The sequence below is a fragment of the Lacimicrobium alkaliphilum genome (assembly GCF_001466725.1).
Lineage (GTDB): Bacteria > Pseudomonadota > Gammaproteobacteria > Enterobacterales > Alteromonadaceae > Lacimicrobium > Lacimicrobium alkaliphilum_B.
Window position 1 is genome coordinate 1,552,429 of record NZ_CP013650.1, and the last position, 57,671, is coordinate 1,610,099.

General features: G+C 50.8%; 52 protein-coding genes and 1 pseudogene (2 of these 53 only partly in view). 21 read left to right on the forward strand and 32 right to left on the reverse strand.

Annotated elements, in window-relative coordinates; translation table 11 throughout:
• A protein-coding gene (locus tag AT746_RS07025; protein WP_062478319.1) for an MFS transporter crosses the window boundary here: on the forward strand, positions 1 to 78 show its final stretch. 1,536 nt of this gene lie to the left of the window's left edge; 78 of the gene's 1,614 nt are visible here — the last part of the coding sequence; its start codon lies off the left edge, out of view; it ends in the stop codon at positions 76 to 78.
• Positions 79 to 149: 71 nt separating this feature from the next.
• Complete coding sequence (locus tag AT746_RS07030; protein WP_062484053.1) at positions 150 to 1,958, forward strand: thiamine pyrophosphate-dependent enzyme; 1,809 nt, start codon at positions 150 to 152, stop codon at positions 1,956 to 1,958.
• Here the strand turns inward: AT746_RS07030 and AT746_RS07035 are convergent.
• The 4 genes from AT746_RS07035 to AT746_RS07050 form a co-directional block, all read right to left on the reverse strand.
• Positions 1,955 to 4,351 carry an efflux RND transporter permease subunit gene (locus tag AT746_RS07035; protein WP_062478322.1) on the reverse strand — a complete coding sequence of 799 codons (2,397 nt, stop codon included), beginning with the start codon at positions 4,349 to 4,351 and terminating at the stop codon, positions 1,955 to 1,957. The two genes, AT746_RS07030 and AT746_RS07035, sit on opposite strands and share 4 nt — an antisense overlap.
• Entirely contained in the window at positions 4,344 to 5,195 is an 852-nt protein-coding gene (locus AT746_RS07040; RefSeq protein ID WP_062478325.1) for a VacJ family lipoprotein, read from the reverse strand. The genes AT746_RS07035 and AT746_RS07040 overlap by 8 nt, the downstream gene beginning before the upstream one ends.
• A gap of 144 nt (positions 5,196 to 5,339) precedes the next feature.
• Positions 5,340 to 5,768: a secondary thiamine-phosphate synthase enzyme YjbQ gene (locus AT746_RS07045; RefSeq protein ID WP_062478328.1), complete on the reverse strand. Its 429-nt coding sequence runs from the start codon at positions 5,766 to 5,768 to the stop codon at positions 5,340 to 5,342.
• Between the two features lies 1 nt (position 5,769).
• On the reverse strand, positions 5,770 to 6,537 hold the full coding sequence (locus tag AT746_RS07050; protein ID WP_062478331.1) for a HesA/MoeB/ThiF family protein: 768 nt from the start codon (positions 6,535 to 6,537) through the stop codon (positions 5,770 to 5,772).
• 155 nt (positions 6,538 to 6,692) lie between these two features.
• On the opposite strand from AT746_RS07050, the gene AT746_RS07055 reads away from it, so the two are divergent.
• Complete coding sequence (locus AT746_RS07055; protein WP_062478334.1) at positions 6,693 to 7,199, forward strand: NTP transferase domain-containing protein; 507 nt, start codon at positions 6,693 to 6,695, stop codon at positions 7,197 to 7,199.
• 228 nt (positions 7,200 to 7,427) lie between these two features.
• Positions 7,428 to 8,111: an iron-sulfur cluster repair protein YtfE gene (ytfE, locus tag AT746_RS07060; RefSeq protein ID WP_062478337.1), complete on the forward strand. Its 684-nt coding sequence runs from the start codon at positions 7,428 to 7,430 to the stop codon at positions 8,109 to 8,111.
• Between the two features lie 167 nt (positions 8,112 to 8,278).
• Here the strand turns inward: ytfE and AT746_RS07065 are convergent, their stop codons facing one another.
• The 4 genes from AT746_RS07065 to AT746_RS07080 all read right to left on the reverse strand — a co-directional run bounded on the left by AT746_RS07065 (position 8,279) and on the right by AT746_RS07080 (position 12,014).
• Positions 8,279 to 8,659 (reverse strand): YbaN family protein, encoded by a 381-nt coding sequence (locus AT746_RS07065; protein ID WP_231731038.1) that lies wholly within the window; start codon positions 8,657 to 8,659, stop codon positions 8,279 to 8,281.
• Between the two features lie 62 nt (positions 8,660 to 8,721).
• On the reverse strand, positions 8,722 to 9,465 hold the full coding sequence (locus AT746_RS07070) for a CZB domain-containing protein (RefSeq protein WP_062478341.1): 744 nt from the start codon (positions 9,463 to 9,465) through the stop codon (positions 8,722 to 8,724).
• Positions 9,466 to 9,684, reverse strand: a complete 219-nt coding sequence (locus tag AT746_RS07075; protein WP_062478344.1) for a hypothetical protein — start codon at positions 9,682 to 9,684, stop codon at positions 9,466 to 9,468.
• A gap of 53 nt (positions 9,685 to 9,737) precedes the next feature.
• Positions 9,738 to 12,014 carry a nitric-oxide reductase large subunit gene (locus AT746_RS07080; RefSeq protein WP_062478347.1) on the reverse strand — a complete coding sequence of 759 codons (2,277 nt, stop codon included), beginning with the start codon at positions 12,012 to 12,014 and terminating at the stop codon, positions 9,738 to 9,740.
• 290 nt (positions 12,015 to 12,304) lie between these two features.
• Here AT746_RS07080 and norR point away from each other — a divergent pair, with 290 nt between their 5' ends.
• Complete coding sequence (norR, locus tag AT746_RS07085) at positions 12,305 to 13,825, forward strand: nitric oxide reductase transcriptional regulator NorR (RefSeq protein ID WP_062484057.1); 1,521 nt, start codon at positions 12,305 to 12,307, stop codon at positions 13,823 to 13,825.
• A 23-nt stretch (positions 13,826 to 13,848) separates the two neighbouring features.
• Here the strand turns inward: norR and AT746_RS07090 are convergent, their stop codons facing one another.
• On the reverse strand, positions 13,849 to 14,919 hold the full coding sequence (locus AT746_RS07090; protein ID WP_062478350.1) for a DUF3083 family protein: 1,071 nt from the start codon (positions 14,917 to 14,919) through the stop codon (positions 13,849 to 13,851).
• A gap of 467 nt (positions 14,920 to 15,386) precedes the next feature.
• Positions 15,387 to 15,566: a hypothetical protein gene (locus AT746_RS07095; protein ID WP_062478353.1), complete on the reverse strand. Its 180-nt coding sequence runs from the start codon at positions 15,564 to 15,566 to the stop codon at positions 15,387 to 15,389.
• Positions 15,567 to 15,638: 72 nt separating this feature from the next.
• Here AT746_RS07095 and AT746_RS07100 point away from each other — a divergent pair, with 72 nt between their 5' ends.
• From AT746_RS07100 to AT746_RS20200, 4 genes are all read left to right on the forward strand, one after another.
• A complete protein-coding gene (locus AT746_RS07100) occupies positions 15,639 to 17,546 on the forward strand; it encodes a M1 family metallopeptidase (protein ID WP_062478355.1) in 1,908 nt (635 codons plus the stop codon).
• A gap of 131 nt (positions 17,547 to 17,677) precedes the next feature.
• Positions 17,678 to 17,902 carry a hypothetical protein gene (locus tag AT746_RS07105; protein ID WP_062478358.1) on the forward strand — a complete coding sequence of 75 codons (225 nt, stop codon included), beginning with the start codon at positions 17,678 to 17,680 and terminating at the stop codon, positions 17,900 to 17,902.
• 242 nt (positions 17,903 to 18,144) lie between these two features.
• On the forward strand, positions 18,145 to 18,546 hold the full coding sequence (locus AT746_RS07110; protein ID WP_062478361.1) for a hypothetical protein: 402 nt from the start codon (positions 18,145 to 18,147) through the stop codon (positions 18,544 to 18,546).
• Positions 18,547 to 18,792: 246 nt separating this feature from the next.
• Complete coding sequence (locus AT746_RS20200) at positions 18,793 to 20,100, forward strand: methyl-accepting chemotaxis protein (RefSeq protein ID WP_062478364.1); 1,308 nt, start codon at positions 18,793 to 18,795, stop codon at positions 20,098 to 20,100.
• Positions 20,101 to 20,123: 23 nt separating this feature from the next.
• Here the strand turns inward: AT746_RS20200 and AT746_RS07120 are convergent, their stop codons facing one another.
• Together AT746_RS07120 and AT746_RS07125 are read right to left on the reverse strand one after the other, a co-directional pair.
• On the reverse strand, positions 20,124 to 20,819 hold the full coding sequence (locus AT746_RS07120; RefSeq protein WP_257721084.1) for a DUF6445 family protein: 696 nt from the start codon (positions 20,817 to 20,819) through the stop codon (positions 20,124 to 20,126).
• An 83-nt stretch (positions 20,820 to 20,902) separates the two neighbouring features.
• On the reverse strand, positions 20,903 to 21,808 hold the full coding sequence (locus AT746_RS07125) for a LysR family transcriptional regulator (RefSeq protein ID WP_062478370.1): 906 nt from the start codon (positions 21,806 to 21,808) through the stop codon (positions 20,903 to 20,905).
• Between the two features lie 157 nt (positions 21,809 to 21,965).
• Here AT746_RS07125 and AT746_RS07130 point away from each other — a divergent pair, with 157 nt between their 5' ends.
• Together AT746_RS07130 and AT746_RS07135 are read left to right on the forward strand one after the other, a co-directional pair.
• Positions 21,966 to 23,300, forward strand: coding sequence for an aminotransferase class III-fold pyridoxal phosphate-dependent enzyme (locus AT746_RS07130; protein ID WP_062484059.1), 1,335 nt, complete (start codon positions 21,966 to 21,968; stop codon positions 23,298 to 23,300).
• Positions 23,301 to 23,323: 23 nt separating this feature from the next.
• Positions 23,324 to 24,804: pseudogene (locus AT746_RS07135) on the forward strand (CoA-acylating methylmalonate-semialdehyde dehydrogenase).
• A 154-nt stretch (positions 24,805 to 24,958) separates the two neighbouring features.
• Here the strand turns inward: AT746_RS07135 and AT746_RS07140 are convergent.
• Positions 24,959 to 26,308 (reverse strand): KamA family radical SAM protein, encoded by a 1,350-nt coding sequence (locus AT746_RS07140; RefSeq protein WP_062478373.1) that lies wholly within the window; start codon positions 26,306 to 26,308, stop codon positions 24,959 to 24,961.
• A 321-nt stretch (positions 26,309 to 26,629) separates the two neighbouring features.
• On the opposite strand from AT746_RS07140, the gene AT746_RS07145 reads away from it, so the two are divergent.
• Positions 26,630 to 28,693: a TonB-dependent receptor gene (locus AT746_RS07145; RefSeq protein ID WP_062478376.1), complete on the forward strand. Its 2,064-nt coding sequence runs from the start codon at positions 26,630 to 26,632 to the stop codon at positions 28,691 to 28,693.
• A gap of 45 nt (positions 28,694 to 28,738) precedes the next feature.
• On the opposite strand, the gene AT746_RS07150 is transcribed toward AT746_RS07145, so the two are convergent.
• The 14 genes from AT746_RS07150 to AT746_RS07215 all read right to left on the reverse strand — a co-directional run bounded on the left by AT746_RS07150 (position 28,739) and on the right by AT746_RS07215 (position 44,047).
• Positions 28,739 to 29,323, reverse strand: a complete 585-nt coding sequence (locus AT746_RS07150) for a hypothetical protein (RefSeq protein ID WP_062478379.1) — start codon at positions 29,321 to 29,323, stop codon at positions 28,739 to 28,741.
• Between the two features lie 33 nt (positions 29,324 to 29,356).
• A complete protein-coding gene (locus AT746_RS07155) occupies positions 29,357 to 31,048 on the reverse strand; it encodes a hypothetical protein (protein ID WP_062478382.1) in 1,692 nt (563 codons plus the stop codon).
• Between the two features lie 94 nt (positions 31,049 to 31,142).
• Positions 31,143 to 32,264, reverse strand: a complete 1,122-nt coding sequence (locus AT746_RS07160; protein ID WP_062478385.1) for a PD40 domain-containing protein — start codon at positions 32,262 to 32,264, stop codon at positions 31,143 to 31,145.
• Between the two features lie 311 nt (positions 32,265 to 32,575).
• Entirely contained in the window at positions 32,576 to 33,403 is an 828-nt protein-coding gene (locus AT746_RS07165; RefSeq protein WP_062478388.1) for a type II secretion system protein N, read from the reverse strand.
• A 98-nt stretch (positions 33,404 to 33,501) separates the two neighbouring features.
• Positions 33,502 to 34,779 carry an NAD(P)/FAD-dependent oxidoreductase gene (locus AT746_RS07170; RefSeq protein WP_062478391.1) on the reverse strand — a complete coding sequence of 426 codons (1,278 nt, stop codon included), beginning with the start codon at positions 34,777 to 34,779 and terminating at the stop codon, positions 33,502 to 33,504.
• Between the two features lie 65 nt (positions 34,780 to 34,844).
• Positions 34,845 to 35,528, reverse strand: a complete 684-nt coding sequence (locus tag AT746_RS07175; RefSeq protein ID WP_062478393.1) for a TorF family putative porin — start codon at positions 35,526 to 35,528, stop codon at positions 34,845 to 34,847.
• 167 nt (positions 35,529 to 35,695) lie between these two features.
• Positions 35,696 to 37,192, reverse strand: a complete 1,497-nt coding sequence (locus tag AT746_RS07180; protein WP_062478395.1) for an aldehyde dehydrogenase — start codon at positions 37,190 to 37,192, stop codon at positions 35,696 to 35,698.
• 27 nt (positions 37,193 to 37,219) lie between these two features.
• Positions 37,220 to 37,762: a cupin domain-containing protein gene (locus AT746_RS07185; protein ID WP_062478398.1), complete on the reverse strand. Its 543-nt coding sequence runs from the start codon at positions 37,760 to 37,762 to the stop codon at positions 37,220 to 37,222.
• Positions 37,759 to 38,589: an ABC transporter permease subunit gene (locus AT746_RS07190; RefSeq protein WP_062478400.1), complete on the reverse strand. Its 831-nt coding sequence runs from the start codon at positions 38,587 to 38,589 to the stop codon at positions 37,759 to 37,761. The genes AT746_RS07185 and AT746_RS07190 overlap by 4 nt, the downstream gene beginning before the upstream one ends.
• Positions 38,586 to 39,512, reverse strand: a complete 927-nt coding sequence (locus AT746_RS07195; protein ID WP_062478402.1) for an ABC transporter permease subunit — start codon at positions 39,510 to 39,512, stop codon at positions 38,586 to 38,588. The genes AT746_RS07190 and AT746_RS07195 overlap by 4 nt, the downstream gene beginning before the upstream one ends.
• A gap of 2 nt (positions 39,513 to 39,514) precedes the next feature.
• Positions 39,515 to 40,633 carry an ABC transporter ATP-binding protein gene (locus AT746_RS07200; protein ID WP_062478404.1) on the reverse strand — a complete coding sequence of 373 codons (1,119 nt, stop codon included), beginning with the start codon at positions 40,631 to 40,633 and terminating at the stop codon, positions 39,515 to 39,517.
• A gap of 109 nt (positions 40,634 to 40,742) precedes the next feature.
• Positions 40,743 to 41,837 carry a polyamine ABC transporter substrate-binding protein gene (locus AT746_RS07205; RefSeq protein WP_062478406.1) on the reverse strand — a complete coding sequence of 365 codons (1,095 nt, stop codon included), beginning with the start codon at positions 41,835 to 41,837 and terminating at the stop codon, positions 40,743 to 40,745.
• Positions 41,838 to 41,909: 72 nt separating this feature from the next.
• Entirely contained in the window at positions 41,910 to 43,259 is a 1,350-nt protein-coding gene (locus AT746_RS07210) for an aminotransferase (protein ID WP_062478409.1), read from the reverse strand.
• A complete protein-coding gene (locus AT746_RS07215) occupies positions 43,256 to 44,047 on the reverse strand; it encodes a gamma-glutamyl-gamma-aminobutyrate hydrolase family protein (RefSeq protein ID WP_156413647.1) in 792 nt (263 codons plus the stop codon). The genes AT746_RS07210 and AT746_RS07215 overlap by 4 nt, the downstream gene beginning before the upstream one ends.
• 213 nt (positions 44,048 to 44,260) lie before the next feature.
• Here AT746_RS07215 and AT746_RS07220 point away from each other — a divergent pair, with 213 nt between their 5' ends.
• Together AT746_RS07220 and speB are read left to right on the forward strand one after the other, a co-directional pair.
• Positions 44,261 to 45,610 (forward strand): glutamine synthetase family protein, encoded by a 1,350-nt coding sequence (locus AT746_RS07220; RefSeq protein ID WP_062478412.1) that lies wholly within the window; start codon positions 44,261 to 44,263, stop codon positions 45,608 to 45,610.
• A gap of 24 nt (positions 45,611 to 45,634) precedes the next feature.
• On the forward strand, positions 45,635 to 46,582 hold the full coding sequence (speB, locus tag AT746_RS07225; protein WP_062478415.1) for an agmatinase: 948 nt from the start codon (positions 45,635 to 45,637) through the stop codon (positions 46,580 to 46,582).
• Here speB and AT746_RS07230 read toward each other — a convergent pair.
• Positions 46,539 to 47,165 carry a TetR/AcrR family transcriptional regulator gene (locus AT746_RS07230; protein WP_062478418.1) on the reverse strand — a complete coding sequence of 209 codons (627 nt, stop codon included), beginning with the start codon at positions 47,163 to 47,165 and terminating at the stop codon, positions 46,539 to 46,541. The two genes, speB and AT746_RS07230, sit on opposite strands and share 44 nt — an antisense overlap.
• A 7-nt stretch (positions 47,166 to 47,172) precedes the next feature.
• Positions 47,173 to 48,462: an NAD(P)/FAD-dependent oxidoreductase gene (locus tag AT746_RS07235; RefSeq protein WP_062478421.1), complete on the reverse strand. Its 1,290-nt coding sequence runs from the start codon at positions 48,460 to 48,462 to the stop codon at positions 47,173 to 47,175.
• Positions 48,463 to 48,697: 235 nt separating this feature from the next.
• Here AT746_RS07235 and AT746_RS07240 point away from each other — a divergent pair, with 235 nt between their 5' ends.
• The 3 genes from AT746_RS07240 (at position 48,698) to AT746_RS07250 (ending at position 51,842) form a co-directional block, all read left to right on the forward strand.
• Positions 48,698 to 50,032 carry a glutamine synthetase family protein gene (locus tag AT746_RS07240; protein ID WP_062478424.1) on the forward strand — a complete coding sequence of 445 codons (1,335 nt, stop codon included), beginning with the start codon at positions 48,698 to 48,700 and terminating at the stop codon, positions 50,030 to 50,032.
• Positions 50,033 to 50,266: 234 nt separating this feature from the next.
• A complete protein-coding gene (locus AT746_RS07245) occupies positions 50,267 to 51,148 on the forward strand; it encodes a S1 family peptidase (protein WP_062478427.1) in 882 nt (293 codons plus the stop codon).
• 229 nt (positions 51,149 to 51,377) lie between these two features.
• Entirely contained in the window at positions 51,378 to 51,842 is a 465-nt protein-coding gene (locus tag AT746_RS07250; protein WP_062478430.1) for a VOC family protein, read from the forward strand.
• Between the two features lie 127 nt (positions 51,843 to 51,969).
• On the opposite strand, the gene AT746_RS07255 is transcribed toward AT746_RS07250, so the two are convergent.
• Both AT746_RS07255 and AT746_RS07260 read right to left on the reverse strand, forming a co-directional pair.
• Positions 51,970 to 52,536, reverse strand: a complete 567-nt coding sequence (locus AT746_RS07255; RefSeq protein WP_062478433.1) for an NADPH-dependent FMN reductase — start codon at positions 52,534 to 52,536, stop codon at positions 51,970 to 51,972.
• A 24-nt stretch (positions 52,537 to 52,560) separates the two neighbouring features.
• Positions 52,561 to 53,460 (reverse strand): pirin family protein, encoded by a 900-nt coding sequence (locus tag AT746_RS07260; protein WP_062478435.1) that lies wholly within the window; start codon positions 53,458 to 53,460, stop codon positions 52,561 to 52,563.
• Between the two features lie 107 nt (positions 53,461 to 53,567).
• Here AT746_RS07260 and AT746_RS07265 point away from each other — a divergent pair, with 107 nt between their 5' ends.
• Positions 53,568 to 54,494: a LysR substrate-binding domain-containing protein gene (locus AT746_RS07265; protein WP_062478438.1), complete on the forward strand. Its 927-nt coding sequence runs from the start codon at positions 53,568 to 53,570 to the stop codon at positions 54,492 to 54,494.
• A gap of 45 nt (positions 54,495 to 54,539) precedes the next feature.
• Here AT746_RS07265 and AT746_RS07270 read toward each other — a convergent pair whose 3' ends face one another.
• The gene (locus AT746_RS07270; RefSeq protein WP_062478441.1) at positions 54,540 to 55,376 is read right to left on the reverse strand and encodes a DUF2306 domain-containing protein; all 837 of its coding nucleotides are present in this window, start codon (positions 55,374 to 55,376) and stop codon (positions 54,540 to 54,542) included.
• A 198-nt stretch (positions 55,377 to 55,574) separates the two neighbouring features.
• On the opposite strand from AT746_RS07270, the gene AT746_RS07275 reads away from it, so the two are divergent.
• From AT746_RS07275 to AT746_RS07285, 3 genes are all read left to right on the forward strand, one after another.
• Positions 55,575 to 56,675 carry a helix-turn-helix transcriptional regulator gene (locus AT746_RS07275; protein WP_062478444.1) on the forward strand — a complete coding sequence of 367 codons (1,101 nt, stop codon included), beginning with the start codon at positions 55,575 to 55,577 and terminating at the stop codon, positions 56,673 to 56,675.
• 95 nt (positions 56,676 to 56,770) lie between these two features.
• Entirely contained in the window at positions 56,771 to 57,190 is a 420-nt protein-coding gene (locus AT746_RS07280; protein ID WP_062478447.1) for a hypothetical protein, read from the forward strand.
• Positions 57,187 to 57,671, forward strand: the 5' portion of a protein-coding gene (locus AT746_RS07285; RefSeq protein ID WP_062478449.1) for a DUF4386 domain-containing protein. The gene runs 241 nt beyond the window's last position; the window shows 485 of its 726 coding nt (coding positions 1-485); it begins with the start codon at positions 57,187 to 57,189; its stop codon lies off the right edge, out of view. Before AT746_RS07280 ends, AT746_RS07285 begins: the two co-directional genes overlap by 4 nt.

The window sequence follows — 57,671 nt, forward strand, 5'->3', positions numbered from 1 at the left end:
GCCATTTTCTATGGTGTGTGTCTGGTACTGAACTGGATGTTCTACTTACGTAAGAATGGCCAGTTCTATAACCCTTAACCTTGCTTCAGCAAAGTCAGTCAAAGGCCGCCAGTTTTTTATCTGGCGGCTTTTTCTTTAAGGAGAGCACTGTGTTTAATTACGAGAAAAATCTTGGCCAGGCCTACACTGAGCGTCTGCCCGATCTGGGTCAGACCATAGCCCGGTGTATTGCACTTTTTGGTGGTAAACGGCTATATGGTGTCGGTGGTGACTTTGCCGCAAATTTAATCGGGGCGCTGCAGCCTTACCTTGAGCTTTGCCCCTCCAGCAATGAAATGCATGCCGGTTTTAGTGCCTGTGCTCAGGCGGAAACCGAAGGTATGGGCTTTTGCCTGACCACTTATACGGTGGGCAGCCTGCCTTGTGTATCCGCTGCTGCGCTGGCGATGACCGAGAGCCTGCCGGTGGTATTTATTTCCGGTGCACCGGGGGAACAGGAGGTGGGCAAGCAGGCTATTCATCACACAGTGCACGCGCGGGCAGCCTGGCGTACTCAGTATGATAATGCTCTGCAGGCCTTCGCGGCGCTGGGTATAAAGGCCGAACGTTTACAGGGTCAGCGCAATGATGGCCAGCCGAATATGGCCGGAGAGCGCTTTTTACAGCTTTTGCATTATGCCTGGCAGCATAGACAGCCGGTATTTATTGAAGTGCCCAGAGATCAGGTGTTCAGTAAAACCCAGGCCTTGCAGTTACCCGACTCACCGGCTCAGTTAGGTTGTGGCTCTCAATTGCTGGCAGGTAGTGAACTGATTGCCGGGGAGATCCGCCGCCGCCTTAGTCAGGCGAAAAGGCCGGTGCTGTTTATCGGTGACGGGGTGAAGCATAATCCGCGCTTGCGTGAGCTGTTACTTGAGTTTTCACAAAAGCACCATATCCCCTTTGCCACCAGCTGGTTTGCCAAGGGGCTGTTTGATGAGTTTGATGCCCTTTGTCTGGGCGCCTATAACGGTGTGTTCAGCGATAATCTCAGCCGCGATTATATCGAGCAGCATGCCGATTATGTGATTGATGTTGCCAGCAGCATCTATGCGCAGGATACCAATACCGCCTTCGCCACCGGCAGTCATTTTATCGAGGATTTTGCCAATAAAACGGTACTCAAGGGCACCGCGTTGCAGGAACAGGATCTGGTGGAACTGTTTGAGCATTTGTTGTGCATGACCCTGCCGGTGTTTGAAAATACCTTGCCAGTCAGGGCAAACACCTCAGGGCCTCTGGCCAATACCGAAAAGCTGGATTTTCATAATCTGGCACCGGCACTGAACCAGCTTCAACAGCAGGATAGCAACCCCTATCTGTATTTACCTGAGGTGGGCAACAGTTATTTTGCCAGCTACAGCCTTAAAACCCGCCTCGGCGGGGCAGGGCGGGGCTGGCTGACCAACCCCTGGTACGGTGCCATGGGCACCACGCTGCCTTATGCCCGCCACTGTGCAAAACTGGTACAGGAACAGGGCCTGGATGAGCGTGTAGTGGTGATAACAGGTGATGGCGGCCTGCATTTTCAGTCTAACGAGCTGATCGAGATTCAAAAAGATCGCACCGGCATCATCATTATCTATATGCGTAATAATATTTTCCATCTGGGTAAAAGTGGTGACGGGCCAATCTATCACTGTAATGATCCGGCCTTTGATATCCATAAACTGATCGCAGCATACGGTGGGGAGTCGGCCCATTGCCGCACTGTAGGCGAGTTTAACCAGGTGTTTAAAGACTATGCTCAGCAGAATAAGGGGCTGAAACTGATTGAGGTACCGGCCGATCCTGATGAGCAATATCAATGCCGGGAGATCCGTTTGCTGAATTTGTATATCAAAGCTAAGAACGGCGATGCCGATGCCCTTGAAAAGTGGCAGAAAACGTCAACTCAGCAGGGCGCCGGGATCAACTAGCGTTTTTTGACAAACCTCATCAGTAATGCCGGTAACAGGGTCAGATCGGCAAGCAGCGCCAGCATCATGGTCAGACCGGTGAGCAATCCGAAGTATATGCTGGGCACAAAGTCAGACAGCCCCAGTGTGGCAAAACCCAGCGTGATGATGATGGAGGTGTAGAGCAGGGCGTAACCGACAGTATGAAAGGTTTTTTCGGCGGCTTGCTCCGGTGTGTTGTCGTTCAGGTTCTGTTTATAGTGATGAGCGAAATGGATGGTGTCATCCACTGCGATACCCATAGCGATGGCGGCGATGGTGATGGTCATCAGATCCAGCGGGATCGCCAGCCAGCCCATAATACCGAGGATCAGCAAGGTACAGAGGATATTGGGTACCAGGGTGATAAGCGCCATTCCAAAGGAGCGGAACACCAGCAGTAATACCAGTGCCAGCGCCACATACACTACGCCAAGGGTCTGGATCTGGGATTTATACAGCCGCGAGAGAATATCCTGGTAAAGCACAAACAGGTTGGTCAGCTCGATTTGCGCAGGGTCAACGCCCTGTTTGCCGATGTAGGTTTTAAGGCTTTGTAAAAACTCGGCCCGGTTGAGCCCCTCGGTGCTGTCCTGAATACGCGAGCTGATACGAAGCTGTTGGTCATCGGTATTCAGATAACTGCCCAGTAACCTGTCGCGCAGCGATCTATCCAGTAAGTGGTACAGAGAATTAAGTTCATATTCTGTCAGTGGCTGGCCCTGATTAATCTTCTTGGCCAGTTCGGTAAAATTAAATACCGAGGTGACATTGCCGACGGCGTCATACTGGCTGAGCAGATGCTGAATTTTCTGTAGTGTCTGTACCGTTTGGGCGCTGAGTACCAGATCCTGTTTGCGTTCAGATTCGGGGATTTGATAGACGATATCCAGCGGTGTTGAACCGCCAAATTGCTGATCGATAAAGGTCAGTTCCTTACGGATCTGGGTGGACTCACGAAAATAATTCAGAAAGCTGTTTTCCACTTCCAGCCTGGCCAGGCCGATGCCTCCGGCCACTGCCACAATCAGGGTGCAGATTACCACCAGAGTTTTGTATCTGCTGCTGATGGTCATGCAGGCATTGAGCAGCGGTTTTAGCACCGGATTATTCTGTTCTGTGGGCCTTGGCGGAGACAGGCTGATCAGTACAGGAAACAGCAACAGACTGACACTGATAGACACCAGCATGGCAACAATCATCATCCAGCCAAAACTGACCACAGGCTGGATATTGCTGATCAACAGCGAGGCAAAGCCTACTGAGGTGGTTAAAGCGGCATAAAAGCATGGTGTGGATTTTTCAGCGAAGGTTTTTATTATCAGTTGCTTATGCTTGACCTCAGGTGTGCTGGCGGCGAGTTGTCGGTAATGAACTATCAGGTGGATGCAGACCGCCAGGGTGAGGATGAGTTGCAGGGCAATAAAGTTCGATGAAATAACCGTGGTCTTAAAGCCCAGCAGTCCAAACATTCCCATCGTCAGCAATACGCTGGCACCGCAACAGACCAGAGGCAATAGTACAAATTGCCAGCGTCGGAATACCAGCCACAACATCAGGCCGATAAACACGGCGATGCCGGTGCCAAACAGCTTAAGATCCTGCTGGATGATGCGAATAAGCTGATAGCCCAGCACATGGGCACCGCCAAGGTAAATATCCGCTTCCTGTTCGTAGGGGGCGACCATGTCATAGATTTGCTCTATTTCATTGGCGCGGATCCGATCCAGTTTTTGTTGCATTGGTTCGGCGCGGGCTTTGAGGGACTCAACCTGCTGCTTTTGTTCCTCAGTCAGCTCACCTGTGAGGGCCTGTTTCTGAATAGCGATAATCTGTTTGTCAATTTCAGCCAGTTCTTCGTCTTGTTTAAACAGGATCTGAATGGCGGTCGCGTCCTGCTGTTGATTGACCAGTAAGTCTTCATACAAGGGGTGGGCGGTGAGGATGCTCTGCATTTGCTGTGCGGAATATTGCCGGCTTTGCCAGGTCCAGTCGTCGGGGTCGAGATCCGTTTGTAACCCCTCCATGGCCTGCAACAAAGGCACATTGAGGATGGAGGTCACCGCATCAACCCGTTCCAGCTGTTGCAGTTTGTCGCTGATTTCGGTGATATCACTAAAGGTCTTGTCGCTGAAAAGTTCGTGCTCGCGGGGTTTGTAAGCCAGCAGAATAAATTCATGGGGATTAAACTTCTGGCTCATGATCTGAGACTTGATATACAGCTGATTGTCGCGAGTCAGCAGGGTGTCGGCGGAGGCATCGATGCGAAAGTCTTTAACGAAATAACCGATGCCGGCACAGGCAAGGGCAAAGATAAACAGTATTAGCAGCCCGTGTCGGATCAGCCAGCCGGCAAATTTCTCGCGACTACTCATCCTGTGTTTCGCTCTCTTTCTGATATTGCTGGTCCCGCAGCAGGTTTTGCAGATACTGATTTCTGAAATAGCGATAGGGATCTTCGCTCTGGGCTTTCAGCTCTTCGTATTTAAGCAGGCTGGGTACGGCCTGCTGATAACCATTGAACATCTGCCAGTAGCCGGTTTGCGGACGATCAGTAATGGCTTCCAGCGGGGTGATCATACTCTCGGTAAAAGTGGAAAAGCCGCTGCGCACATCGCTCTGACCGATAAAGGGCAGCACCAGAAATGCCCCGTAACCCACATCATGATGGGCCAGGCTGTCGCCCAGGGTGGACCTGGCAGGCTGCAGCTCTAACCAGTGCGTGGCCGGGTCAAACAGGCCCAACAGCCCTAAGGTGCTGTTAATAACAAAACGGCCCAGGTTACGTCCCGCCTGTTTGCCCTCACCCTGCAATGCATGGTTGAGGCTGTTCCAGGGTTCGCGGATATTGGCAAAGAAGTTGGATACACCGATCCGAAACGGGGAAGGAAGGTGGTTGTAACCCCGCGCAACAGGTATCAGTGCATAGCGGTACACCACATCATTAAAACCGAACATGGCCCGGTTAAAGCCTTCCAGCGGGTCTTCAAACTGTTGTTCCGAATACCCCACCACCGTAGGCTCAAGGGTGTCGGTGCCTTCTGGTGTTGCCACCACTAAGGAATCATTGGCCGAATCGCGGTTTGGGGGTGAAATCTGCTCAGAAGAAGACTGACTGGCACAGCCAAAAGAGAGGGCGATGAATGCCACAATTACCAGTGTTGCGGCTTTGTTTGCCGCCAGATGCATTACCTGTAGCGCTTTTCCTGACTCTTCCATGCCTCGCCCCGGCTACCGTTAGACATTTATCATGTCAGCAAAGGCCAGGCTGGTCAAACAATCAGCAAAGACAATAGCCTGACCGTTCCGGACTGCTGCTGCAAGATGGAAACTATGCAGATCAAAAAGTATCTGTTTTACAGTTTAATCTGCTGCCTGGCCCTGGATTGTGATGACCAGAGTTCTGCCGGAGGCATGATTGCGATGCTCGCACAGATAAATACCCTGCCAGGTGCCCATATTAAGCCGGCCATCGGTGACCGGAATGCTCAGGTTGCTGCCTAAAATGCTGGCCTTTAAGTGAGCCGGCATATCGTCACTGCCCTCATAATCGTGTTTATAGTAGGGCATATTTTCCGGCACCATCTGATTAAAATGGCTTTCGAAGTCCAGGCGTACGGTAGGGTCGGCATCTTCATTGATGGTCAGTGAGGCCGATGTGTGCCTGATAAACACATGCATCAGGCCCACTTTTAACTTCGCCAGTTCAGGTAACTGCCTCACCACCTCATCGGTGATCAAATGAAATCCGCGCGCTCTGGATTTCAGGTTAATCTCTTTCTGTATCCACATGCTATCTGTCAATGTTTTCTGGCCGGCAAACTGTACAGTCGGGATTTCGCGGTATCTTCAGCTGCTGCCACTGGCCGGTTTTGCCATCAAAAAGCTGTAACTTTCCGTCACCGAAATCGCCACACTGAGTCAGTATCTTAACCGCTTCAAGGGCCTGCATCACTCCCATCACGCCTACAACCGGAGCGAGAATACCGGACTCCACACAGCTTAACTGTTGTTCGCCAAATAAATGGGAAAGGCAATGGTAACAGGGGCCATGTTGAGAGGGAATATAACTGAACAGCTGGCCTTCCATACGGATCGCCGCCGCACAGACTAAAGGCTTGCTCTGATTAACACAGACCCGGTTGATTAAATCGCGACTGGCCAGGTTATCGGTGCAATCGAGCACCATATCCTGTTCAGCAACACGCTGCTCAAGGGCCGGCTCGTCCAGGCGGGTAGTCAGTGCACTAAGCCGGCAGTCACTGTTAAGTTGTTTAAGCCGCTCAAGCGCAGCTGTGGCCTTGTTCTGGCCAAGGTCCTGTTCGCTGAAAAGAATCTGCCGTTGCAGGTTGCTCAGTGCCACTTCGTCATTATCGTTCAGGGTCAGGTGGCCAACACCCGAAGCCACCAGATACTGCGCCGCAGGGCATCCAAGGCCGCCAACGCCGATGATCAGTACCCTGGCGTTGAGCAGTTGTTCCTGGCGGGGCAGATCAAAGCCCGGCAGCAGGATCTGGCGGTTATAGCGCAGGGCTTGCTGAGGTGTAAGTTGCTGACTCAATGCGTGGCCTTTACTGTTGTGAGTTTTCTATTTGTAACGCCGCACTGGCACTAAGGCAATACCCACAGTAAATAACCAACTAACTCTTCTGGCGTATGGCCCGGAGCATATGCTGATGATTAGACTGGAGCTTTGTGACTGACAGGTAAAAAAGAATGAAGCCAGTTGGGGTGATTGTGGCACAGCTGACACCACGGGCCTGGCGACAGAGTGAACAGGGCCAGAGAGAAATTAACAAAGCCCGCTCATTACTGATGCAAAGTGGGATTGAGTCGGTACAGATCAATGAAAACTGCTTCGAACAAGGGCGGCTTCCCGATATTTACCCCAGTCATGGTCTGCTGTCAGCAATACATGCAGCGGCTTTTTTTGACCCTGAGCGTCATGTAATGATGGTGGCAGCAGATATGCCGCTCATCACAACGGACATGCTCAGGTGGTTAATGGCGACGGGCAGCAACCATCATTGCAGTTGTCATTTCCGCTCATCCTCTTTACCCCTGTATTTTCATAATGATGATTTCAGCCGTGATTATCTTGAACAACTGTTATCCAATGGAGAGCCTGTAAAGGACGACCTGCGGGGACTGAGCTGTATTGAACTGGTGGCACCGTACGAGTCGCACTTAACACGCCTGAATTTAAGCCGGTCAGCGGAGTGATAATAGGGTTAAATATACCCTGAGGGTTATAGAAACCCGGTTCTATAAGGGTGAATAATACCTTTTTTCATTTTTTATTTTTAAAAACAATAAGATATTTATGGTATTGCTCTTGCACTATTGCAAATAGGTCTCTGAAAAACTGTTTCCTGAATAAATTTTCAGCAATTGCGGAGCATTGCTCCGCAACACAACTTTTACCTTATTTCGACTACTACTGGAGCTGTAATGGAAATATTAACCCAATCTCTGGCCAGCCTGGCGACACAAGTCCCCGGTGCGACCCGTATTTTTCATCACTATAAGCTGGATTTTTGTTGCGGCGGACAGCGAACGCTGGGCGATGCGCTGAAAAAGCGCGAGCAGGATCCCGCCCCGGTTGTGGCTGAGCTGGTGCAACTGATGAATACCGCCTCACCGGAACCACAATGGCAACAGGCGTCTAATCCGGAACTGGTGGCGCATGTTTTTGAGAATTTTCATCAGAAACACCGTCAACAACTGCCAGAGCTTATCCGGCTGGCCCGTCGTGTCGAACATGTTCATGGTGACAGCGATGATTGCCCTCATGGTCTGGCCGATCATCTTGAAGCCATGTATCAGGAGCTGGAAAACCATATGCAAAAAGAAGAACAGATCCTGTTCCCTATGCTGGTCAGAGATATCTTTCCTTCCGGGCCAATTTCGGTGATGGAGGAAGAACATCTTGAGCATGGTCAGGCACTGGAAAAGATGCAGGCCCTTGCGCGCAACCTGGAGCTGCCCCCGGGCGCCTGTAACACCTGGACAGCACTTTATGTGGGTTTAAAGGAGCTTAAAGAAGACCTGATGGAGCATATCCATCTGGAGAACAATATCCTGTTTGTAAATCGCACTGAAGGTGAGGGCAGTTGCTGCGGCTCCTGCCATTAATTTCATCCAATGGTGATTGTGTAAAAAAGAAATAACCACAGAGGCACAGAGAACGCAGAGAAGTAAAGGGGCTAAACCGTTAATACCTCTGTGTTCTCTGTGACTCTGTGGTGAAATTAGCTTTTTCGTGCTTTTTTGGAGTGCGTCCTGAAAATATCAGCACCAGGTTAATCTGTAGTGTTGGTTGTTTCAGGTCGTCGCCATAGCCATAGCGCCACAGCCATAAGAATCAGAGTCACTGTCAGCTGCAAATAGCGCGGCGAGTCGGATAACCAAAGTAACGATGTGCTGAATAGCATCATTCCACTGGCCAGGTATTTTGCCCGTCGGGATACGGCACCATAGCGACGCCAGTTGGCGATATCCTTGCCGAATCTCGGGTGTTCCAGTAGCCAGTTTTCCAGTTGCGGCCAGCCTTTACTGCCCGACCAGGCTGCCAGTAGTATAAAAGGCACAGTGGGCAAACCGGGAAGGGGAATGCCGGCCAGTCCCAGTAGCAGAGAGACGACAGCCAGTATTTTCCAGTGCAATACGCGAACCCAGTCCAAGCTTTTTCCTTCTGACCTCAACTCAATTATATGCTTACTCAGTTTAGCCGAGTTACCCCTGCTCAGGCTACCTGAGTATTGGCTGACGGGGCAGCGCTGGTACTGAGCAGGTTGTTCGTCATTCTCTCAATCAACTGACACATCGTCTGGTTGGCATTTTCCATACTGAGCAAACAGGCCCTGACCACTCTGGGATCATTGTTCCGAAAGGCTTGCAGTGCCTGAAGGGCAAATTCATGCACTTGTTGGTGTGGTGTCTCAAGGGCCTGAAATTCTCTGGTGGCGCCAAAATAGCGCTGAAATAATGATGAGTAGTACCAGCGGCCAATACCACATTCCTCAACCGATACAACCTGTCGCTCATCGGCTTCGATATGACCCAGAACCATCCGCTGTACCATCACCATTAACTGAAACTCTTCGATATTAGCCAACTCAATTTCAGCCAGCAGAGCACTTTTAATCAGACTGTCGCGAATCCCCATATCCGTCAGGCGATCATCCAGGCCATGCAAGTAATACCCGAGTTGCTCAAGGCCGTGGCGTTCCTGAGCTAAAAAGCTCTGCAGTGTGCTAAAGCTGCGGTGATAACCGTCCAGTGAAGCGGCAAAACGAGCCAGTATCGCCTGTTGTTCCTGCTGCTCCATCAGACTGCTTTTTAGTTTGCGGGTATCAGACTGATGCTGCTCCAGTTCAGCGGCCAGCCTGTCAGCCCGTAACTGTTGATGTTCAGCGGTAGCCGTCAGTTGGCGTATTTTTTTGTACAGATCTGCACAAAGCAGATGTTTTAGTTTTGCAATAATCATTCAGACCTCCAGCTTGCGTTCGTAGCGACCGATACACCGCAGCACGTAGGCAATTTTCAACATTGTTGCGGCAAAAATAAGGCTGATATGAGCGGTGATCTGCACGGCTATACTGAATTCATCTGGTCTGATATAGCCAACCCAGATTGTCACCAGCATTGCCAGTACAGCAAAGACCAGTAAGGCATTTGCGAGGTTGGTGATCGCTTGATATTTCATTGTGTTTCCTCCGGCAGAAGTCGGGTGAGGCCTGATAAGCCCCACCCACAGGGTTATAAGGTTTCCTGAGTGGGCAGGAGCTCATCAGTCTCCAGCGTTTCTTCCCGGTTCATCAGGCCTTTTACCACCTGCCAGCTCACTGCAAGTGCGCCGATGATAAAGATCACATCACCGATGGTTCTTATCCAGCGCAGCGTCTGCAATAGTGGTGTTTGCATAAAGGTTTCGCCGCGGGCATACCAGAAGCCATACTCAAGGCTGGCCTGGAATTGCAGAATGCCAACCGGTAGTAAGCTGGTAAACAGCATCAGTACCAGACCGCCGTTAAGCCACCAGAAGGCGGTTTTCATCAGTTTTTCATCAAACTGCAGGGTAGGGCGGATATAACGAAGTACCAGCAAGGCAAATCCCAGCGCCAGGAAGCCATACACGCCAAACAGTGCGGCATGGGCATGGGTGGCGGTGGTGTTCAGGCCCTGAATATAGTAGAGCGCAATAGGAGGATTGATCATAAAGCCCAGCACCCCGGCTCCGAGCATATTCCAGAAGGAAACGGCAACGAAGAACATCATCGGCCACTTGATCTTTTGCATCCAGGGCGCCCGTTGTTTCAGCCGCCAGTTTTCAAAGGCCTCGTAGCCCAGTACCACGAGAGGTACCACTTCCAGCGCGCTGAAAGTGGCCCCTACCGCCATCACCGGCGTGGTGGTGCCGGAAAAATACAGGTGGTGGAAGGTGCCGGGAACGCCACCAAGCATAAACAATGACGCCGAAGCCAGACTGGCGGTGGTGGCCATGGTACGGGACACCAGCCCCATGGAGCAGAAAATAAAAGCCAGTGCAGCGGTGGCGAACACTTCGAAGAAGCCTTCGACCCACAGGTGTACGATCCACCAACGCCAGTATTCCATTACCGATAAATGAGTCCGTTCACCGTAGAAGAAACCGGCACCGTAAAATAAACCTATGGCAACAACAGAGGCGGTCAGCAGTGCCAGTAAGTTTTTGTCACCCTCCTGCTTTAATGCCGGAACAATGGCGCGCAGCATCAGTACCAGCCAGAATACAATGCCGGTAAACTTGCCGATTTGCCACAGTCTGCCCAGATCGACAAACTCATAACCCTGGTGACCAAGCCAGAAACTGAGATTTTCCGGCATGATCTGAGCAATGGCCAGATAATTACCCACAAAGGAACCGACAACCACGACCACCAGTGCCCAGAACAGCACATCGACACCGAGCTTCTGCCACTTTGGATCTTTACCGCCATTGATGATTGGCGCCAGAAACAAGCCTGCAGTGAGAAAGCCGGTGGCGATCCAGAACAGCGCAGCCTGGATATGCCAGGTTCTGACCAGTGAGTAGGGAAAATACTGGGACACATCCAGGCCATAGAACTCCTGACCTTCAACGGTATAGTGCGCGGTAAAGCCGCCGAGGAATACCTGAAAGGTGAACAATGCCACGACCAGAAAAACGTACTTGGCCAGCGCTTTTTGCGAGCGGGTAAGGCTTACCAGACTGATGGGATCCTGTTGTGGCGCTTCAGTTTCTTCTTCCTCTTTACGTAAAAAGGCCCAGGCCCAAACCAAAGCACCGACACCGGCGATAAGCAACACCACAGAGGCAACAGACCAGAGCAGGTTTTCGCTGGTTGGCACATTGTCAATAAGCGGCTCATGGGGCCAGTTATTGGTATAGGTGGCACTGGAGCCGGGGCGTTCGCTAGACGCTGCCCAGGCGGTCCAGAAGAAAAAGTTGGCCATTTTTGCCCGCCGCTCAGCGCTTGGCAGGGTATTTTCTTTCATGGCAAAGCTTTCACGGCTGGATTTCAGATCGGGATGGTCGCTGAACAGCTTGTCATAGTAGCCGGCGACGTCGCTAATGGCCTGAGCACGGCGTGCTGACAGGGTGATAACGTCATTCTCATCCAGCGTATTAGTGCGATACTCCCGTTTCAGACGCAGGAGCAGTAGTGCCTGCTGTTCCTCGTTCAATTCGTTGAAAGGCAGGGAAAACTCCTGCTCAGCGGCGATGTGCAACCAGGCTTCAAGTTCACGGTGCAGCCAGTCGGCGGTCCAGTCGGGGGCCTGGTAGGCACCATGCCCCCAGATGGAGCCGAGCTGCATCCCCCCAACCGATTGCCATGCAGTCTGACCATCCAGAATCGTCTCTTTAGTCATCAGCTGGTGGCCATCTTCGGTCATCACCAGCGAAGGCAGCGGCGGTGCCTGACGGTAAACCTCACTGCCAAAATAAGCGAGCAGTGTAAAAGTGACAGCCAACACCGCAATTAAAATAAACCACAGACGACGATACTTACCCATGAACCGGCTCTCCGTTATCTGTGGTGAGGTAAAATTCTGTCCCTGAGAGGGAATAGAGTGTGTTTTGCATATTGTGATACTCCGGGTAAGTGGAACAACAGGGCTTGCCCTGAACTAAAAGTGCGCTGTATGCAGAACTATCAGTTCCGTCAGTACTGCTGTCAGTTCTATCCATCGCAATACTGATGCCAACACTTATCTCTATGAATTTATTGACTTATTACTGACTCATGGTATTTTTAACCCAGTTTAATAAGGGTCTTATCTACCTTTGCGGGGTGTTAAATACCATGTTGGATAAAATGTTAGTGGCGGATCTGGCCACAAGCCTGCCTGAGCAGATGCGTCTTGAACGCCTGGTGCGTACCCTAAAAGCCCATTTCAATTGTGGCGCTGTGGTCCTGCTCAGGCTGGACATGGAGATATTGAAACCGGTCGCCGCCACCGGATTGGTAAAAGAAGCCATGGGACGACGGTTTTTACCCGCACAACATCCCCGACTGGCGACTATTCTTACCAGCGAAAAACAGCCTGTGTGTTTTGAGCACAGCAGTGCACTGCCCGATCCCTATGACGGTTTGCTGGATCAACTGGCAGGCTCACCATTGCCGGTGCATGACTGTATGGGGATGCGAGTGGAGCAGGACGGCAAAACCTGGGGAGTGATCACTTTTGATACCCTCAAGGCCGGAACCTTTAACACCCAGGCAGCGCAGAATTTACTGGAGTTCAAATTGCTGATCGAGGCAGCCATCCATATTACGGTACTCGAAGCTGAGAATCGCAGTCTTCGCCAATCCCGCATTGGTAATTTCGAACCTGGCTTGCCGGGCGAGGAAGATGCAGAGATTGTCGGCCGTAGTGAGGCATTGGCGAGTATCCTGAATGAGCTGGATACGGTGGCTGACTCGGAGCTGCCGGTATTGTTGCTCGGCGAAACCGGCGTCGGGAAGGAGTTGTTTGCCCGCCGTCTGCACCAGCACTCACGCCGTCATCAAAAACCCCTTATCCATGTCAACTGCGCTGCTTTGCCGGAATCGCTTGCTGAGAGTGAGCTGTTCGGGCACGTCAAAGGGGCCTTTTCCGGGGCTCACTCTGAGCGACCGGGTAAGTTTGAGGCTGCCAATGGCGGCACCTTATTACTCGATGAGGTGGGAGAGCTGCCTCTGACGGTGCAGGCCAAATTATTAAGAGTGTTACAAAATGGAGAGATCCAGCGCTTGGGAGCTGATAAGCCACGAAAAGTAGACGTCAGGGTCCTGGCTGCGACCAACAGGCATTTAAAAGAGTGCGTAAAAAGCGGTGATTTTCGTGCCGATCTCTATCATCGTTTGTCAGTGTATCCGGTGCATATTCCACCGTTGCGTGAGCGGGGTAACGATGTGTTGCTGCTGGCAGGACATTTTCTGGAGCAAAACCGGGCGCGTCTGGGCCTGCGTAGTCTGCGCATTTCACCTCAGTCTGAGCAGGCACTGTTGGGATATAACTGGCCCGGTAATGTCAGGGAGCTTGAACATGTTATCAGCCGGGCAGCGATCAAGGCACTGACCCGCCATGGCGGGCGGGATATGCTGAGTATCGAGCCGGAATTGCTTGATCTGGAAATGTCCGAAGTGCGGGTATCTCCGCAAATGACGAAGACTGAGGTTCAGACTTTAATGCCGCTTAAATTGTCAACGGAGCATTGTCAGCGTCAGGCAATCATATCTGCGCTGGAACATTGTCAGCAAAACTGGGCTCAGGCGGCGAGGTTACTGGAGGTTGACTCCAGTAACCTGCACAAGCTGGCGAAAAGACTGGGTATTAAATAGCCACTACAAGGTCACCATCAAATCTAACTAAGCATATAGCTGATATGCTGGTGGAAACGCACGATCATCTCGTTACGCATTGGATCCAGTTGCAATGTTTTGGCTAAGTTGTTGAGCGCTGCTTCTACCCGGTTCATAAAGTGGCCGTAGCCAGACTCTGTGTTGTCTTCATCGCCAGCCACAATAATAAAGTGGGCAGTTTCCACCAGGTTATCTGCCTGCCAGTGTCGGGAAAACTGGTGCTTGTCGTGTGCGGTGTCAAAGCTGATTTTCTGCAGTTCGGTATTGTGCTGTGATTGATCCACCTGGCTGTTACGCACCAGAGGGGTCAGGCCATTTGCCACCAGGGCCAGACGGAACAGGTTCTTGTCTTCACTGGCCTGTAAAAAGGCCTTTTCCAGCGCCTCGTATAAGGGTGAGAAGTCCGTATCACCAGGTTTGAGATAGCGCTGTTTGAGCTGCCGGGTGAGTGGCAGATTGACTGTGACGTAACTGATAGCGGAGTGATTCTCTGGCATATCACACTGGCGCGCACGGTATCTGGGATAAAGACCACGCAGCTTGTAGCCATAGGTTTCTTTCTGGCCTTTGGCACTGGCAAACAGATCATAAGACAGATGCTGATGGTCGCGAATTTTCACCTGTAGCTGCGGATCCGGTAACAGACCTTTTAAGCTTTCCAGTAACTGGCTTACCTTACTATGAAACTCAGCCGCGTGAGCGCGGATCTCTGTGCCGGTGGCCAGAAATACCAGGCGGATCTTACGGGCCTGGTAATCAGGCTTAGTGAACAGATTCTGGGCCTCGTGATACTGAGGATCGTAGAAAAACAGAATCTGCTTTTCTGTCTGCAAACAGTAAGCCTCATGGTGATAACGCACCACCGGCAGCTTGTCGTTAGCAATCATGTGCACATTGTGCAGACCAAACTCATCGGCCAGGGCAAAAAACTGCTGGCTGAGCTTCTGATAACACTCTGCCGGATTCTGATAATGGCGGTAAAATGCCTCATCGGGTTTAATTTCAGCCAGAATATACTGGTTTGATTTGGCGTTGGTGGGGATATACACACGGTGTTTGGAATTAATCGCCATTGTTGCTCCTTTTGTATCAGGTGGAGATAAAGTGTTGATACAAAAGATAGCAGTTGTGACAGATTATTTTATTGCGCCAGATCAGAGCGTGTTGAACTTTGCTGTATATTTTTTGCTACGAGTTGCGCAGTATTGCAGTATTTATACAATGAAGCACGATTGTGGTGTAGTTGTTCTACATGAAAGAGTGCTGAAGCGGTAGAAATGCTGCGCAAACGTTGCCCGAAGGGTTCGTCCTAAACGCTTTTTACTCTTTATGATAGACTCCTGTCTTTCACCGCTTCGCGGCCAGCTAAAGCTGTTTTATGGCGTTCCCTACGCCATAATGTTGCAGCATTTTGACTTAATCCATTAGGCCTGTAAAAAAGTGCCGCGATTAAAAAGCGTTTAGTTAGAACGAAATTCATACAGCAAAGTTCAACACGCTCTGAAGTTTTGATGACTATTCTGTTGCTGAGCAATACGCATTAGCCGGCAAACACCAGATACAACAGCTGAGTAATCAGCAGTATCATCACCAGTGGCCAGACCCAGCGGCCGAGCTTACCCATTTGTTCTTCTGACATGCGCACCTTTGAGCGCTCCAGTAACGGGATAATGATCACCAGGGCCAGAAACAGCAGAGCAAGAATATAGAATACCGTCATATCATCTCAATTTGTGGCAAAATAAAAGTACCAGTCTGCATAATAATCTCATCATAACCATAAGGATAAAAGATGAAAGCCATACATTGCGCATTGTTATTCAGTGCCACGCTTTTGCTGGGGGCCTGCGATTCAGGCACCAGTCAGTCTCCTCAGACAACGCTATCTGCGGAAGCGCCGGTGGCCACAACAGACAGCCCCGATACTATTGAGGCGCAAAAAGACTATCACTCATTTGCCAACCCCGATGAAATTCGTGTCACCCATCTGGATTTGGATCTGGAAGTGGATTTTTCCAACCGTGTGCTTTCTGGTGAGGTGATGTTGCAGTTCGAGCGCAGCAAGATAAATGCCTCTATATTGATACTGGATACCCGCGATTTGGATATTCACGGTGTGACCTCCATGGGCCAGCCGGTGGAATACAGTCTGGGCGAAACCGATCCTCACCTGGGCACGCCGCTGCAGATAAAAGTGCCAAAAAGTGCCCAGCATGTGACAGTGCAGTATAGTACTTCACCTCAGGCATCCGGCGTGCAGTGGCTGACACCTGAGCAAACCGCCGGTAAAGCGCATCCGTTTTTGTTTACACAGGCGCAGGCCATTCATGCCCGCAGCTTTATTCCACTGCAGGATTCTCCACAGGTGCGGGTGACCTACAATGCCAGAATTCACACCCCTGAAGAGTTACGGGCCGTGATGAGCGCTGCTAATGATCCCGAGGCAGAAAAATCAGGTGTGTATGAATTTACTATGCCGCAACCTATTCCTTCTTATCTGATTGCACTGGCTGTGGGAGATCTGGAATTTAAAGCCATGGGCGAGCGCACGGGCGTGTATGCTGAAAAAGAGATTCTGGATGCTGCAGCGAAGGAATTTGAAGATACTAAAGCTATGCTGATTGCCACCGAAGAGAAGTTTGGCGCCTACAGCTGGGACAGGTATGACCTGCTGATCCTGCCGCCATCTTTTCCTTTTGGTGGTATGGAGAATCCCCGTTTGTCCTTTATCACGCCCACGGTGATCGCCGGTGATAAAAGCCTGGTATCTCTGATAGCCCATGAGCTGGCTCATTCCTGGTCCGGTAATACCGTTACCAATGCCACCTGGCGGGATCTGTGGCTGAACGAAGGCTTTACCACCTATCTCACTTACCGGATCATGGAAATGATCTATGGTGAAGAACGTGAACAGATGGAGTTTGTATTGGGGATGGAATCCTTGAAGGCCGATATCGAAGCCCTGCCTGAAGAGGACGAGATACTTGCCATTGATCTGCGTGGCCGCGATCCCGATGAGGTATTCTCTGATATTCCCTATGAGAAAGGGGCACTCTTTGTGCGCGAACTGGAACAAAAAGTCGGTCGCGAAGCCTTTGATGACTTTTTAATGCAGTATTTCAAAGACTTTGCCTTTGAGAGTATTACCACTAATCAGTTTGTCAGCTATCTGGACCAGACCCTGCTAAAAGATCATGCGGATAAGTTGTCCCGTGAGCGCATTCATCACTGGATCTTTGAACCGGGTATTCCACAGGGGGCTCCGGAGGCTGAGTCCGATGCTTTTGTGAAGATAGACAAGGCCAGAGAACAGTGGCTACAGGGCGAGATTCAGGCTTCGGATATCAGCACTGGTAACTGGAATACCCACCAGTGGCTGTATTTTCTGAATAATATGCCCGATAAATTAACTGAAGCCCAGATGGCTGAACTGGATTCTGCCTTTTCGCTGACCCAGGCAGGTAATAACGAGATTGCTCACAGCTGGCTGCTTATGGCGGTGAATAACCAATACCAGCCAGCCTATGAACGTCTTTATGATTACCTTACCCGTATCGGCCGCAATAAACTGGTTAAGCCTTTGTATCAGGCACTGTCAAAAACCCCCGAAGGTAAAGCTTTTGCTAAAAAGGCGTTTGAGGAAGCCAAACCCGGCTACCACCCGCTGACCATTAAAGCTAACGAGGATTTCGTCAATTAAATAAGAAAGACGCTTATGTTGGCCGGCATTTCTGCCGGCCAATCAAACTGATAAAAAACTGACATGGATCAACCTGTATTTGTCATAGTGGTTTAGGCTAAGGCAATACGCAGACTAGATTCAGGTCTCATATGACCAATCAGGCGCTCATAAAACTTCTTAAAATGATCATGATTGTCGGTATTATCCTGATTGTTATCGGGGTCTTCCTGCATTTTAGCCCGACAGTTCAGGCTATGGGCGTCAGTGGTATTCTGCTCAGTGCCTGTTGTGTGGCTTTTGGTATGATTCTCTCCCTGCCCACTAAGATCTATCTGACCTTTTTGCTGATGAAACATGAGTCAGATAAACATTAGCTCCACAACCCGGTTCCCAGCCTGCTCTAAAACTTTAGTCGTAATCACAGTAAAGCCAGGCATTTAACCCCTTCCTGAAACTAAAAAATTAGGCAATATTAGTCACTTACCTGATTATTTGTGGGTCGAAAAGCCAGAATTTAGTCGACTTCCGGATGATATGGGACATGTTCAGCAAATTGTAAGAGAACAGAAAGTCCCTTATTGCTGATTATTAATTACGAAACAAGAAAGGAGTGATGATGAAACAGATTAAAATGCTGGTTATCTTTTTGATATTTGCTGCCGGAGCGGCCGCTGAGGGTGAACTGGAAGGAGTATGGGAACTGGTGTCCGGTGAGTATGTTGACCCGAAGGGGGAGTTGGTTGACTACCAGACAATGAAAATGAAGTCGCTTAAGATTATCTCTGATTCTCACTTTAGTTTTACATCAATGAAAGGGGATGAATTCTGGGCCTCTGGCACTGGAAAGTATGATTTCAAACAAGGCAAATACACTGAAAAATTGCACTACAACTCATTTGGAGCCGAGCCCGGCAGCGAATTTTCTTTTGATTCAAAACTCGAAGGTGAATATTGGTATAACAGTCGTTGGGACGGCGATAAACGGGTTGAATATGAGGTGTGGCAAAGAATCGAATAATTGGCGTAAGCACCTTTAAGGGGTGGCATGACGTCATAGGTTTTATAGCTGCCCCATATCCTTTGCAGAGCCGTCTGCATGTTTTCTGGCACAATTTCCCCCGGCCTGCTAAAGGATTAGGTGAAGTTGTCAGTGAAAAACTGATCCATTACTAAGCCTCTACTGTAACTATCACCTTGATATAATCTTATGGAATATAAATAGACAAGGAGGGCATTTACCTATTATGTACTAGAGGTGCAGTTAATGTTCAATCGTGGCCTTGTGAAACACATTGATCAACTAGAGCGTGAATTGAGTGAACAGCGTGCACTCGTGCAATCGATACAGAGCAACGTGGCCTACATTGAGTTCACCCCGGCCGGTGAAGTACTGATGGCTAATTCTCCATTTCTTGCTGTGATGGGATATCAGGAACGCGAAGTAGTTGGTCAGCATCACCGTATCTTTTGCAAGCAAGACTATGCACAAAGGCTTGAATACAAGCAATTTTGGCAGGACTTGCAAGATGGCAACAGCAAAGCCGGTACATTTCAGCGAAACAATAGCAGTGGCGAGCCGGTATGGCTGGAGGCCACCTACTTTCCCATTATCCTCAACCACAAGGTCGTAAAAGTAGTAAAAATCGCAACGGATGTCACCAGTGAGTTTATTTCTTTGCAATCACAGCTGGCAGTGTCAAAAGCGCTCGACAGAAGTATGGCAATTATTGAGTTCACCCCTGACGGCACTATCATCAAAGCCAATGATAACTTTATGCAAGTGATGGAGTGTAAAGAAGCGGATATCGTTGGGAAGCACCATAAGATATTTTGCTCTGAAAAGTTTTATCAGGAGAATCCTGATTTCTGGCGTAACCTGCGAGACGGAAATATGCAGACTGGCCAGTTTGAACGTATGAGTCTGAAGGGTAAGTCGGTATGGTTGGAGGCAACCTATAATCCGGTTTTAAATGAAAATGGTCGAGTGGAAAAAGTCATTAAGTTTGCCGCTGATATCTCACAGCGTGTTGAGGAGGCACAGGCTGTGCGTAAAGCGGCCGAAGTGGCCTATTCTACTGCGGTGGAAACCGCTCAGATAGCAGTGCAGGGCGCAGACATTCTTACCAACGCCATCAGTACCTCGAGTGACATCGAAGGGCAGGTTGGCGAATTGATGAGCTCTATCGAAGAGCTTAATCAACAATCGGATCAAATTGGAGCGATCGTCTCTACTATCAGTGCAATCGCAGAACAAACTAATTTACTGGCCCTGAATGCGGCTATTGAAGCAGCCCGGGCCGGGGATATGGGGCGAGGTTTTGCTGTGGTGGCGGACGAGGTCAGGCAACTGGCTTCCCGCACCAGTCAATCCACACAGGAAATTACAGAGGTGGTAAAACGCAACCAGTTGCTAACCCAAAACGTTACTGAACAGATTACCTCAGTATCGCATAGGGCCAAGCAGGGGAATGAGTTGACCAAAGAGGTGGCTCAGGTCATAGAAGAGATTAGCGCCGGAGCTGAGAATGTGTCTCAGACCGTTTCCGGCCTGTCTCAGAATCCGGACTCGTAAACCTTACCTGATGACCTCATTCGTTATTTAAATTCAATAAACAGATTGGCAGTGAGCCTGCCCGTTTGCGGGTTGGCATCAATATCGGTGTCTGGATCTATCAGTCCGGAGTGAAGCAATGTACCGGGATAAATCATCAGCCTGTTCTGTTGATAGGAGATTGTCTCTGTGATGACAAAGTGTTCGTCACTTTGTGTCTGATAGCGTGATGGCGGCTCGCCATGCTCTGCCATGTAGGCTTCTGCAGATCCTTTGAATGTTTCAAAGCGGGATGCATTTATATTCTCAAAGCCGCTTGGTCCGTGTCTGAAAAAGCCGGTTCCTCCCCGTGGGCCCGGTGCCAGGTAATGCATAATGGCAAAATAGTAGGGTGACAAATTGTCAAAATGGGGAACCCGTTGCAGCCGGGCCAGCTTTTCAGGTGCAGTGCTGACAAGAGAATAGTATTGATTCAGCGGATAGAGTTTAAGGTGTTTGGGTATCTGATACAGATCCGTGATTAATGAATAAACTGCCTGCAACAGGGTTTTGGTGTACTCATGGGGTAACGGAGCCCGAACGCCGGGGTAGGCCGCCTTTTGAGGTGATGTAAACTCTCTTTGTTGTGCTGTCTCAAGCAGAGGTTGCAGATCGGTGGCAAGATTGTCCATCACAATTACCGGAGTGCGCTCAAGACCAGGCCTCAGAATATCGATATTTGCATCAGGGTTGAGTTGGATATACGCCTCCTTTGATTAGCAGTGGTAATAATATGAGCTCAGTTTCCAGACTAATAGTTAATGGAAACTCTTGTCTACCTGCATTAGTCCGTCATTCCCAGCGCTTGCAGAAACACATCCAGTACCCGCCGGTTGCGCTGGGCCTGGCGGGTGGCGATATAAAAATCTGTGGTAAGACTGAATTTCTCGGGCAGGATAGCACGCATCTCGCCCTTATCTACCCAGCGGCTGGCGTAGTGGTCGGGTAAGAAGCCGATATATTCGTGGGTCAGCACCAGAAAAGCCACGCCATCACGGTTGTTGGAGGTTGCCGCAACATCCAGATTGTCGAACAGCTGCGGCAGGTTCATCTGTTCGGCATAGACGGGCAATACGGCACTGCACTGTTGAATATTTTCAAGCTTATCAGGCTGGTTGAACAGGGGGTGCTGCTCTGAGCAGTACAGCGAACTGGTTTCGCTGTACAATGGGTGCAGTTTCAGACCATCGATGGATGTCAGGCTGGGCATGACCCCCACATCAAGCTCACCTTCCAGAAGTGCCAGGGTGATATCCGCCGGGTTGCTCATACGGATATTTACTTTCACTTCACTGCTGGTTTGTTTGAGTTTGGCCAGCGCCTGACTTATGGTGCGATGGGGGATGCTGACCAGATTATCGATAATGCCGATATTCAGCTCACCCTTGAGTACAGAGTAGGTATTGTTCACCTCTTCCTGGAATTGTTCGGCAGCGCTCATTAGCCTCAGTGCGGCTTCGTAGACGGTCTGTCCTTCCAGTGTCAGGCTGAATCCGGCCCGGCCCCGGGAACAGAGCTTCATGCCCAGGCGTTTTTCCAGATCGGAGATATAGATAGAAATCGCCGAGCGACTTAACCCCAGTATGCTCTCTGCGCCGGTAAAGCTGCCCGCCTGGACAACGGCAAGGAAGGTTTTCAGCAGTTTCAGATCCAGATTACTGACCTGGCGCAGTTTTCGTTGATTGAGCATGACGGCTGGGATTCTTAGTTTAAGTAAATCAAAACTGAACTGTATCAGTTGTGAATTTATCCGCACAAGTTTTTATCATAAATTAATCACAACGATAAAAGAGGATCATAGTAAAACAACAATCCTCATTCCGGCAGAAACACAACAGGACAGCATTATGTCAAGTCAAACTAAGCCTACCCCTGAATCCATGCGCCATCACTGGCTGGCATTTACCAGCAATCGGCGTTTTCATCAGTCGCCTAGGCTGGTCAGTAAAGCAGAGGGACTGTTTTACCATACACCGGATGGCCATAAGCTCTATGATAGTCTTTCGGGGTTGTGGTGTTCGCCCCTTGGTCACGGTAATCAGGCGATCAAAGAGGCCATCACCGGGCAGTTAGATGAACTGGACTATGCACCAGCCTTTAATGTCAGTCATCCCAAGGCTTTTGAATTATCAGAAAAACTGGCGGCGCTGGCACCCGGTGATCTTGACCATGTGCTGTATTGCAGCTCCGGCTCAGAAGCGGCCGATACCGCGCTGAAACTGGCTCGCGCCTATTGGCGGGCCAAGGGTAAACCGGAGAAAAGTAAATTTATCGGCCGGGCTAAGGGCTACCATGGCGTAAATTTCGGCGGCATTTCCGTTGGCGGTATCGGTCCTAACCGCAAAAGCTACGGTCAGACACTGGATGCCTACCATTTGCCCCATACCTGGCTGGCAGAAAATGCCTTCAGCCGTGGCCTGCCCACTGAAGGTGATCACCTGGCCGATGCCCTGAATCAGATTCTCGAAGTGCAGGACGCCAGCAATATTGCGGCAGTGATTGTCGAGCCGATGGCCGGTTCCGGCGGCGTCATCATTCCTTCGGCCGGTTATCTGAAGAGATTGCGCGAGCTTTGCGACAAGCACGATATTCTGCTGATTTTTGATGAGGTAATCACCGGTTTCGGGCGCATGGGCGAGGTATTCGGGGCCGATTATTTTAATGTGCAGCCGGATATTCTCACCTGCGCCAAGGCGCTGACCAACGGTGTGGTACCCATGGGGGCAGTGATCACCAGTCAGGAAATCTATCAGACTATGATGGATCAGCCCGGAGATGAATACAGTATCGAATTTATGCATGGCTATACCTATTCCGCGCACCCTCTGGCCTGTGCAGCGGCGCTGGCCAGCATCGAACAGATCGCCAACCCTGCCATGATGGAGCAGGTGAGGGGATTGAGCGAGCTATTTGAAAATGCGATTCACGATCTCAGGGGCCTGCCACTGGTGGAAGACATTCGTAATATCGGTCTTGCCGGTGCGGTTCAGATTGAAATGGACCCGGCTCACCCTCTGAAACGGGCCAGCGACATCAGTGCCCGTTGTTGGGAAAAGGGCGTGTATGTGCGCTTCGGTGGCAATAACTTAAGTTTTGCGCCGCCTTTTATCAGCCAGCCACAGGACATTCATGAGATTTTTGCCCGGGTGGCCGAAGCCATCACCGAGTACGCTAAAGCTTAAAAAACTTATCAAGGATTTAATTAATGCAAACACTTACCCATTGGATAGATAACCAGGCCTTTAATACCGGCGAACCTGTGCTGGAGGATATCAATCCGGTCAATGGTGAGATCCTCGCCACTGTGCCACTGGCCTCACAGGAAACGGTAGACAAAGCCGTTGCCAGCGCGGTGAACGCCCAGCAACAGTGGGCTGCTACCCCGGTACATAAACGTGCTCAGGTGATGTTTAATCTGCGAGGATTGATCAAACAGCACCAGGATGAGATGGTGGAGCTGATCAGCCTGGACAATGGTAAAACCCTGGCTGATGCCAGGGGTGAACTGCAACGGGGCCTGGAAGTGGTGGAATATGCCTGCGGCGCGCCTGAGCTGTTAAAAGGCGAGCACAGCCGCCTGGTGGCCAGCGATATCGACAGCTGGTCAGAGTTTCATGCACTGGGTGTTGTGCTCGGCATTACGCCCTTTAATTTTCCGGCTATGGTGCCGCTGTGGATGATCCCCATGGCGCTGATTTGTGGCAATGCCTTTATTCTCAAACCCTCGGAAAAAGTGCCACTGGCCGCAGCCAGACTAGGTGAGTTGCTGGCAGAAGCGGGGGCACCGGCCGGGGTATTTAATATTGTTCATGGTGGCCGTGATACTGCTGAGGCGCTGATCGATCATGGTGATATCAAGGCCGTGAGTTTTGTCGGCTCTACTGCTGCGGCCAAAGCCATTTACCAGCGCGCGGCTGGTGCCGGTAAACGGGTACAGGCCCTGGGCGGCGCCAAGAACCATGCGGTAATTATGCCCGATGCGGATCTGGAAAACGCGGCAGCGACTTTGATTGGTGCAGCTTTTGGCGGCACCGGACAACGCTGTATGGCCATCAGTGTAGCGGTTTGTGTGGGTGAGGATACTGCCGATCGACTGATTGAGCATCTGCTGCCGAAAATAGATGAACTGAAACTCTCGGCGGATAACAATCAACAGGCGGATATGGGACCGTTGATTGACCAGATTGCGGTAAACCGGGTTAATACTATTCTCGGCGAAGCCAAAGAGCAGGGCGCACAGCTGGTGCGTGATGGTCGCGATTATGCCATGTTACCGGCGAAGGGCTGTTATGTTGGGCCGAGTCTGGTGGATAAGGTGACCGATTCCATGAGCTGTTATCAGCAGGAAATTTTCGGCCCGGTGCTGAGTCTGGTCAGAGTCAAAGAGCTGGATGATGCCATTGCACTGGCCAATGCCCATATGTATGGCAACGGCGCCTGTATCTTTACCGAAAGTGGTGCGGCGGCGAATCGCTTCAGCAATAAGGTTGAAGCCGGTATGGTGGGGGTGAATGTCCCGCTGCCGGTGCCCATGGCCTTTCATAGCTTTGGTGGCTGGAAACAATCCTTGTTTGGTGATTTACATGCTTATGGCCCGATGGGGTGCGTTTTTACACCAAACGCAAGACGATTACTCAGCGCTGGTTAAAACAGACCGGCCATTCTACCGCGTTTGGACAGTTGTAAAATTATCAGTCGTCAGTTTTCAGTGGGCAGAAAAAGCGCGGAGGAGCAATTTCACCGCAGAGTCGCTGAGAACGCAGAGGCTTACCTGGTTTAGTCCGGTTTTCTCTGCGATCTTCGCGTCTCCGCGGTGAATAAGAGTAATGCCGAATTTAGTTTAGTCGGCTTTTAACATGGCCTCGTATTCATCCTGCCAGAAGAACTTTTGTTCGCCGAAGGCGGGTTTAAGGTCATTCAGCCATGTAGCAGTTTCGTCATATTCGGCGAAAAAGGGCAGTTGTACCCAGTCAGGGTTACGGGCCTGGATAAAGCGCAGCACAAAGACTTTCTCACCTTTAACTTCAGCCACCCCTGAGATCTCAACTTTGCCGGGGCCAGCACTCATTGATGGCCCGCGTACGGTGCGACTGACACCGGATACCTGCTGATAGGCCTGGCGGAAAATTTCCCAGGTCTTATACAGCGGGATCTCAAAGTAACGTTTGGCACCGGTATCGCGCTCGATAAACATATAGTAGGGCACGATGCCGAGCTGGGTCTGTTCCTTCCACATGTTCGCCCACATATCGGCGTCGTTATTGATGTTATTCAAAAGCGGTGCCTGTGAGCGGATCTGCGCGCCGGTGGCACGAATACGGCGGATGGCTTCACGGGTGATATCGGTGCGCAATTCCTGAACATGGTTAATATGGGCCATAAAGGATACATGTTTGCCCGCTTGTACCAGCTTGCTGATAAGATCCAGCAATGCCTCAGCGTCGGGGTCAGTCACATAACGAAAGGGCCAGAAGGTCAGCGATTTTGTGCCGATTCTGATAGTGCGGATATGATCAAATTCCGGCTGAGTCAGGGCTTCAAGGTAGGCCTGTAGTTTAACCGTACGCATCACCATGGGGTCGCCGCCGGTAACCAGCAGATCTGTGACTTCTTTATGTTCGCGCAGGTACTGATGCAATTGTTCGGCATCATTATTATTAAAGCGGGTGGCTTTGCCGACAAACTGTGCCCAGCGGAAACAGAACGTGCAATAAGAATGACAATACTGGCCCTGTGCCGGGAAAAACAGCACAGTTTCACGGTACTTGTGCTGCATCCCTTCGACCCGTTCGCCATCAAGCTGTGGCACATTATGATCCGTTTGTCCGGCCGGGTGGGGGTTAAGTCTGGCGCGAATATCTTCCGCCAGCGCCATCACCTGCTCTGAACTTGGATCGGTGCGTAATAATGACGCCATCCGGGCATAGGAGTCATCATCCAGCATACCGCGCTGTGGGAAGGTAAGCTGGAACAGCGGATCGTCAGGTACATTGTCCCAATCAATCAGCTCATCGATAACAAAGTTATTTACCCGGAAAGGGAACACGCTGGCCACCACTTTCATCTGGAAGCGCAGGTGCTCAGGCAATTGCTTTAGCTGCTCGATTTTATCGATTTGTCTGTGCTGATAGGCCTTGAAGCCAGGCGATCTGTAGCTCTGTGCGGACTGTATCTGAACGACTTGCTGCATAGGTTTCCTTTAGTAGGGGTGCAAAATGCAGCGTACTCTAACAAAATTGCATGGGGATTTCAGTGCTTAGGAATAAAGCCTGTTATGAATCCTTTACAAGTCTGATATTCAGAGCAATCAAATGCGTTTTTATTAGTTAGAGTGCGAATTATAAGTATGGCTTGCTCAGGCGCTGCAACAACATAGTATCCTCCTGTTAAGCACAGATACTTTTATCTTCTATAATTTGATAACAAAAAATAACTCCCTGATTTATACCAGATTAATCACCCTGGTATCCGGCAGTGTTTCAGGGCCGACAAGGATTTCACGGAGGAAGTGATGAAGTGCACTTTTCCCTTTGCATCTGCCGTTTTGATGCTGAGTTCAGCAGGTTTTGCCCAGGAGCATGACAACATGGAAGTGATCTATATCACCAGTGAAAGGGTGGCGAGATCAACATTGCATACGCCTTACTCTGTAGAGCAATTTAGCGCAGAAGATATTACCGCCGGGCTTTACCGAAGCTTGCCGGATATTTTCAAAGATGCCGCTGGCGTGATGGTACAAAAAACCGCCTATGGGCAAGGCTCTCCCTATATTCGAGGTTTTACCGGCTTCAGAACCTTATTCCTGGTAGATGGTGTGCGTTTGAATAACGCCATCTTCAGGGAAGGACCAAATCAGTACTGGAATACGGTCGATGCTTTTTCAGTGGGTCGCATGGAGCTGCTGAGAGGGCCCTCTTCAGCCCTTTATGGTGCTGACGCGATAGGCGGGACAGTGCAGGTGTTCAGCACAAGGCTGGATACGGATGTTTACCGTTCTGAACAGCTGATTGATTACTTTTATCGCGGTGCCAGTGCTGAGCACTCCAATATTCTGCGCAGCAGCCTCCGCTCGGAAGCTCCAGGGCAGGCCTTTATGGCCGGCGCAACACTTAAGGACTTTGGTGATTTGACCAGAGGCCAGGGGATTGAGCAACCCAATACGGGGTACGATGAGTACAATCTGGATGCGAAATGGGTCAGGACACTGAATGAACAATGGCAACTGAGTGCGGCGGCATTTTACACTGAGCAGGATGACGTACCCCGCACTCACCGAACGATTTACTCCACTTCTTTTGCCGGTACCAATCTGGGCAATGAGCTGAGACGGGATCTCAGCCATAAACGCTTTATGGGATATGCCCGTCTTGATGCCGACAAGCCATTTGATGCAGTCAACGACTTACAACTGACGCTGTCCTGGCAAACACAGAAAGAGCGCCGCGACAGAGAAAGAACGGATAATCGCTCTGACACACAGGGTATTACCACCGATACTGTGGGCTTACAGGCCCAGTTTACTTCTGAATATGCTGATATTAACTGGGTTTACGGGCTGGAGAGTTATATTGATTCGGTCGACAGTTTCTCTAGCGGGAATCCTGTTCAGGGGCCAGTTGCCGATGATGCCCAGTATCAGTGGCATGGCTTATACCTGCAGGGACGGGGAGCGCTGACTTCCAGGCTGGATCTCTTGGCCGGAGCCAGGTTTAACCATATGCGCGTTGATGCGGATAAGGTTAGCGATCCGGTAAGCGGCGACGCGATGGGTGTTGAAAACAGCTGGAGCAAAACGGTATTTAATCTGATGTTTAATTACCGACAGTCTGACTCGCAGAGTTTTTATGCTGGCATTGCTCAGGGCTTCAGGGCTCCTAATCTGTCAGATTTAACCCGTTTTGACAGTGCCCGTAGCAATGAATTTGAAATTCCCAGCACAGATCTCAAACCTGAGCACTTCACGAATTACAGTCTTGGCTATAAATTTTACGCATCAGCAGCCATAGTCGATGTCTCGTTATTTTATACCGATATCAGAGATCAGATTGAGCGCTTTGTAACAGGTAATATCAATGCTGATGGTGAGTTTGAGATCAGTAAGGCCAATATTGGTGACGGACATGTAAAAGGGTTGGAGTTAAGGCTCAGTTATCCTGTCAGCAAAGAAATTAAGGGCTCGCTTTTGGCCGCTTATGTCAGTGGTAAAGTCGATACCTTTCCGGGCTCGGAACAACGACTCACCAGCGAGTATCCCAGCAGACTGATGCCGACTTCGGTGCGCATTGGGCTGGACTACGAGCCTGTGTATCAGGACTGGGGCGGACAACTGCAATGGTATCTGGTTGAGCGTGCAGATAGGCTATCCACCAGAGACAGAGGGGATACCCAGCGTATTCCACCGGGTGGTACGCCCGGTTATGGTACGCTGAATATCTCGGGTTTTTATCAGGTCAGCAATAAACTGAGATTACAACTGGAGGTGGAGAACCTGTTTGATAAGGATTATCGCATCCATGGCTCAGGGCAAAATGAGGCGGGCCGGAACTTTATTCTTGGGATACAGGGCAGTTTCTAAAAAAAATGCTGCCCCCTCGGGCAGCATTTTTAACTGGGATCTTATTCAGCTTCTCCGTCGTTTAAGCAGTAGAAGCGCTGGCAGTAACATCAGCCAGAAAGCCGCAGGTTCGTTGATGCTGTTGGTAATAAGTGCATTGGCGGTACTGGTAATCTCCAGTGGGTCGCCAAATACGTCACCCATGCCATAAATCGTACCTATCTCAACCCAGGTGAAACTGTTTTCAGGCAGAAAGTCGACGCTAAAGCTGATGGTGGCGAGACTGAAACTATCCGGTTGCAGGGCATTCAGTTCACTGTCTGTAAGAAAACTGACTACAGACAGGCCCAGGGTACCGAGACCATCATCGCCCAGGCTAAAGTCAAAAGCTTCAAAAAAGTCGATATCACCCAACATATTGGTAAGGGAATAGCTGCTGATGGAGACCACTGCAGGATCATAGAGTATATCCAGATCAAAATCCCCAAGAGAGTCAGGCCCCCCATCACCGAGACCGCCAATCATCAGATCAAGGACCACAGTATCGCCTGTTTCAGCAAAACTGACACTGGGTGTCAGTGACAGGAAAGCGGCATGGCTGCTGGTCGTCACCAGCGCCAGCGCAATCAGTAAACTACGTATCATTTTCATTGGTTTAACTCCGTTTGTTAGTGGTAACTCGGTTTATGGGCTGGTAGCGCACCGTGAATAAGTGCACTGCCGTGCACACTTACGGGCATCGTTGACATTGATATAGCCATTGCCGTCAATATCCAGCATTGGGTCGCCTGGAGGGACGGAAACATTGCGATGAGCACCGATAAGTTGTATGTCAAGAGTATCTACCTGACCATCCAGGTTGGCATCACACATCAGCCCATTATCTTCGAACGTGCTGACGCTCAAATCTGACAATATGGGAGATGTTCCACCGGCATCAGGTCGAAGGGTGGTTCTGATTTGAATAAACTGTCCTGTTAGTCCCAGGCCACCGGCATTGTTGCTTACCGGCATATACGCCATTAAGCCAAGATCAGCCTGATTGTCGGCACTGCGGGCCTCAACGGTGATGCTGCCGCCTGCAGGGATAAAAGCTTCTGGTTCATTATTCCAGCTGATCAGATCCCATGGGGTGCCGGCACTGCCGCCATCTGTAATTACTGTCCAGATACCGGTTGGGTCAGTCTGGTTACGTGCACCAAACCCGGTAGCATCACTGTATGTGTAAGGAGCACGGCCGACTGGTATGGTGGAGATAAAATTGCAGTCGCTGTCGTACTGAGACACGCTGTTTGAACTCAGATTAATGGTCCAGATGCGTCCGCCCTGACCCACAATAGGCCCTCTGCCGCCTAGCGTGCTGACGCTGCATTCAGGGGTTGTATTGAGATCTCCGGCGCCATCAGTGACAAATTTACGTAGTGTCGGGGTGCCAAACCAGACCGCACCATCCCCATCGACAGCAACGCCTGTGCCGCCGCCGGCAATACTAAACTGAAAGCTGTTGGTAGCCGGATTAAAGGCATGTAGGGTACTGCCGAGATACACCCTGTCATTCCCTAATACAATGCCGTAATTACTCTGACCGGTGCGGTTCTGAACCCAGGTATTGGTGTTGGTATCGAGCTCTACCAGGGTAGAACCCAGGGTGGCACCCCAGAGCGTACCGTCCGAGTCAACCGCACAGCCATAGTTGCTGATATTGGTAGTGATGGGGCCGGCAAGCATATTGCCGTTCTGGTCAAATTTGTAATAGGCTCGCTCACCGGTAAAGGTGCCCGCCCAAAGATTCCCGTCAGTATCGAGGCACAAAGAGCGCCCCAGGTGAGCAGGACCGGCAAATGGTGAGATCCAGACTACCCGTTCATCTCTGAACTCCTCTATCTGAATAATGCCATCATTATTGTCATCAACCACAGGTAGCATCTCATCAGGGGTAATCATGCAGTCGTTGTTCAGGTCTTGTGAGGTATCGATCACCCCGTTTCCATTTCTGTCCACACCACCTTCAGCGACAATCTTGAGTAATTCAGGTGGACGGTTGCCTGAAAAGTTCCGATTGGCTACATATACGTTACCCTCGGTGTCTACCGCGGTTCTTGATGGAGCCGGGCCTGAGAAGGCGCCGTGATTTGCAAGGGCGTTGGGGTCACCAAATGCGGTCAGATATCGGGCTTCCTCACAGCCATCTCCGTCGGTGTTAATTCTGGACATAGTATCTTCACCGGCATTGGCAACCCAAAGTACCGGAAAGGTGTCTCCAATCACATTCAGTTGCAGCTGATTGTTGTTGGGAGCATCATGGTTCAGTGAGTTGAGTAAACCCAGATCAAAATCTGCGTCAGTGGTGTAGGTAGTTGTTGCAGCACTAACCATTCCTGCGCTACACAGGACTGATATTGCGCCTGCAAATATCTTTATTGTTAGCCGTTTCATTAAAGCTTCCTCCTATTGCAATGCTTGTCAGGCTTTAATGCCTGGCAAGTTGCGCTATAGATTTGGGAAGTACGGCAGGTTCTGGCACGGGTTGACTTTGATAGCCCTTAGCCGGAGAGACTGCCCATAGTCTGTCACCGGCTAAGTCCAGTGCAAACACATTGGAGTATCTCCCGCCTTGCCAACTTACCATCAATATTCCTGAGTCATCTGCCAACCAGATTGCGTCATCTATCTGGTGTTGAGCATCAGTAAAACTGCGTTGCTGGGAACCATCTTCCTTCATAGTATGAAGTTGTGTGCGCCCATAAGGCCCACGGGTTGATAGAAACAGAATTTCTCCTGTTTGGTGTGACCACTGTGGTAGTGAATCTGAAGAAGGTAAGTGGGTCAGCTTACGCTCTTCACTTAAACTTAAATCGTATTGATAGATATTAAACTCGCGATTTCGGCGGGAGTGATAAACCAGACGCCCGGAATCCGGTGCCCAACTGGCTTTGCCGTCTTCATGTTTGGGATTGTTGGTTAGTTGCCGATGTTCAAGGGTGTCAAAATTCACTATCCAGGTGTCCGCTTTGGCCCGGATATTGAATTTTAGGTAGGCAATCCGTTTGCTGTCGGGAGACCACCGGGGAGAATCATAACTTGCGTCATTATCGCTGGTAATCTGCCGGATATCGGAGCCATCAGGGCGCATGGTATAAAGGTGGATGACGCCGTCGTGACGGTCAGATGAGAAGACGATCCAGTTACCATCCGGTGACCAGCGGGCCTGGCCATCATAGCCCGGATGGTTTGTCAGACGAGTCTGCTGACTGCCATCAGCCTTCATCAGATAGATTTCTGCGTTACCTGCATTTCTGTTGGAGGTAAACAGAATAGCGCTGCCATCGGGTGACCAACTGGCCTCATAGTCATCACGATCTGTATTGGTTAGCTGATGCAATGCACTGCCATCGATGCCCACAGTGTAAATTTCTCTGTCACCATCCTGGTTAGAAACAAACAGCAGCCGCTGTTGATAATTTTCAGTACTCTCCGGTTGCTTGGCAGATCTTTCGTTGTCTGAGCCACCGGTAAGATCAGAAGAGCACCCCAACAGATGCAGCCATGTGGCTAACAGGCCAATTTTCAGTACACAGATTACAGGTTTCACCACTTGCTCCTTCACTCTTTTAAGTGAGGCAGTACAGCTTTGCCTTAAGTCTCAGATTAATGTTCAGCGACAGGGGGATGGCAACCGGCTTATGGGTAGGGTCGGTAAGATGGGACAGCTTCAACGCCATCACATCCCGAAATCGTACGAAATTTAAGCATAATCAGCGCCAGCTTTATAAGTTGTTGAATGCTAAACAGTTCCTTTAATGACCTGTGGGAGATATGTATCAAATTGTAAATTTACCCGACATTTTTCTTAACTATCAGCTGGTTGCAGTCGAGACTCTGAAAGTGAAATATCGCTGATAGCTATAAAACATCATGGGGTGGATCGATAAGCACTGTCATTACCTGTCCTTGCCGTCTGATTGAGAGCTGCAGAGGCCCGGGAGTCTGAAACAAAGCACTTGCCTGTCCAATCCCTTCGGTACTGGTCATGCTGACTCCGTTTATCTCAGTGATGATATCTTCTGACATCAGACCCAGTTGCAGGAAAATACTGGAGTCGCCTCTGGGAGTCGCCAACAGCCCGTTTAGTATCCCCTGCTCGTAAACCGGCTTGACCGCAATATATTGGCCAAGGTCAGGGGGGACAGCTTTTGACTTTTCATCAAAAGCTGAATTCTCCCTGCTGGAGCTTGAGAGGCCGGGCTGATGAATACTCATTTGCAGATAAAGTGTATGTGAACTCTCCTGGTATTGTATGACAGCGCTTTTTGCTCCTATCTGTGTTAACAGAACCTGATGATGATACACACTGTCACCAATGGAATAGCTATTCTGATTACCCTGATATTCGATAATGGCGTTACTGCCGAGGTTGTCACTGCTTAATACAACACCGACCAACAACAAACGATGGGTATCTAAGGGAAAGCGGGACTGCGTGGAATCAGAAGTAGTGAGCTGCGCCTGGTGGGTGAGATCTGGCTCAGCAGAGTAGCTGGTGGACAATACGGGGTCAGTCATATCAGACTCAATCGACTGAGCATTTTCTGAATCAGAAAGCGTACTCAGCCAGTTGGTGTTCAGGATGCCGGTGACCAGCGTAATTACCAGAATCAGTACCAGTACAATCAACAGACCGAATACAGGCGCTGATTTGCGCGCCCGGGGTTTATTAGCGCTATCCAACATCAGGCTCTCCCTGTATCTCCGGGATATAGGTTTTTAGGAGCTTAAAAGATAGTCGAGATTCTCTTTAAAACATAATGTGAACTAGTGTTCAGATTTCATCAAATCCCCAGCATATCCCGCAGGTTATAGTAGCTGGCGCCCAGTGCCGTAAAGGGGATTTGCAGGGCGCGTCCGCCCAGCATCGGCAGATGGGGCAGCTTACTGAACACATCGAAGCGCTCCGCCTGGCCTTTGATGGCCTCACTCACCACTTTGCCGGCCAGGTGGGTGCTGGTTACACCATGGCCGCTGTAGCCCTGCATATAGTAAATATTTTTGCCCAGGCGGCCAAATTCCGGCAGCCGCGAGACGGTGAGCAGGAAATTTCCGGTCCAGGCAAAGTCGACTTTTACCCCTTTTAGCTGAGGGAAGGTTTTTTCCATCTTCGGGCGGATCAGACGCTCAATATCTTCAGGATCCCGGCCACTGTAGACCACACCACCACCGTATAACAGGCGATGATCGGCGGTAGTGCGATAGTAATCGAGCAGATAATTGCAGTCTTCCACACAGTAATTGGCGGGCAGCAGCTCGCGGCAAGTGTCTTCGCCGAGTACTTCGGTGGTGATAATCTGGGTGCCACAGGGCATGGAGCGTTTCATCAGCTCCGGCAGTACATGGCTCAGATAGGCATTGGCTCCCACCACCAGGAAATCGGCGCTGACCGAACCTGTGGCCGTATGTACTTTGACCCGTTCACCTTTTTCTACTTTGGTAATCGGGCTTTGCTCAAACAGCTCTCCGCCAAGTGCTTTTATGGCTCTGGCTTCTCCCAATGCCAGTTTAAGGGGCTGGATATGCCCGCTTTTACCGTCGGTGAGGCCGCCGGTATAGCGATCAGATTTCACAATTTTACTCAGGGAGCTTTTGTCCAGCAGTTCCATACTGTCATTGCCGTATTGCTGCCAGAGTTTCTGATGTTCTTCCAGGCCTTTGAGCTGTTTGTGATTCAGCGCCACAAAGGCGCCGCCATCAACATGGTCACAGTCAATCTTATGCTCCCGGATCAGGCTGCGGATAATATCGCCGCCTTCGAACATCATCGCGCCCATGGCTTTGCCCATGTCCTGGCCATACTTTTTGGCAATAGTATCCACATCACGGCTGTAACTGTTAACTATCTGCCCACCGTTGCGGCCGGTGGCGCCAAAGCCAATACGATTGGCCTCCAGTAAAACCACTTTGTAGCCGGCTTTGGCCAGATGCAGCGCAGAAGAAAGCCCGGTAAATCCACCGCCCATGATACAGACATCAGCCTGAATATCTTCACTCAGTGTCGGGTAGGGGTTATCTGTATCTGCGTTAAACGCATAGTAACTGTTGATATAGTCGCTCATGGAAACTCCTGAATAACACAGCCCGGCGAGTAGCCGGGCTTCTTCTGAGGCTGATCTCAGTTCAATTAAAAATTGTAGCTGACAGAGGCAGTGAATTTGGATGAGTCGTCTTCATCCAGATTGTTGTACCAGGCACTTAAATCAAAGGAAAAGTCATTGTAATCCTTAGTCAGGCTGATACGGCCCCAGTTGTAGCCATAGCTTTCACTGTCTTCATCCCAGCCCTGACGCCCGTACTCAAACGCCAGTCCCATATCATCACCCAGGTCATACTCGGCCACAGCGGAGACATGCAGTGCACTCATGTCATCACCAAAACCTTTGGCGGCGATGCTGTCATTGGTATAGTCCAGATTCAGACTTAAGGTGAGGCTGTCACTGACAGGGCGGATCAAAGCACCGTGCAGTTCGAAGTAGTTATAATCGGCATCATCCAGCAGCGCATAATAAATCACCATCAGATCGTATTCGAAGCCGTTTTCCATTTCACCGTAGTAACCGGCAAACAGATCCACTTCCACATCACTGGTTTCACCATCGTCAGTTTGCGAGGCCCAGGTGCCGGCATACCAGCCGGTGTCGCCTTCCCAGTCGATGCCACCCTGCAGGGCCGGGCTTTTATCATTCAGGGTTACACCACGGAACATATAGTCCGAGGCCAGGGTAACGTAGCCACTGACATCTGCCTGCGCGCCAAGGGTCATGGCACTGAGCAGCGAAGCGGTTAGCAGTTTATTTCTTAGTTTCATGGTCTATGTCCTTCTCCGGGTTATTGTTGTTATCCGGTTTAATTACCGGTTCACTTGGGTCAGGCGCCGGGTATAACACGAGGTGCCCGCTGTCACCGGGCAAGCCGGTGTCCGGCTGCCGGTAAATACCGGCGGCCAAATTTGGTGTTAAGGGTAAAAAGAGCGGCTTAGTCCAGCTCTATCCAGGTGGTTTTCAGCTCGGTGTATTTCTCCAGAGCATGCAGAGATTTGTCCCTGCCGTTGCCCGATTGTTTAAAACCGCCAAAGGGCACGGTCATATCGCCGTCATTGTAGTTATTGATCCACACCGACCCCGCTCTGAGCTGCTTCGACAGCTTATGGGCGCGGGACAGACTGGCGGTCCATAATGCGGCGCCAAGTCCGTAATCACTGTCATTGGCAATAGCGATGGCATCCTGTTCGTCATCGAAGGGGATCACCGACATCACCGGGCCGAAGATCTCTTCTCTGGCGATGGGCATCTGATTAGTAACAGCGGTGAAAATAGTGGGCTCCACAAAGGCCCCTTTGTCAACGTCCAGTGCTGCCTTACCGCCAAGGGCCAGAGTGGCACCGCCTTGCTTGCCTTTGTCGATATACTGCAGCACGCTGCCCTGGTGCTGTTTATCTACCAGCGCACCCATATTAGTGTCGGGGTCGAGGGGATCGCCGGGCTTGAAGTTCTGACTGGCCTGGCGCACTTTTTCCACAAACTCATCGTGGATGCTGCGCTCAACCAGCAAACGGGTGGCGGCAACGCAGACTTCGCCCTGATTGTAAAAACAGCCGCTGGCAGCACTGCGGGCGGCCTTGTCCAGATCGGCACAATCGGCAAACACGATGTTGGGGTTTTTACCCCCGGCTTCCAGCCACACCCGTTTCATATTTGACTCACCGGCGTAGATCATTAACTGGCGGGCGATACGGGTAGAGCCGGTAAAGGCCAGACAATCCACTTGCATATGCAAAGCCAGCGCCTTGCCCACGGTATGGCCATAGCCGGGCACAACATTAAATACGCCATCGGGAATGCCCGCGTCACTGGCCAGCTGCGCCAGTTTTATGGCGGTGAGAGAAGATTTCTCCGATGGCTTAAGCACCACAGAGTTACCCGCCGCCAGAGCCGGGCCGATTTTCCAGCAGGCGATCCACAACGGAAAGTTCCAGGGTGTAATCGCCGCTACAACACCGATAGGTTCACGGGTAATGGTGGCCAGCACATTGGCTTCTGTTGGGGCGACTTCGTCATAAATCTTGTCAATAGCCTCGGCGTGCCAGCTGATCACTTCCGCTGCACCGGGAATATCGACGTTATAGCTTTCGCTGATGGGTTTACCCATATCCAGGGTTTCCAGAGCGGCCAATTCTGTACGGTGCTCCAGCATCAGTGCGGCAAGTTTGAGTAGTACCTGTTTACGCTGTTTAGGCGCCATATTACGCCATGTTCCGGCCTCAAAACTATGGCTGGCAGCCTGTACGGCCTTTTCGGCGTCCGCCTCTTCACATTCGGCGATCTGAGCGATTTGCTCGCTGTTGGCCGGATTGATACAGGCAAAGGTTTTTTCGCTTTGAGCGGCAGTGTACCCGCCGTTGATAAAGGCCCGCCCCTCAATCTTTAAGCTTTTCACGTACTCTTGCCATTGGTTCAGGTTATCAGGTGCCATTGCCCCTCCTGTTATAAAGTTGTGTGTTCAGAAACTGGCCGGTGCCACGGCACTCACCAGTCGACAAACTTTCGCCCCACGATTCACGAACTGGTGGGGAAGCTGGGTATTCAGGTAATAACTGTCACCGGCGCTAAGGTGGTATTCCTGGTCGTTCTGTAAAATCGTAATTTCTCCCTCCAGCACGGTACCGGCTTCGTGACCTTCATGGGTCATCCATTCATCACCGGTGCCACTGTGAGGCGGATAGGTTTCGATTAAAAAGGTCAGTTGCCGGTCCTGTTTGTCTGCGCCCACCAGCAGATATTGCAGGCCTCCGCTGCCGATATCCTGCAGTTCATCGGCGTGATACACCACCTTTTCGCCCTGATCGAAATCATGGGTGAAAAAGTGGCTCAGTGGCATCTCCAGCCCGGTCAGGATCTTGTGCAGATTACTGATGGACGGGCTGACTGCATCGCGCTCAATCATCGACAGGGTGCTGTTGGGCAGATTGACCGCTTTAGCCAGCTCCCGCTGTGACATGCCTCTCACCTGACGGAGTTTTTTGATTCGCTGTCCGACTTTCATGCGCCTGAAATCCTCTGCATATCGCGCACACGAGCCTTTTCCACCCGCCTGGCATACCACCAGGAGGCAAACACCAGGCTGGTGACCAGGGTGATAATAATAGTGGCCAGGGCATTAATCTCAGGACTCACGCCTAAGCGAACCGAAGAGAACACCACCATCGGCAGGGTGGTTGAGCCGGGTCCGGAAACAAAACTGGCAATCACCAGATCGTCCAGGCTTAAGGTAAAGGCCAGCAGCCAGCCTGAGATCAGCGCCGGGGCAATGATCGGCAGGGTGATCTGGAAGAACACCTTAATCGGCGAGGCGCCCAGATCTCTGGCGGCTTCTTCAATGGACATATCCATTTCGCTTAAGCGGGAGCCCACCACGACCGCCACATAGGCGGTACAAAAGGTGGTATGGGCGATCCAGATGGTGGTCATACCGCGCCCATCAGGCCAGCCTACCAGCTGCGCCATAGCCACAAACAACAACAGCAACGACAAGCCGGTAATGACTTCCGGCATCACCAGCGGGGCGGTGATCATGCCCCTTAACAGGGTGCTGCCTTTAAAGCCGCGAAAGCGGGTCAGCACATAGGCCGCCAGGGTGCCCAGGACGACCGCACCGCTGGCGGAGAAAAAGGCGATTTGCAGGCTGTTACCCACCGCATCCAGCAGTTTGTCATTGCGCAGCAGTTCACCGTACCACTTGGTGGAAAAGCCCGCCCACACCGTTACCAGTCTGGACTCGTTAAAAGAGTAGATAATCAGGATCAGCATGGGGGCGTATAAAAACACCAGACCCAGCCAGAGCATCATTTTGCTGAACGAAAACTTGTTCATGACTGCTCCTCCATCTGTTTATTCTGATAGCGGTCAAACCACATAATCGGCAAAATCAACAGCGCCAGCATGATAATGGCCACAGCTGAGGCCACCGGCCAGTCTCTGTTGTTGAAGAACTCTTCCCACAGAATCTTGCCAATCATCAGGGTTTCCGGGCCGCCGAGCAGTTCAGGGATAACAAACTCGCCCACCGCCGGGATAAACACCAGCATACAACCGGCGATGATGCCGGCCTTGGTCAGCGGAATAATTACCTTAAACAAGGTGGTGATGGGGGAGGCACCCAGATCTGAAGAAGCCTCTACCAGTGAGTGATCAAGCTTCATCATATTGGCGTACAGGGGCAGAATCATAAAGGGCAGATAGGCATACACAATACCCACATACACGGCAAAGTCCGTGTGCAACATAACGATAGGCTGGTCAATAATGCCCATCCCCATCAGGGCGTTATTGATATAGCCGTTCGGCTTGAGAATGCCAATCCAGGCATAGATACGGATCAGAAAGGATGTCCATGAAGGCAGAATAACCAGTAACAGCAAGACATTACGACTCGACGCCGGCGCCCTGCTTATGGCCAGTGCCATGGGGTAGCCGAGTAGCAGGCAGATAAGGGTGGAAACCAGTGCGATGCGAATTGAACTGAGATAAGCGCTTAAGTACAGATCGTCATTAAACAGCCAGACAAAGTTGCCCAGATTAAGATTGATGCTGAGCTGATCATTGGCAAAGGTCACCAGATCCGTATAAGGCGGAATAGCAATCTGGGCTTCGGCAAAACTGATTTTCAACACGATCACAAAAGGCACTAAGAAGAACAGCAGCAACCATAAATAGGGTATGGCGATGACGCTGTTTCTGGGCTTTAACCAGGCCGACTGTCTGAGCTTGTACCATCGCAGAGTCAGGGCTTTCATATTCATTCCTCCAGCACAACACAGGCGTCGGGCGTCCAGTGCAGGTAAATTTCCTGCTCCAGCTCAAAGGGCCTTTCCCGTCTGTTGTCATTGGTCTGGGTTACCTGCACAAACTGATTGTCAGGCAGCAGAATATGATAAATGCTGTGTTGGCCCAGATAGGCCAGATCGTCGATGATGCCTTTGCCCCAGTTATATTTTTCATCAGGCTTTTCGGCGCTCATACGCATTTTTTCCGGTCTGATGGCGACACTCACCTGGCGGTTACCACCGGGACCACTGATACCGTGATCGATATAAATCGGTGCATCAAGATTGGGTATATCAATAACCACAAAAGCAGGCTCTTCATCGGCAATGGTGCCGTCAAACAGGTTTACCGTGCCGATAAAGTCGGCTACAAAGCGGCAGTTGGGGTATTCATAGATATCATGAGGGGAGCCAATCTGCAGAATCTCGCCGGCCTGCATTACAGCAATACGATCGGCCATGGTCATGGCTTCTTCCTGATCGTGGGTGACCATCACACAGGTTACGCCCACCTGCTTGATAATATCCACCAGTTCCAGTTGCATTTCGCCGCGCAGCTTTTTATCCAGTGCGCCCATGGGTTCGTCGAGTAATAGTAACCTTGGTTTTTTCGCCAGACTGCGGGCCAGGGCCACCCGTTGACGCTGACCGCCGGAGAGCTGATCCGGCTTGCGTTTGCGGTAGTCCTGCATATGCACCAGTTTGAGCATTTCATCGACTCTGGCCTCAATATCGGCCTTTTTCATCTTGTCCTGTTTCAGTCCATAGGCAATATTGGCTTCCACCGTCATATGGGGAAACAGGGCATAAGACTGGAACATCATATTAAAAGGGCGTTTATAGGGCGGGACCTTGGCGATATCCTCACCGGCAAATAAAATACTGCCTTCTGTGGGTAACTCAAAGCCGGAGAGCATACGCAGTAGAGTGGATTTACCGCACCCGGAACCGCCGAGCAGGGCGAAAATCTCACCCTCGTAAATCTCCAGATCCACATGCCTCACCGCCTGATGACCGTCAAAGCTCTTGCTCAGATTCTTCAGTTCCATCAGTACCTTACTGGTAGTGCTGGACTCATGTTTTAACGTCATTTACTCAACCCTTTGAACAGCGGAGTGCCGGAGGCACTCCTGTTTCGTTATCTTCAACCTGGTTAGGGCGGTTGCTTGAATGTATTTCAGGCAACCGCTGGGTTCAGGTTTATCTGCCGGATTTCACATCTGTCCAGACGCGGTTTACCACACGGGAGACCCGCGCAGGCATCACTTCAAAGGTGTAGAGCTTTTCCATCACGTCCTGAGGGGGGTAAATAGCTGGGTTAGAGGTGATTTCAGGATCAACCAGTTCAGTGGCATTTTTATTTGCATTTGGGTACCAGACGTAGTCGCTGACACCGGCAATGACCTCAGGATCCATCAGATGATTAATAAACTGATAGGCGGCGTCTTCGCTTTTGGCATCCGCAGGAATGGCGAGCATATCAAACCACATCGCTGCGCCTTCTTTAGGGATCACGTAGCCCACAGAAACGCCGTTATCGGCCTCATCGGCGCGATCGGCGGCCTGGAATACATCACCACTCCAGCCTACGGCAACACAAATATCGCCATTGGCCAGATCGTTGATGTACTGAGACGAGTGGAAATAGCGGATATGGGGGCGAATGGATTTGAGTAATTCACCGGCCTGTTCAATTTCGGCCGGATTTTTCGAGTTGGGGTCCATTCCCAGGTAATGTAACGCTGCCGGCACAATTTCTGAGGCCGCATCCAGGGTCACCACGCCGCAGTCAGCCAGTTTGCTGACCACTTCTGGGTCAAAAATCATATCCCAGCTGTTGACTTCATAGTCTTCACCCAGCGCTTTTTTGATTTTTTCTTCGTTGTAGCCAATGCCGGTTGTGCCCCACAAATAAGGAACGGCATACTGATTACCCGGATCAACCACTTCCAGTTTGTTCATCAGCAACGGATCCAGGTGTTTCCAGTTTGGTAACTTTTCGCGATCGAGTTTGGTAAACACGCCGGCACGGATCTGGCGGCCAAGGAAAGATGCCGACGGCACCACCACATCAAAGCCTGTCTGGCCGGTGAGCAGTTTGGCTTCCAGTACTTCGTTGGAGTCAAAGACATCATAGACTACCTTATGACCGGACTTCTGCTCGAAGTTGGCGATGGTATCTTCAGCGATATAGTCGCTCCAGTTATACACATTGATGGTATCAGCCTGCACATTGACAGACATCACCGCTGCCATCGAGGCGGCTAACAGCCCCAGTTTCTTACTAGTTTTCATTCCCGTTTCCTCTTGTTGCTTAGTTTTGCTTATTGTTGTTGTTAATGATCGAAACAGTTTGCTCTGATACTGCTAGCTGAGCTGTTTCAGCGTTATATCCAGTGCCTGCCAGGCTTTTTCAGTTAAGTCTTTGACATCACTGCGGTCAAGAATAAAAGGTGGTGCAATAATCATGGTATCGCCGGTGGCCCTCATCACCAGCCCCGATTGCAGCGAAGCATCACGACACAGCGTGCCTGCCTTGCCGTTTTTATCGAACCGCTCGCGGCTGGATTTATCTTTCACCAGCTCCAGCGCCCCCACAAAGCCTTTACAGCGGGCTTGGCCCACCAGTGGGTGCTCGCCAAGAGCCAGCCAGTAGTCCTGCATGGCCTGTGATAACTCGTTGCGCACCTTGTCGATATAACCCTCTGAGAGAATATCCAGAGTTGCCAGCGCTGCGGCACAGGCCACAGGATGGCCGGAGTAGGTAAAGCCATGGGCCAGATCATCGGTATGCGACAGCAGGGCCTTGCCGACCCGGTCCGATATCAGCAAACCGCCCAGTGGCTGAAAGCCATTAGTTACCGCTTTGGCAAACACAATAAAATCAGGGGTAAGCTGATAACATTCACTGGCAAACCAATGCCCGGTGCGGCCGAAACCGAATATCACTTCATCTACCACCAGCAAAACGCCGTACTGGTCACAAATCCGCTGAATTTCGGGCCAGTAAGTGTCTGGTGGAATAATGACCCCGCCTGCACCCTGGATTGGCTCGGCAAAAAACGCCGCCACATTGTTCTCGCCCAGTTCCTGAATTTTTTTCTCCAGCTCCCGGGCTGCCTGCAGACCAAATTCATCGGGACTGATATCCGCATTGGCGCCATACCAGTATGGCTGAGCAATATGGTGGATATCCTGCAAGGGAGAAAACTGTTTGTGCATAAATTCCATACCGCCGAGGCTGGCACCGCCAATGGTACTGCCATGATAGGCGTTTTCCCGGGCAATAATGGCTTTGCGCTGAGGCTGACCGAGGGCATCCCAGTAGCGGTGGATCATGCGAATGGCGCTGTCATTGGCCTCAGAACCTGAGTTGGTATAGAACACCCGGTTCATATGCGCGGGCGCCCTGTGACTTATGGCCTCGGCCAGTTCGGTGGCGCGGGGATGGGTGCACTGAAAAAAGGTATTGTAGTAGGGCAGTTCCTGTAATTGCTCGGCGATAGCCTGATTGATCTTCGGTTGGGTATAACCGAGGTTACAGCACCAAAGTCCCGACATGCCATCGAGCAGTTTGTGACCATCGGCTTCATAAATATAAGCGCCCTCTGCATGGCTTATGACCCGGGTCCCCTTTTTATTGATATCGGCCTGATTGGTAAAAGGGTGCAGATGGTGGGCGGCGTCTTTATGCTGCCATTGTTTTAATTGTGTCATTGACTGCTCCTGTTTTTATACTCTGCGCAGGCCTGAATAAAGCCCTGTATTACGACGGCATTGTCGGCATAGTTATGAGGTTGCCATTCCGGATGCCATTGTACTGCCGTTAAGAATTGGTAATCGGGGCAAGAAAAGGCTTCAATCAGCCCGTCCGGGGCACTCGCCTCAATCCTGAGCCGGTCTCCCAGCTTATCGATGCCCTGCATATGGATAGAATTGACCCGGATTTCGGTTCTGGGAGCGAACCAACCGGCCAGTACACCGTTTTCCTGTAATGAAACCGGGTGGGCATAGGCATATTGCTGTTCCAGCGGTAGCGACTTGTCTTCTCTGTGATCCATCAGACCGGGCACTTCATGGATGCGGTGATGCAAACTGCCACCGAAGTACACATTCAGTTCCTGAAAGCCCCGGCAAATGCCCAGTAAGGGAATATCCGCCGCTAAGACTTTCTCAATCAGCTTCCAGTTGCTGGCATCGCGGTGGGGATCCCGCTGGGCGTCATCATTATCTGGTAGATCCGACTGATAATAACTGGGGTGCAGGTTAGAGTATGAGCCAGTCAGCATAATGCCATCCAGGCCACTCAACAGCTTGTCCTGAGCCGGTTCACTAAGCTCATTAAACAGCGCCGGAATAATCACCGGAATGATCTTGTCGCTCACTGAGGTCAGCGCACGCACATATTTATCACCGGCCTGGTGATACTTATGTACACCTTGTTTGTGCACATCGGCGCAAATGCCGATAATCAGGATACTGTCGCTGTTCGATTCTTTCATCATTGTGAGCAATATATTGAAACGATAGGTTCAAGCTATTGGAGTTAACTTTAAATTTCAAGCAGGAATACCTATCTTTTGTGCCCTGAATAACAAAGTTTAGTTTAATAAATCCGCAACTAAGGGGTGTTTTAACGGCTGGAAGCTGAACTACCTTTGTGGTTAGATGTGTTTCAATTTACTAAGTGTTCAAAATACTAGACGCTGGAGAACATCATGGAGTTAACCTCCTTTCTTGCTGATCACCCCGAAATAGAAGTCTTCGATCTTGTGCTGTCAGATCTTAACGGCATGGCCCGGGGCAAGCGGGTTAAACGTGACGCCATCAGAAATATTGTCAAAAAAGGCATGCATATTCCTTTTTCTGTACTGGCTCTGGATGCCTCCGGCGAAACAGTAGAAGCCTCGGAACTGGGACTGGAAATCGGTGAGCCGGACCGCATCTGCTATCCGGATCTGAAAACCCTGGTGGTCTGCCCCTGGCAGAATCAGCCCACGGCCCAGGTGCTGTTCAGCATGTACGATGAAGATAAGCAGCCTGTGATGATCGAGCCCCGTAATCAGGTTCGCCAGGCCGTGTCGCTGTTTACCGAACGGGGCATGACCCCGGTGGTGGCGGTAGAGCTGGAATTTTATCTGGTAGATAAAGAGCGTGATGAAAAAGGCGGCATTCAGCCCCCCATCTCGCCAAAAACCGGTAAGCGCGAAGACAGCACCCAGTGCCACTCGATGATCAATCTGGATGATTTTGCGGAATTTCTGCTGGATGTGGATAAATACTGCCAGCAACAGGGCGTACCAGCCGATACCGCGGTGTCTGAATATGCACCGGGCCAGTTTGAGATCAATCTGCGCCATGGCAGCGACCCCTTGCTGGCCTGCGATCATGCCATGATGCTCAAGCGCATTATTCATCAGGTGGCCGAAGAACATGGTATGCAGGCCACCTTTATGGCCAAGCCTTACGATGATAAAGCCGGCTCCGGTTTGCATATTCATGCCAGCCTGGTGGACAGTGACGGCAATAATCTGTTTGCCGAGGGCGAAGCAGAGGACAACAAATTGCTGTTACATTCGGTGGCGGGGCTGCTTGGCACCATGCAGGAAAGCACCGCCTTATTATGCCCCAATATCAATTCTTATCGTCGCCTGCAGCCAAACCTGTACGTGCCCATGTTTGTAAACTGGGGCATTGATAATCGCACCGTAGCGGTACGTATCCCTGCCGGTGGCCCTGCCAGCAGGCGCATTGAACACAGAGTGGCCGGTGCCGATGCCAACCCTTATATTGCGATGGCGACGGTGCTCTATGCCATGTATGACGGCATTGATAAAAAGCTGATGCCGCCTAAGCCGCAGGAAGGCAATACCTTTGAAGTGGATAATCCCTGTTTGCCGATGCGCCTGACCGATGCGCTGACAGTGTTAAGGGGTTCGAAAGTCTTTAATCAGTATTTCGGTGAGGACTTTATCAAGGTTTATGCTGCCTGTAAGGAACACGAACTGGAAAAGTTCGAGCAGACCGTGACGCCCAAAGAATACGAATTCTATCTGACCTCTTTATAAAACAAGCAGACAAAAGGTTTTGTTATGACAGACGCCAACTATTCCCTCTATCAGGGCACTCACAAGTATGTGTTTGCCCGCCAGCAGCAGATGGATGCGCAAACCCAGGTGGTCATAGCCGGCATTCCTTTTGATTTGGCTACATCAGGCCGACCCGGGGCGCGCTTTGGCCCGGCGGCCATTCGCCAGGCTTCGGTGAATCTGGGCTGGGAGAAAAAACGCCATCCCTGGCCTTTTGCCCTGCGCGATGCACTGAATATCGCCGATATCGGCGACTTAGCCTTTTCTCATGGCGATGCCAGAGGTGCCATGGAGGCAGTGCGCGAGCATGTCAGTCAGGTTGTAAGAAGCGGAGCCATTCCCTTTATGCTGGGTGGCGATCATCTGATTACCCTGCCAGCTTTGCAGGCCGTGCATGCTAAGCATGGTCCCGTTGCCGTAGTGCATTTCGATGCCCACAGCGATGACTACGCCGGTGGCAGTGAGTTTGACCATGGCAGTGTGTTTTATCATGCCCGCAAACAGGGCCTGTTGCAGGATGAAAAGGTGATTCAGATTGGCATTCGCACCGAACAGGGCAGTTCGCCTTTTAAAGTGCTGTGTGCCGATGAGCTTTGGCACAGCAAGGCAGAAGAGGTGGTGGCAAGGATCAAAAATACCGTCGGCGATGCGCCGGTATACCTGACCTTTGATATCGATTGTCTGGATCCGGTATACGCACCAGGCACCGGCACGCCCGTTTCAGGGGGCTTAAGCGGCCCCTTTGTACTGGAGTTGCTGCGTAAATTACACGGTTTGAACTGGGTGGGCATGGATCTGGTGGAAGTGAGCCCGCCTTATGATCAGAGCCAGATCACCAGTTTGCTGGCCGCGACTATGATGACAGATATGCTCTGTTTACTGGCGTGTCAGCAAAATCCGCAACTGCTCAACCCTGATGGCTGTTCAGCAAAGACCTTAGCAACAGCTTAAGTTCGGCTAGTGTGCTGTTGCCCCGCCTGGGGCTTTGATTCACCACCACTAACAGCAAAGCGTGGCTGACTTCATGAAAAGAGCGGCCAATACGCTGGCACTCGGCCTTGGGTTTATCGATACCTAAAGCGGGCAGGGTGTTGGCCACATAGTTAATCACCAGGTCATCGTGCTGTTCATCCAGCGGCATCAGTTGGGGTATAGCAAACATGCCCTGCACAAGATGCAGCAGACCCTTTTGTTGGCGATAGAGCTTAAGCATCTGTTCCACAAAGTGATTGACAAAGCTGTCAATATCACCGGGTTGGCGCTCTGGTGATGCCAGCGTGTTAGCCATCTGCTCAAGCCAGTGCTGGCCCATGGCGTACAGAATGGCTTCTTTATTGGGAAAATAGTGATATAGGGTGCCAACGGAAATGCCCACTTCTTCGGCGATGCGGATCGTGGTGAGGCTGTTGCTGCCGAGTTTTTCCAGTAAGCCTGCGGCCACATCGAGGATCTGCTCACGTCGGGCCTTTGAGCGTTTCTGGATCGGTGTGCTGCGCGGCCCTAAAGGCTTACGGCCGGTTTTCTTGTCTGTCATTTTTGACTTAGCTTCCGAATCGGTCTCTGAGGGAATAATACAGCATTCCCGCTACCAGTGCCGGATAGCGCAGCAAGGTGCCTCCGGGGAAGGTGGGAGTGGGGTAGCTGGCCATGGTATTAAAGCCTTCGGGCTGGCCGGCGATAGCCTGATTGATCAGCTTCCCGGCCAGGGTCGCCAGTGCCACACCATGGCCTGAGTAGCCCTGCGCCACATAAATGCGCTCATCAACGCACTGGAAATGGGGCATACGGTTCATGGTAATGGCCAGGGTACCGCCCCAGCCATGTTCCAGCTCTGTATCTTCAAGCTGCGGGAAAATCTCCAGCATATAGGGGCGTACAAAGTTTCTGATATCAGCAGGAAAGCGCGACGAATAGTTCTCTCCGCCGCCAAACAGCAGCCGGTGATCAGGCGTCATACGAAAATAGTTGATCACAAACTTGGAATCGGCCACTGCCACATTATCCCTGATCAGGGCGCGGGCCTGCTGTTCACCCAGGGGTTTGGTGGTGACGATAAAATTATTAATCGGCATGATCTTACCGGCGACTTTGGGGAACAGTTTGCCCAGATAGCCATTACAGCCGAGCACCAGTTTGTTGGCGGTGACTATGCCATCGGCGGTGGTGATTTTTATCTTATCCCCGACAGACTGGATATCCAGCACTTTGCTGTTTTCACATAACATCGCACCTGCCTGCTGTGCGGCCCGGGCTAAGCCTAAGGTAAAATTCAGCGGGTGTAAGTGACCGGCGCGCATATCCAGTTCGCCGCCATAATAACGCGGGCTGGCGAGCATGGTTTTAAGCTCATCCTGTTCGATATAGCGGCAATCCTGGTAGCTATAGTCCTTTTGTAACAGCTGTACATTTTCCTGCATTTCTCTGGCGTGGCTGGGCTTAAAGGCAGTGTGCAGAATACCCGGTGTAAAGTCACAGGGGATCTGGTGCTTATCGATAAGATCACGCACCAAGTCCACCGAATCCAGCGCCAGTTGCCAGAGTTTGTGAGCCTGGGCCTTGCCCACTTTGGCTTCCAGAGACGCCTGATCCAGTCGCTGGCCGGGACTCACCTGCCCACCGTTACGCCCTGATGCGCCAAAGCCTATTTGCTCGGCTTCCAGCAGCAGGCAATCGAGACCGGCCTTAGCACCATGGTAGGCGCTGGATACGCCGGTCAGGCCACCACCGATAATACACAGGTCAACGCTTTTCTCGCCGCTGAATACAGGGCAATCCATCTGCTGATTACAGGTCTGTTGGTAATACTGCTGTGAATCCGTGGTTTGTTGCATATCGGCGCCCTGGGGTGGTGGTCTTATTCTGGTCTTCAGCTCTGATCCACAAGGTTATGAGCAAAATTCAGGTTAATAAGATATTGTTAAATGGTTAAATTTACTCTAGCATATCGAATAATAATTCGAAATAGAATTTTAGCAAAGGTGTCCGGTAACCCTTTAGAACCTTAGTCAGGCAGAAGCAGGCAGAGGTTTTAAAGTGTTGCCATGCCGATATAACAACAGGTGAAATATGGAAGATGTAAAGAAGTGGCTGAATAACAGACGCATCACCGAAGTGGAATGTCTGGTGCCCGATATGACGGGCAATGCCCGGGGGAAATTTATTCCGGCGAAGAAATTTATCAAACAGGAAAGCCGGCTGCCGGAAAGCATTCTGATCCAGACCGTAACCGGTGAGTATACTAACGAGCACTATGACATTGTCAGTGAAACCGACAGTGATATGTATCTGGAGCCGGATCTGTCTACCGCACGGGAAGTGCCCTGGGCCGATGAGCGTACCGCACTGTTGATCCACGACTGCTACCTTGCCAGCGGTCAGCCTCACCCGCTGTCTACCCGCAATGTGCTAAAAAAAATACTCTCGATGTATGAGACCAAGAACCTCAAGCCGGTGCTGGCGCCGGAGGTAGAGTTTTATCTGGTGGCACAGAATACCGATCCGGATTACGAGCTGACACCACCGGTTGGGCGCTCCGGGCGCCGCGAGTCGGCTCGCCAGAGCTACAGTATCGATGCGGTGAATGAATTTGAACGTATCGTCGATCAGATGTATGACTACTGCGAGAAAATGGAGCTGGGCATTGACACGCTGATCCATGAATCCGGTGCCGCTCAGTTTGAGGTGAACTTTTTGCATGGTGACCCGCTGAAGCTGGCCGATGAGGTCTTTCTGTTTAAACGGGTATTGCGGGAAATCGCTTTCAGTAACGGCGTTTATGCCACTTTTATGGCCAAACCGATGCGCAGCGAGCCGGGCAGCTCTATGCATATTCATCAGAGTCTGGTGGATACCAAAACCGGCAAAAATGCCTTTGCCAATAGGGAAGGCAAGTACTCGCCGCTGTTTTTTAACTATATCGCTGGCCTGCAGAAATACGGCCCAAGTGCACTGTGTTTCTTTGCTCCGAACGTAAACTCTTACCGCCGTTTTGCACCGGATATCTCGGCGCCGATCAACTTTGACTGGGGCTATGACAATCGCACCACAGGTCTAAGGGTACCGCATAGTGAACCGGAAGGGTTCAGAGTGGAGAACCGCCTGCCAGGCTCCGACGCCAACCCTTACCTGGCCTTTGCAGCGACCCTGGCCTGTGGTTATCTGGGCATGCAGGAGAAGCTGCAACCCGAAGCGGCCAATGAAGGTAACGCGTATACCGGTAAGATTGAAATCTCCCGCACGCTGGAAGAGTCGCTGAGGCTACTGGACAGCTGTGAGCCCCTTCGTGAAGTGATGGGAGAGAATTTTTCTCAGGCATACAGCGCTGTAAAACGTACTGAGTATGAAGCGTTTAATGAAGTGATCAGCTCCTGGGAACGTGAATTTCTGCTGCTGGGGGTTTAGGTTTGGGAGTGAGGGGAGGAGTGAGAGCATACTGCTCCAGTCCCCTAACATCTCACTGATAAGAGAGTCCACGAAGGGAATCTAATGCACAATGCTCTACAGGCTTCTCGTCGCTATCTTAGAATTCCTCAAAGTTGGTGCCATCATTGCAAAAATGATTAAAATAAGCAGTTTATGTCTACTTATATGGCTTATCTCCTTGGATAAAATTGTTTAGTAATCGAGAGGGATACTATGTCACTAGAGACCACTACAGGATTTGAGAGTATTTCGTGGAGTCACCCATTATATGGTCTCATGGCACCACTTATTGCGGCTCACAAGAATGTTCAAGAGCGAATGCACGGTACTGCATTTGTAATAGCCCCAGAATTTGCCTTTACTGCAAAACATGTCGTAATAGACTATTTGAAGGAGATTCAAAATGAGGATATCGAGCAAAAAATAGCGGATGGAGGTCACCACTCTATCAAAATGACTTTTTTTATGTTTCTGATGGTTCCATTGAAAGATGGGCGCAGAGTTGCTTTGACAGCAAAAAAAACATACTTCTCTAGCACTGGGGATATTGCAATATTGCACCTTGCCAAGCCTTCTGATATCGAATGGTCTGACTTGGCACCATATCCGCTCCTTCGGCTTATACCTCCAGACCCTGAAGCATACATCGAAGCGCTAGGGTATCCCAATAGTAGTACAATCCGTCGTCCTGATGGCGTTGTTGAACTGCACACTTGGCCGCGAATCTCCACTGGTACGGTTCGAGAAATACACAAGAAAAGGCGTGATTCCCTTCTACTTAACTACCCGTGCTTTCGCGTAAACGCTCGATTGGATGGCGGAATGAGCGGAGGTCCAGTTGTGGATTCAGACGGACGTGTGTGTGGGATTGTTTCGAGAAGCTATGACCTTAATAAAGATGAAGAGCCTATTGGGTACGCTGCTTCTCTGTGGCACTCGGCAGGGATAGTGATGTCCGACTTGCCGGGACTAGCAAACGATAAACTTCGCTTTTTTGATATTCTCCGGAGGGGAAATGTTCATTCCTGCGATTTTCATAAAATTACTGCCGGGTTAGATCGGACTGGGCGATTTGCGTTGCACGTAGAGCAATGAATAGATGGAGGATAAAGCGGTCATAGTTGTTGATTTTATATCTGTTGGATGACAAGAAGCGGTAACCACACTCTTTTAATAGATCCGACCAGATCTCTCTGCACAGCGGCGTATGCTAACTTCCGGATATGCTATATCCAACAACCGCCAGAGTTCGTTGCTGTTCTGGTGTTTATCAATACTTATAGCTCCGTCATCTATTCGGAGCAAAGCGACAAGGAGCACCATTATGTCTCAGATTCAGCCAGTTCCGGAAGGGTACACCGGGGCGATTCCTTATCTCACTATTAAAAATGCAGCCGACGCGATTGAGTTCTACCAGAAGGCCTTTGGCGCCGAACTGGTGTTGCGTATGGATATGCCGAGCGGCGCCGTGATGCACGCCGAAATGAGAGTAGGTTCGGCACTCTTTATGCTCAGCGAGCAGAGCGATGACTGGGGTACCAAGAGCCCGCAGATGCTAAATGGCACGCCCGTTAGCATTATGATCTACGTACCGGATGTTGATGCCTTGGTGGAACAAGCCGTGACGGCAGGGGCGACCCTGAGCATGCCGGTAGCCGACCAGTTCTACGGCGACCGCATGGGCTGCCTGCAGGATCCGTTCGGCCACAACTGGATGTTCTCAACCCACGTAGAGGATGTTTCAGAACAGGAAATGAGCCGCCGCGCCGAGGAACTGTTTGGACAGTAACTATTGCAGATGACCGAACGGAGGACTCATCGTCCTCCCGGCCATCTTGTGGTTGGCTCATTTAGTCTCACAGAGCCATGCCGTAGCGGCTTGATGGGATTGTCCTGTGGCCAGTGGATTTTTGATGTTAAAGAGGAGTCTCTTCTGCGGAAGTTCTGACGCCGGATTTTTCCTGTAACAGCTGCAGTAACTTATCTAGCTTTGACTGAATATCGGGATTGACGAGGGTGTTTGTACTGGTATTAAAGTTGTCATAAAAAGCAGGAACCGACAGGCTGCCAACCAAATCAGCATTAAAATGAGGCGCGGAGTTCACTGCGGATGACAATACATTCTGAGCGCCCCCCGGTCCGGGCGAGGTAGCAAGCCACAGAGCAGGTTTGCCCTGGAAGACTTTCAGGTTAATACGAGACGCCCAGTCGAAAACGTTTTTATACGCGGCCGTGTAACTGCCATTGTGCTCGGCATAGGAAATGATTATGGCATCGGCTGCAGCAATTTTGTCCAGAAACCTTTTTGCAAGCGGGTGTTGGCCGATTTCTTCTTCAATGTCCAGGCTGAATATCGGCATCTGATAATCATTGAGATCCAGCACGTCGACTTCTGCATCCCGGATCTGGCTGGCTGCATAGCTGGCCAGGGCCTTATTGATCGATTTTTTGCTGCTGCTCGCGCCCAGTGCAAAGACTTTCATTGGTATTTTCTCCCGTGTGGATTTTTATAAATTGGTAATACTTTTTCTTTCAACCTGTCCCATTAAACCAGCCTTAGCCGAAGCCTGTGCTTGTGCTATTTCCTGGCAGTCCTTTAGCGCGAAAGGTCCGTGATTGACGAACTTCTCCGAAGAAAGGGGCGTGTTGATCAAAACGAAATGACTGTCTTGTGTGGCTTGTATTGACAGATTCTGAGATTCAGCTGATGTATTAAGTGCGATGGCATTGCCAGCGCGCAGTGTTGGAGAGTTTGGGCCAAAGCCTGCTACCAGTTCACCACAAACGGCATAGAGCCAGGCTGCAGAGTCTGCTTTGAGCGAATGGCTAAAGCGGGCGCCGCCAGCAAGTCTGCCATCAAGGATCGTTGCTGGCGCGAGGTTATCCTGATAGCCAGCGACACCATTTGTAGTTCCGGATACCACACGCACTTTTATACCATCAGATCTGAACAAAGGTATATCGGCGGCCTGGATATGATTGGCATTAGGGGATGCTATCGAGGTAGTGGCCGGAAGCTTAAGAAATATTTGTAAACCGCGTATCCGCGCACTCTCGGCTGATTTTGGTGACTCCTCATGCATGGCACCGCTGGCCGCGTTCAACCAATAGAGATCGCCAGCTCTGAGCGCCAGATGATTGTCCAGAGAGTCGTGGTTGTAGAATAAGCCTTCGGTTTCTTCGAAAAGCACGCTAATGGCCGCGATGCCTGCATGGGGATGTGCGCCAAAGGTGGGTTCAGTCATAGTGTAGTCGTCCACCATAATCAGCGGTTCCATTAATCCGTCAAAAGCCTCGCGCCGGAACTGTCGCGCTGAAAATCCCATCTTGTTATCGATTTCTTTTGCTGAGACCACTGATGACAGACGAATGGTGGAGCTAGCCGTTATCGTATGATTTAAATTCATGATTTGTTTCCCTTACGTTCTGAAACTGGATAATAAATATGGGACGAAAGTGGTTCAACAGGTTAAAATAAGACTTATCGTTCCATTTTTAGGACATTTGCAGAGGTATGCTGGATCTCAATAACTTACGCTATTTTGTTCATGTGGTTGATGCAAAAGGGTTCACGGCAGCCAGTAAGGAACTGAATATTCCTAAATCACGTCTGAGTCGCAGAATCAGTGAACTGGAGGAAAGCCTGCAGGTCAGGCTTCTGCACCGCAGCTCACGACAATTCTCGGTAACCGATATCGGCGCTACACTATACGAGCACGCAAAGGCCATGCTGGTTGAGGCGGATGCTGCCCAATTATCTGTCCAGCAAAGGCTGTCAGAGCCGGCGGGAACTGTAAAACTGGCCTGTTCAATCGGTATCGCTGATTTTGTGCTGGAGGATGTGATTCCTGGTTTTTTACGGCAGTATCCCCGGGTAAATGTGATTCAGGATGTCAGCAATCGTTTTGTCGATCCTGTGGGAGAAGGATTTGATCTGGTTATCCGGGCCCATGTGGAGCCGCTGCCAGATTCTTCACTGATCCAGAAGTCCCTCGCTCAGGTCTCCTGGGGGCTGTTTGCCTCTCCGGATTATTTGTCTGAAAACGGCTGCCCGGAATCTGTTAGCGAGCTGGCATGCCATTCCCGACTTGTCGTAGGAACCGATCCAGGCAAAAGCTGGAAGTTGTGGCGGGATCAGGAGGCCGCAGTTGAGGTGTCGTCTCCGGCACGATATCGGACTAGCAGTATGGCCAACTTAAAACGGGCGGCAATAGAGGGGATAGGTATTGTCGCGCTGCCAGCCTATGTCTGTAGCGACGCGCTGACCTCGGGAATTTTGCAGCGGGTATTGCCCCGCTGGCATGCTGGCAGGCCATATATCAGTTTGCTTATGCCGTCGCGCAGGGGATTGCTACCGGCTGTAAAAGCGCTGGCAGAGACATTGTCTGTGCACTTCAGGCGTATTGATGAACGCAGTATGGAGCAGCACGAGATGCCTTAACGCATCCTGACGATGATACTAACAAAGCGCCTCAACGCCACCTCTTTACATGCCCATTTTCGGAATCCATGAAGAGCTTGTGATCGCAAATACACCAATTGCCATGGCAGCACTGAACAGCAAAATAACACTGGCCACTATGGCCCGATATGGGGTGCTTATGGAATTCTGCGCCCGGAAATACAGTTCCAGTACAGCAAGGGGTAACAAGTATTGTGCAAAGGACACCACTTCAAGGAAGGGGCCGGAAAAGGTTTTGCTGTCGATGCCAATGCCGCCGGTGGTCATAAACCAGCCATATACCATCAGGCGCAGAAACCACACCGCGCTTACCACCATAAACAGCCTCAGTGCCCAGCGCCGGTGCGCGGCAAAGTTGCGTTTGATGGCGCAGTAAAGGGCGATGGGCACAAAAAGCATTACCAGTACTCCGCTGCCGGACACGCCAATATCCTGAATTAATGAACCGATAACCCGCTCCCGCGACCAGGTAAGGAAAAATCCAGCGATACTGACAATCAACGAAGCGATCATAAAGAACCAGCCGCTATAACGGTGCAGCCTGGGCACGGTATTGCGGATGGCCGGAATAAGTTGCATCTGGCCTGCGGCAATAATCAGACCCGCCACCAGAATATGGATGGCCAGTGCCGTGTTGCCCATATTGTCCCCGGCGATAAAGCCATTTGCCAGATGGGTTCCTGCAAAACCACCCACACCACCTTCAGCAAAACGCAGGCCGTAATACCCTGCGATATAAGCCACAAACAGCCACTGGCCTATGGCTGTGACGATAAACCAGGTTTTTGCAGAAAGGGAGAGCCAATCGGTTTTGCGCTTGTGTTGCAAAGGTGTGTTGGCGTCAATTGTAATATCAGTCATATTGTTTCCTCAGCATTGACTGTTGAATCATCTGTACGGCGCAATGCTGTCAGTAAAATCGCCTGTTATCGCGCCGAATTCGGAATTCGGCGCATAAAATTCTGACATACCCGGTAACATTCGCTTTTTGCATCCCGCTGTCGCACTGCATAGGATTAGGGCAGGTTAATTGGCTCTGAAAATCTTCGTGGATACGATATGACTCAGCTATATACGCTGCAACTGATCATCAGCCTGGGCTTGTTGGTTGGTCAATTGTGGGTGCGTGAAAAGCAGCCGGTACATCTTTTGTTCGCTCTGTTTTGCGGCTCTATGGCTATGTGTGCCGCTACCCGGTTGAGCGCGGGGAGCAGCCTGAGTGATTACGAATTTCTGATTGCCATGGGCGGCTTTGCCACCTGTAACGGCTATTGGCTGGTTGCCCGTGCATTGCATCAGGGTAGTGATGGTCTGGCGCTGCGCCATTATCTGGTGGCGGGCAGTGTTGGTGTGATGATCATCCTGTCTCATGGATTCTCCTGGTCGCAGCAGGTAATGCCGGATGCGCTGGGTGCATTACAGGGTGCCCGTTCGGCGGTATCGGAGATGCTTAATTTGATCTCCTCCACCTTGTTGGTGTTGAGTGCATGGGAAGGGTGTCGTGGATTGCGTCGTGCCAGGGGCCAGCAATTGCAGCAACAGCTGCTGTTTCTGGCCAGTTTTTGCGGGGCGGTACTGACCTGTACTGTGGTGTTAAAACTCACAGTTACGCCGCAAAATGAAGCGTATTGGCACCACCTGCTGGCAGCTATCTGTGGCATTCAGATTATGCTGGTTACCCAGGTGTTGATCCTGTGGAAGGCTCACACAGCCAAACACGGGATAGAATCAGAAGGGATGGCTGACCCAATGGTATCAGTGCCCGGCCATGAAAATGATATATTGCTGGCTGAAGAAATTACCCGTCGATTGCAACAACAACGCCAGTATTTGCAGACTAATCTGCGGGTCAGCGATATCGCCTGGGCACTGGACGTGCCGGAATACCGCATCAGCCGGGTTATGCGCGAACAACTCAGAGCGCAGAACTTTAATCATCACGTTAATACACTGCGGGTTTATCACGCCAGAGAATTGCTGGAAGATCCGGCTAACCGGCACTGGCCCGTGGCGGTAGTTGGCATGGAAAGCGGCTTTGCCTCGGTAGGACCCTTTACAAGAGCATTCAAAGCAGAATTCGGGCAAACGCCAAATCAGTATCGTGTCAGCCATTTCTGTGAATCATCGTCATCAGCCGCAGAACTGGTTTGTTCTGAATAGGCTGGTTATCAAGGTTCAGGGATTGTTTAAAGGGACTATATGAAAGTTCAAATGATGATCTGGCTGTCTGAACCATATTTCCCGGGGGAAGCATTATGGAAGTGTCGGCGCTGAGGCTAAATCTGCTCAGGGGAATGTACTTACTGATTGCCGTTGGGCTTGGTCTTACTATTTGGCCCCAGATACTCTTTCCATCAGATAGTCAGGCCGATGTACATACCGTGGTCGAAGCATTGCTGGGAGCACTGGCAGTGATGTGCATGCTCGGGCTGAGGTACCCGTTAAAGATGTTACCTCTTCTGATTTTCGAATTTCTCTGGAAGCTGATTTGGGTAGTGGCATTCGCCTATCGAATGTGGCGTGATACCGGCCTTGATTCCTATGCCGCTGAAACGCTGTTTGCCTGTGTTATCGGCCTGGTGCTGGTGCCCATTGTTTTACCCTGGGGATATGTGTTTGAGCGGTATTTCAAAGCTAAGGGCGAGCCCTGGATAATAAAAGGCAACCATCGATGAAATCCATTATCGACTCACCCAATACTTATACCAGGATTGCCGGAATTGCGTATTTATTGATTATTGGCTTTGGTATTACCGGGCAGCTTTTTATCAGGGGGGCTCTGGTAGACTTTGATAATGCAGCCTTAACTGCCAGCAATATCCTGGAAGCCAGCGATATATGGCGGCTCGGGATTGCTGGTGATGTGATGATGCACGCGCTGGATATTCCTGTGATGGTAATACTGTATTTCCTGCTAAAGCCGGTCAATAAGTTATTGGCTCTGGTCTCGGTCGCTTTCAATATGGCACAGACTGCCGTGCTTATCGCTAACAAGTTAGTGCTTTTAGTGCCGCTGATAATGATGAGCGATCCTCAGTACATGTCGGCCTTTGAGTCCGACCAAATCAGTTCTCAGGTTATGTTGTTGGTGAATATACATGATTACGGCTTTGCTCTTGGGTTAGTTTTCTTTGGCTTTGCCTGTGTGGGATATGG

Coding starts and splice junctions, on each gene's coding strand:
- AT746_RS07210 (WP_062478409.1), bottom strand. CDS start 43,259: ATGACACAATTAAAACAATGGCAGCATAAAGACGCCGCCCACCATCTG.
- AT746_RS07265 (WP_062478438.1), top strand. CDS start 53,568: ATGCTGGATCTCAATAACTTACGCTATTTTGTTCATGTGGTTGATGCA.
- AT746_RS07280 (WP_062478447.1), top strand. CDS start 56,771: ATGGAAGTGTCGGCGCTGAGGCTAAATCTGCTCAGGGGAATGTACTTA.
- AT746_RS07230 (WP_062478418.1), bottom strand. CDS start 47,165: ATGACAGACAAGAAAACCGGCCGTAAGCCTTTAGGGCCGCGCAGCACA.
- AT746_RS07270 (WP_062478441.1), bottom strand. CDS start 55,376: ATGACTGATATTACAATTGACGCCAACACACCTTTGCAACACAAGCGC.
- AT746_RS07250 (WP_062478430.1), top strand. CDS start 51,378: ATGTCTCAGATTCAGCCAGTTCCGGAAGGGTACACCGGGGCGATTCCT.
- AT746_RS07145 (WP_062478376.1), top strand. CDS start 26,630: ATGAAGTGCACTTTTCCCTTTGCATCTGCCGTTTTGATGCTGAGTTCA.
- AT746_RS07140 (WP_062478373.1), bottom strand. CDS start 26,308: ATGCAGCAAGTCGTTCAGATACAGTCCGCACAGAGCTACAGATCGCCT.
- AT746_RS07130 (WP_062484059.1), top strand. CDS start 21,966: ATGTCAAGTCAAACTAAGCCTACCCCTGAATCCATGCGCCATCACTGG.
- AT746_RS07155 (WP_062478382.1), bottom strand. CDS start 31,048: ATGGTTAGTGCTGCAACAACTACCTACACCACTGACGCAGATTTTGAT.
- AT746_RS07045 (WP_062478328.1), bottom strand. CDS start 5,768: ATGTGGATACAGAAAGAGATTAACCTGAAATCCAGAGCGCGCGGATTT.
- AT746_RS07195 (WP_062478402.1), bottom strand. CDS start 39,512: ATGAAAGCCCTGACTCTGCGATGGTACAAGCTCAGACAGTCGGCCTGG.
- AT746_RS07040 (WP_062478325.1), bottom strand. CDS start 5,195: ATGGAAGAGTCAGGAAAAGCGCTACAGGTAATGCATCTGGCGGCAAAC.
- AT746_RS07245 (WP_062478427.1), top strand. CDS start 50,267: ATGTCACTAGAGACCACTACAGGATTTGAGAGTATTTCGTGGAGTCAC.
- AT746_RS07125 (WP_062478370.1), bottom strand. CDS start 21,808: ATGCTCAATCAACGAAAACTGCGCCAGGTCAGTAATCTGGATCTGAAA.
- ytfE (WP_062478337.1), top strand. CDS start 7,428: ATGGAAATATTAACCCAATCTCTGGCCAGCCTGGCGACACAAGTCCCC.
- AT746_RS07205 (WP_062478406.1), bottom strand. CDS start 41,837: ATGAAAACTAGTAAGAAACTGGGGCTGTTAGCCGCCTCGATGGCAGCG.
- AT746_RS20200 (WP_062478364.1), top strand. CDS start 18,793: ATGTTCAATCGTGGCCTTGTGAAACACATTGATCAACTAGAGCGTGAA.
- AT746_RS07260 (WP_062478435.1), bottom strand. CDS start 53,460: ATGAATTTAAATCATACGATAACGGCTAGCTCCACCATTCGTCTGTCA.
- AT746_RS07090 (WP_062478350.1), bottom strand. CDS start 14,919: ATGGCGATTAATTCCAAACACCGTGTGTATATCCCCACCAACGCCAAA.
- AT746_RS07240 (WP_062478424.1), top strand. CDS start 48,698: ATGGAAGATGTAAAGAAGTGGCTGAATAACAGACGCATCACCGAAGTG.
- AT746_RS07220 (WP_062478412.1), top strand. CDS start 44,261: ATGGAGTTAACCTCCTTTCTTGCTGATCACCCCGAAATAGAAGTCTTC.
- AT746_RS07105 (WP_062478358.1), top strand. CDS start 17,678: ATGACCAATCAGGCGCTCATAAAACTTCTTAAAATGATCATGATTGTC.
- AT746_RS07035 (WP_062478322.1), bottom strand. CDS start 4,351: ATGAGTAGTCGCGAGAAATTTGCCGGCTGGCTGATCCGACACGGGCTG.
- AT746_RS07175 (WP_062478393.1), bottom strand. CDS start 35,528: ATGAAACTAAGAAATAAACTGCTAACCGCTTCGCTGCTCAGTGCCATG.
- AT746_RS07255 (WP_062478433.1), bottom strand. CDS start 52,536: ATGAAAGTCTTTGCACTGGGCGCGAGCAGCAGCAAAAAATCGATCAAT.
- AT746_RS07170 (WP_062478391.1), bottom strand. CDS start 34,779: ATGAGCGACTATATCAACAGTTACTATGCGTTTAACGCAGATACAGAT.
- AT746_RS07180 (WP_062478395.1), bottom strand. CDS start 37,192: ATGGCACCTGATAACCTGAACCAATGGCAAGAGTACGTGAAAAGCTTA.
- AT746_RS07275 (WP_062478444.1), top strand. CDS start 55,575: ATGACTCAGCTATATACGCTGCAACTGATCATCAGCCTGGGCTTGTTG.
- AT746_RS07110 (WP_062478361.1), top strand. CDS start 18,145: ATGAAACAGATTAAAATGCTGGTTATCTTTTTGATATTTGCTGCCGGA.
- AT746_RS07185 (WP_062478398.1), bottom strand. CDS start 37,762: ATGAAAGTCGGACAGCGAATCAAAAAACTCCGTCAGGTGAGAGGCATG.
- AT746_RS07095 (WP_062478353.1), bottom strand. CDS start 15,566: ATGACGGTATTCTATATTCTTGCTCTGCTGTTTCTGGCCCTGGTGATC.
- AT746_RS07235 (WP_062478421.1), bottom strand. CDS start 48,462: ATGCAACAAACCACGGATTCACAGCAGTATTACCAACAGACCTGTAAT.
- AT746_RS07215 (WP_156413647.1), bottom strand. CDS start 44,047: ATGATGAAAGAATCGAACAGCGACAGTATCCTGATTATCGGCATTTGC.
- AT746_RS07100 (WP_062478355.1), top strand. CDS start 15,639: ATGAAAGCCATACATTGCGCATTGTTATTCAGTGCCACGCTTTTGCTG.
- AT746_RS07165 (WP_062478388.1), bottom strand. CDS start 33,403: ATGTTGGATAGCGCTAATAAACCCCGGGCGCGCAAATCAGCGCCTGTA.
- AT746_RS07200 (WP_062478404.1), bottom strand. CDS start 40,633: ATGACGTTAAAACATGAGTCCAGCACTACCAGTAAGGTACTGATGGAA.
- AT746_RS07150 (WP_062478379.1), bottom strand. CDS start 29,323: ATGAAAATGATACGTAGTTTACTGATTGCGCTGGCGCTGGTGACGACC.
- speB (WP_062478415.1), top strand. CDS start 45,635: ATGACAGACGCCAACTATTCCCTCTATCAGGGCACTCACAAGTATGTG.
- AT746_RS07075 (WP_062478344.1), bottom strand. CDS start 9,684: ATGAAATATCAAGCGATCACCAACCTCGCAAATGCCTTACTGGTCTTT.
- AT746_RS07190 (WP_062478400.1), bottom strand. CDS start 38,589: ATGAACAAGTTTTCGTTCAGCAAAATGATGCTCTGGCTGGGTCTGGTG.
- AT746_RS07070 (WP_062478341.1), bottom strand. CDS start 9,465: ATGATTATTGCAAAACTAAAACATCTGCTTTGTGCAGATCTGTACAAA.
- AT746_RS07080 (WP_062478347.1), bottom strand. CDS start 12,014: ATGGGTAAGTATCGTCGTCTGTGGTTTATTTTAATTGCGGTGTTGGCT.
- AT746_RS07055 (WP_062478334.1), top strand. CDS start 6,693: ATGAAGCCAGTTGGGGTGATTGTGGCACAGCTGACACCACGGGCCTGG.
- norR (WP_062484057.1), top strand. CDS start 12,305: ATGTTGGATAAAATGTTAGTGGCGGATCTGGCCACAAGCCTGCCTGAG.